The sequence below is a fragment of the Nocardia niigatensis NBRC 100131 genome, assembly GCF_000308655.1.
Classification (GTDB): domain Bacteria; phylum Actinomycetota; class Actinomycetes; order Mycobacteriales; family Mycobacteriaceae; genus Nocardia; species Nocardia niigatensis.
The window spans coordinates 114,534-172,204 of record NZ_BAGC01000071.1; the positions used below are offsets into that span (position 1 = coordinate 114,534).

At 67.6% G+C, this 57,671-nt stretch carries 50 protein-coding genes and 2 pseudogenes (2 of these 52 cut by a window edge); 30 read left to right on the forward strand and 22 right to left on the reverse strand.

Going from position 1 to position 57,671, the window contains the following annotated elements; all coding sequences use genetic code 11:
• The 4 genes from ON33_RS29820 to ON33_RS29835 all read left to right on the forward strand — a co-directional run.
• A protein-coding gene (locus ON33_RS29820; RefSeq protein ID WP_040862621.1) for a carbohydrate ABC transporter permease crosses the window boundary here: on the forward strand, positions 1–644 show its 3' portion. It extends 178 nt beyond the left edge of the window; only the last 644 of its 822 coding nucleotides appear in the window; the start codon falls outside the window, past its left edge; the stop codon is at positions 642–644.
• Between the two features lie 136 nt (positions 645–780).
• Entirely contained in the window at positions 781–3,054 is a 2,274-nt protein-coding gene (locus tag ON33_RS29825; protein ID WP_040862622.1) for a transglycosylase domain-containing protein, read from the forward strand.
• A 310-nt stretch (positions 3,055–3,364) separates the two neighbouring features.
• Positions 3,365–3,820, forward strand: coding sequence for a GyrI-like domain-containing protein (locus tag ON33_RS29830; protein ID WP_040862440.1), 456 nt, complete (start codon positions 3,365–3,367; stop codon positions 3,818–3,820).
• A gap of 5 nt (positions 3,821–3,825) precedes the next feature.
• Positions 3,826–4,251, forward strand: a complete 426-nt coding sequence (locus tag ON33_RS29835) for a GyrI-like domain-containing protein (protein WP_040862441.1) — start codon at positions 3,826–3,828, stop codon at positions 4,249–4,251.
• Positions 4,252–4,312: 61 nt separating this feature from the next.
• Here ON33_RS29835 and ON33_RS29840 read toward each other — a convergent pair whose 3' ends face one another.
• On the reverse strand, positions 4,313–5,410 hold the full coding sequence (locus tag ON33_RS29840; RefSeq protein ID WP_040862442.1) for an inositol-3-phosphate synthase: 1,098 nt from the start codon (positions 5,408–5,410) through the stop codon (positions 4,313–4,315).
• Positions 5,403–5,960 (reverse strand): PadR family transcriptional regulator, encoded by a 558-nt coding sequence (locus ON33_RS29845; protein WP_040862623.1) that lies wholly within the window; start codon positions 5,958–5,960, stop codon positions 5,403–5,405. The genes ON33_RS29840 and ON33_RS29845 overlap by 8 nt, the downstream gene beginning before the upstream one ends.
• 180 nt (positions 5,961–6,140) lie before the next feature.
• Here ON33_RS29845 and ON33_RS29850 point away from each other — a divergent pair, with 180 nt between their 5' ends.
• The 3 genes from ON33_RS29850 (at position 6,141) to ON33_RS29860 (ending at position 11,223) form a co-directional block, all read left to right on the forward strand.
• Positions 6,141–6,554, forward strand: coding sequence for a DUF5318 domain-containing protein (locus tag ON33_RS29850; RefSeq protein WP_083869388.1), 414 nt, complete (start codon positions 6,141–6,143; stop codon positions 6,552–6,554).
• Positions 6,555–7,326: 772 nt separating this feature from the next.
• Positions 7,327–9,516 (forward strand): transglycosylase domain-containing protein, encoded by a 2,190-nt coding sequence (locus tag ON33_RS29855; protein ID WP_083869412.1) that lies wholly within the window; start codon positions 7,327–7,329, stop codon positions 9,514–9,516.
• 93 nt (positions 9,517–9,609) lie between these two features.
• Complete coding sequence (locus tag ON33_RS29860) at positions 9,610–11,223, forward strand: glycosyltransferase family 87 protein (RefSeq protein WP_051153137.1); 1,614 nt, start codon at positions 9,610–9,612, stop codon at positions 11,221–11,223.
• 62 nt (positions 11,224–11,285) lie between these two features.
• Here the strand turns inward: ON33_RS29860 and ON33_RS29865 are convergent, their stop codons facing one another.
• Positions 11,286–12,815 (reverse strand): TerD family protein, encoded by a 1,530-nt coding sequence (locus ON33_RS29865; RefSeq protein ID WP_040862626.1) that lies wholly within the window; start codon positions 12,813–12,815, stop codon positions 11,286–11,288.
• Between the two features lie 121 nt (positions 12,816–12,936).
• Here ON33_RS29865 and ON33_RS29870 point away from each other — a divergent pair, with 121 nt between their 5' ends.
• The 5 genes from ON33_RS29870 (at position 12,937) to ON33_RS29890 (ending at position 16,869) form a co-directional block, all read left to right on the forward strand.
• On the forward strand, positions 12,937–13,677 hold the full coding sequence (locus tag ON33_RS29870) for a hypothetical protein (RefSeq protein ID WP_040862444.1): 741 nt from the start codon (positions 12,937–12,939) through the stop codon (positions 13,675–13,677).
• A 100-nt stretch (positions 13,678–13,777) separates the two neighbouring features.
• Positions 13,778–14,779: a dihydroxyacetone kinase subunit DhaK gene (gene dhaK, locus ON33_RS29875; protein ID WP_040862445.1), complete on the forward strand. Its 1,002-nt coding sequence runs from the start codon at positions 13,778–13,780 to the stop codon at positions 14,777–14,779.
• The gene (gene dhaL, locus ON33_RS29880; protein ID WP_040862446.1) at positions 14,779–15,396 is read left to right on the forward strand and encodes a dihydroxyacetone kinase subunit DhaL; all 618 of its coding nucleotides are present in this window, start codon (positions 14,779–14,781) and stop codon (positions 15,394–15,396) included. Before dhaK ends, dhaL begins: the two co-directional genes overlap by 1 nt.
• A complete protein-coding gene (gene dhaM / locus ON33_RS29885) occupies positions 15,393–16,130 on the forward strand; it encodes a dihydroxyacetone kinase phosphoryl donor subunit DhaM (RefSeq protein ID WP_040862447.1) in 738 nt (245 codons plus the stop codon). The genes dhaL and dhaM overlap by 4 nt, the downstream gene beginning before the upstream one ends.
• Entirely contained in the window at positions 16,111–16,869 is a 759-nt protein-coding gene (locus tag ON33_RS29890) for an isocitrate lyase/PEP mutase family protein (protein WP_174391590.1), read from the forward strand. The genes dhaM and ON33_RS29890 overlap by 20 nt, the downstream gene beginning before the upstream one ends.
• Here ON33_RS29890 and ON33_RS29895 read toward each other — a convergent pair whose 3' ends face one another.
• From ON33_RS29895 to ON33_RS29910, 4 genes are read right to left on the reverse strand one after another with little or no spacing between them, the layout of a single operon-like run.
• Positions 16,870–17,673, reverse strand: a complete 804-nt coding sequence (locus ON33_RS29895) for a haloacid dehalogenase (protein WP_040862627.1) — start codon at positions 17,671–17,673, stop codon at positions 16,870–16,872. It abuts the gene before it with no gap.
• An 18-nt stretch (positions 17,674–17,691) separates the two neighbouring features.
• Positions 17,692–20,478: a phosphoribosyltransferase gene (locus tag ON33_RS39130; RefSeq protein WP_063711091.1), complete on the reverse strand. Its 2,787-nt coding sequence runs from the start codon at positions 20,476–20,478 to the stop codon at positions 17,692–17,694.
• Complete coding sequence (locus tag ON33_RS29905; protein ID WP_085996863.1) at positions 20,475–21,686, reverse strand: HpcH/HpaI aldolase/citrate lyase family protein; 1,212 nt, start codon at positions 21,684–21,686, stop codon at positions 20,475–20,477. Before ON33_RS29905 ends, ON33_RS39130 begins: the two co-directional genes overlap by 4 nt.
• A 40-nt stretch (positions 21,687–21,726) precedes the next feature.
• Positions 21,727–22,929: a hypothetical protein gene (locus ON33_RS29910; protein ID WP_051153065.1), complete on the reverse strand. Its 1,203-nt coding sequence runs from the start codon at positions 22,927–22,929 to the stop codon at positions 21,727–21,729.
• A 213-nt stretch (positions 22,930–23,142) separates the two neighbouring features.
• Here ON33_RS29910 and ON33_RS29915 point away from each other — a divergent pair, with 213 nt between their 5' ends.
• Both ON33_RS29915 and ON33_RS29920 read left to right on the forward strand, forming a co-directional pair.
• Positions 23,143–23,718, forward strand: a complete 576-nt coding sequence (locus tag ON33_RS29915) for a TerD family protein (RefSeq protein WP_040862449.1) — start codon at positions 23,143–23,145, stop codon at positions 23,716–23,718.
• 97 nt (positions 23,719–23,815) lie between these two features.
• On the forward strand, positions 23,816–24,934 hold the full coding sequence (locus ON33_RS29920) for a DUF475 domain-containing protein (protein ID WP_040862450.1): 1,119 nt from the start codon (positions 23,816–23,818) through the stop codon (positions 24,932–24,934).
• Here the strand turns inward: ON33_RS29920 and ON33_RS29925 are convergent, their stop codons facing one another.
• Positions 24,935–25,897, reverse strand: coding sequence for a DUF389 domain-containing protein (locus tag ON33_RS29925; protein ID WP_040862451.1), 963 nt, complete (start codon positions 25,895–25,897; stop codon positions 24,935–24,937).
• A 36-nt stretch (positions 25,898–25,933) separates the two neighbouring features.
• Entirely contained in the window at positions 25,934–26,833 is a 900-nt protein-coding gene (locus tag ON33_RS29930; RefSeq protein WP_063711092.1) for a DMT family transporter, read from the reverse strand.
• 84 nt (positions 26,834–26,917) lie between these two features.
• Here ON33_RS29930 and ON33_RS29935 point away from each other — a divergent pair, with 84 nt between their 5' ends.
• The gene (locus ON33_RS29935; RefSeq protein ID WP_040862452.1) at positions 26,918–27,478 is read left to right on the forward strand and encodes a CGNR zinc finger domain-containing protein; all 561 of its coding nucleotides are present in this window, start codon (positions 26,918–26,920) and stop codon (positions 27,476–27,478) included.
• On the opposite strand, the gene ON33_RS29940 is transcribed toward ON33_RS29935, so the two are convergent.
• Positions 27,380–28,792: a glycosyltransferase family 87 protein gene (locus tag ON33_RS29940; RefSeq protein ID WP_157184783.1), complete on the reverse strand. Its 1,413-nt coding sequence runs from the start codon at positions 28,790–28,792 to the stop codon at positions 27,380–27,382. The genes ON33_RS29935 and ON33_RS29940 overlap by 99 nt on opposite strands.
• Positions 28,793–29,041: 249 nt before the next feature.
• Between ON33_RS29940 and rpsF the strand changes: the two genes are divergently transcribed.
• The 11 genes and pseudogenes from rpsF to ON33_RS43625 all read left to right on the forward strand — a co-directional run bounded on the left by rpsF (position 29,042) and on the right by ON33_RS43625 (position 38,304).
• Positions 29,042–29,332 (forward strand): 30S ribosomal protein S6, encoded by a 291-nt coding sequence (gene rpsF, locus ON33_RS29945; RefSeq protein ID WP_083869414.1) that lies wholly within the window; start codon positions 29,042–29,044, stop codon positions 29,330–29,332.
• A gap of 134 nt (positions 29,333–29,466) precedes the next feature.
• Positions 29,467–30,015, forward strand: coding sequence for a single-stranded DNA-binding protein (locus ON33_RS29950; protein ID WP_040862454.1), 549 nt, complete (start codon positions 29,467–29,469; stop codon positions 30,013–30,015).
• 64 nt (positions 30,016–30,079) lie between these two features.
• Entirely contained in the window at positions 30,080–30,349 is a 270-nt protein-coding gene (gene rpsR / locus ON33_RS29955) for a 30S ribosomal protein S18 (RefSeq protein WP_040814320.1), read from the forward strand.
• Between the two features lie 17 nt (positions 30,350–30,366).
• Entirely contained in the window at positions 30,367–30,822 is a 456-nt protein-coding gene (gene rplI / locus ON33_RS29960; protein WP_040862455.1) for a 50S ribosomal protein L9, read from the forward strand.
• Between the two features lie 629 nt (positions 30,823–31,451).
• Positions 31,452–34,097 (forward strand): replicative DNA helicase, encoded by a 2,646-nt coding sequence (dnaB, locus tag ON33_RS29965; RefSeq protein WP_040862456.1) that lies wholly within the window; start codon positions 31,452–31,454, stop codon positions 34,095–34,097.
• A 245-nt stretch (positions 34,098–34,342) separates the two neighbouring features.
• Positions 34,343–34,466, forward strand: a pseudogene (locus tag ON33_RS44695) (transposase); the annotation flags it as partial.
• Positions 34,467–34,493: 27 nt separating this feature from the next.
• Positions 34,494–34,628, forward strand: a complete 135-nt coding sequence (locus tag ON33_RS44110) for a hypothetical protein (protein ID WP_281033248.1) — start codon at positions 34,494–34,496, stop codon at positions 34,626–34,628.
• Between the two features lie 200 nt (positions 34,629–34,828).
• Positions 34,829–36,403 (forward strand): class I adenylate-forming enzyme family protein, encoded by a 1,575-nt coding sequence (locus ON33_RS29970; RefSeq protein ID WP_040862457.1) that lies wholly within the window; start codon positions 34,829–34,831, stop codon positions 36,401–36,403.
• Complete coding sequence (locus tag ON33_RS29975; protein ID WP_040862458.1) at positions 36,400–37,590, forward strand: thiolase domain-containing protein; 1,191 nt, start codon at positions 36,400–36,402, stop codon at positions 37,588–37,590. The genes ON33_RS29970 and ON33_RS29975 overlap by 4 nt, the downstream gene beginning before the upstream one ends.
• A 59-nt stretch (positions 37,591–37,649) precedes the next feature.
• Positions 37,650–37,877 carry a hypothetical protein gene (locus tag ON33_RS29980; protein WP_157184784.1) on the forward strand — a complete coding sequence of 76 codons (228 nt, stop codon included), beginning with the start codon at positions 37,650–37,652 and terminating at the stop codon, positions 37,875–37,877.
• Positions 37,878–38,043: 166 nt separating this feature from the next.
• Positions 38,044–38,304 (forward strand): FAD-linked oxidase C-terminal domain-containing protein, encoded by a 261-nt coding sequence (locus tag ON33_RS43625; RefSeq protein WP_281033249.1) that lies wholly within the window; start codon positions 38,044–38,046, stop codon positions 38,302–38,304.
• A gap of 1,449 nt (positions 38,305–39,753) precedes the next feature.
• Here the strand turns inward: ON33_RS43625 and ON33_RS29985 are convergent.
• The 7 genes from ON33_RS29985 to ON33_RS30015 all read right to left on the reverse strand — a co-directional run bounded on the left by ON33_RS29985 (position 39,754) and on the right by ON33_RS30015 (position 48,977).
• Entirely contained in the window at positions 39,754–40,386 is a 633-nt protein-coding gene (locus ON33_RS29985) for a 3-oxoacid CoA-transferase subunit B (protein WP_040862460.1), read from the reverse strand.
• Complete coding sequence (locus tag ON33_RS29990) at positions 40,386–41,192, reverse strand: CoA transferase subunit A (protein WP_040862633.1); 807 nt, start codon at positions 41,190–41,192, stop codon at positions 40,386–40,388. Before ON33_RS29990 ends, ON33_RS29985 begins: the two co-directional genes overlap by 1 nt.
• A 7-nt stretch (positions 41,193–41,199) precedes the next feature.
• Complete coding sequence (locus tag ON33_RS29995) at positions 41,200–42,021, reverse strand: hypothetical protein (protein ID WP_040862461.1); 822 nt, start codon at positions 42,019–42,021, stop codon at positions 41,200–41,202.
• 86 nt (positions 42,022–42,107) lie between these two features.
• Positions 42,108–44,411, reverse strand: coding sequence for a hydantoinase B/oxoprolinase family protein (locus ON33_RS30000; protein ID WP_040862462.1), 2,304 nt, complete (start codon positions 44,409–44,411; stop codon positions 42,108–42,110).
• Between the two features lie 33 nt (positions 44,412–44,444).
• Positions 44,445–46,574 carry a hydantoinase/oxoprolinase family protein gene (locus ON33_RS30005; protein ID WP_040862463.1) on the reverse strand — a complete coding sequence of 710 codons (2,130 nt, stop codon included), beginning with the start codon at positions 46,572–46,574 and terminating at the stop codon, positions 44,445–44,447.
• Between the two features lie 33 nt (positions 46,575–46,607).
• Positions 46,608–47,036, reverse strand: a complete 429-nt coding sequence (locus ON33_RS30010; protein ID WP_040862464.1) for an acetone carboxylase subunit gamma — start codon at positions 47,034–47,036, stop codon at positions 46,608–46,610.
• Positions 47,037–47,063: 27 nt separating this feature from the next.
• Positions 47,064–48,977, reverse strand: coding sequence for a hydantoinase/oxoprolinase family protein (locus ON33_RS30015; protein WP_040862465.1), 1,914 nt, complete (start codon positions 48,975–48,977; stop codon positions 47,064–47,066).
• 222 nt (positions 48,978–49,199) lie between these two features.
• Here ON33_RS30015 and ON33_RS30020 point away from each other — a divergent pair, with 222 nt between their 5' ends.
• The gene (locus ON33_RS30020) at positions 49,200–51,059 is read left to right on the forward strand and encodes a sigma-54-dependent Fis family transcriptional regulator (protein ID WP_040862466.1); all 1,860 of its coding nucleotides are present in this window, start codon (positions 49,200–49,202) and stop codon (positions 51,057–51,059) included.
• Positions 51,060–51,101: 42 nt separating this feature from the next.
• On the opposite strand, the pseudogene ON33_RS44525 reads toward ON33_RS30020, so the two are convergent.
• From ON33_RS44525 to ON33_RS30035, 5 genes and pseudogenes are all read right to left on the reverse strand, one after another.
• Positions 51,102–51,540, reverse strand: a pseudogene (locus ON33_RS44525) (ISNCY family transposase); the annotation flags it as partial.
• 232 nt (positions 51,541–51,772) lie between these two features.
• On the reverse strand, positions 51,773–52,831 hold the full coding sequence (locus ON33_RS30025; protein WP_245550836.1) for an NAD(P)-dependent alcohol dehydrogenase: 1,059 nt from the start codon (positions 52,829–52,831) through the stop codon (positions 51,773–51,775).
• Positions 52,832–53,219: 388 nt separating this feature from the next.
• Positions 53,220–53,384, reverse strand: coding sequence for a hypothetical protein (locus ON33_RS41760; RefSeq protein WP_306307529.1), 165 nt, complete (start codon positions 53,382–53,384; stop codon positions 53,220–53,222).
• 4 nt (positions 53,385–53,388) lie between these two features.
• Positions 53,389–53,535 carry a hypothetical protein gene (locus ON33_RS41765; RefSeq protein WP_157184785.1) on the reverse strand — a complete coding sequence of 49 codons (147 nt, stop codon included), beginning with the start codon at positions 53,533–53,535 and terminating at the stop codon, positions 53,389–53,391.
• A gap of 197 nt (positions 53,536–53,732) precedes the next feature.
• Positions 53,733–54,518 (reverse strand): amidohydrolase family protein, encoded by a 786-nt coding sequence (locus ON33_RS30035; protein ID WP_040862468.1) that lies wholly within the window; start codon positions 54,516–54,518, stop codon positions 53,733–53,735.
• Between the two features lie 83 nt (positions 54,519–54,601).
• Between ON33_RS30035 and ON33_RS30040 the strand changes: the two genes are divergently transcribed.
• The 3 genes from ON33_RS30040 to ON33_RS30050 all read left to right on the forward strand — a co-directional run.
• Positions 54,602–54,970 carry a MerR family transcriptional regulator gene (locus tag ON33_RS30040; RefSeq protein ID WP_040862469.1) on the forward strand — a complete coding sequence of 123 codons (369 nt, stop codon included), beginning with the start codon at positions 54,602–54,604 and terminating at the stop codon, positions 54,968–54,970.
• 31 nt (positions 54,971–55,001) lie between these two features.
• Positions 55,002–56,933: a CocE/NonD family hydrolase gene (locus ON33_RS30045; protein ID WP_083869393.1), complete on the forward strand. Its 1,932-nt coding sequence runs from the start codon at positions 55,002–55,004 to the stop codon at positions 56,931–56,933.
• Between the two features lie 136 nt (positions 56,934–57,069).
• A protein-coding gene (locus ON33_RS30050; RefSeq protein ID WP_040862471.1) for a DUF6301 family protein crosses the window boundary here: on the forward strand, positions 57,070–57,671 show its start. 1,330 nt of this gene lie beyond the right edge of the window; only the first 602 of its 1,932 coding nucleotides appear in the window; its start codon is at positions 57,070–57,072; its stop codon lies beyond the right edge, outside the window.

The following is a 57,671-nucleotide window of genomic DNA, read 5'->3' on the forward strand; positions in this document are numbered from 1 at the left end:
ACAACTTCGGCCGCGCGCTGGTCAACAGCGTGGTCATCGGCAGCGCCACCACGGCGGCCGCGCTGATCCTGGGCGTGATGGCGGCCTACGCGCTGGCCCGGCTGACCTTCAAGGGCAAGTACCTGGTGTCCGGGCTGGTGCTGTCGGCCTCCATGTTCCCGGCCGTCGTGCTGGTGACCCCGCTGTTCCAGCTGTTCACCAATATCGGCTGGATCGGCCAGTACCAGGCCATGATCATTCCGAACATCTCGTTCGTGCTGCCCATGACGGTGTACATCCTGGCCTCGTTCTTCGCCGAGCTGCCCTGGGAACTGGAGGAGGCCGCCCGCATCGACGGCGCGTCGCGGTTCCAGGCGTTCCGGCTGATCATGCTGCCGCTGGCCGCGCCGGCCGTGTTCACCACCGCGATCCTGGCGTTCATCGCCGCGGTCAACGAATACCTGCTGGCCTCCCTGCTCTCCAGCGACAAGACGGAACCGGTGACCAAGGCGATCGCCCGCTTCTCCGGCAACGATCCGCTGGTTCCGCCGTACACCGCGATCATGGCCGCGGGCACCATCGTCACCATCCCGCTCGTCATCATGGTGCTGCTGTTCCAGCGCCGCATCATCTCCGGACTCACCGCCGGCGGCGTCAAGAGCTGACCGCTCGGGGGAGTGGTCCGGGGCCGTTGTCCCGGAACCACTTACCCCGTCCGTCCGGGCGCGTCGATTAGCATTGGACCCGCCGCGCGGGGTGGTCGCGGTCGCCTCGAAAGCTTTGTCGACGCTCCGGAAGGAGATGCTCGTGAGCTCGTCCCGCAGCAGGCGGCGTGGGGAATCCGCGTCATCGACCAGCACGGCCGGGTGGAACGAGCTGGCCCGGGCGGCCGCCCAGCGGGCGCGCCACGCATCGCACGGCAGGCCCCGGCGCCGTCCCAAACCGCCCCGCGGTCCCGATCAGCCCGAACCCGCGCCGCGCCCGCCGCGCACCCGCGCGCAACGCATCGGGCGACCGGTGCTGGCGGTGTTCCTGGTCCTGGTGGTCATGCCGACCACCCTGCTGGGCATCGCCTACTGGAGCGCCGAGATCCCGGACCCGAATACGGTGCAGACCAACCAGATCGCCACCATCCTCAGCTCCGACGGCGCCACCGTGATCGCGAAAGTCGTTCCGCCGGAAGGCAATCGGGTACCGGTGCCGCTGACCGACGTGCCGCTGCCGGTGCGCCGGGCCGTCCTGGCCGCCGAAGACCGCAACTTCTACAGCAATCCGGGCTACTCCACCTCCGCGTTCCTGCGCGCGGCTCGCGACAACCTGCTCGGCCGCGACGACGCTGGCGGCGGCTCCACCATTACGCAGCAGTACGTGAAGAACGCCTTCCTGACCTCGGAACGCACCCTGAGCCGCAAGATGCGCGAGCTCATCATCTCCGCCAAGATGGCCCGCGAATGGAGCAAGGACGACATCCTCGCGGCGTATCTCAACACCATCTACTACGGGCGCGGCGCCTACGGCATCTCGGCCGCGGCCAACGCGTACTTCGGCAAACCCGCGCCCGCGCTGACCCTCGCCGAGGGCGCGGTCCTGGCCTCGGTGATCCGCACCCCCTCGCTGCTGGATCCGGAGACCCACCTCGAACAGCTGCGCGCCCGCTGGAACTACGTGCTCGACGGCATGGTCGAGATGGGTGAGCTCGGCCACAACGACCGTGCCGCCACCCAGTTTCCGGCCATCGTGCCCGGTCCCCAGGCCGACGACAGCACCCCGCGCGGCCCCGAGGGCCTGATCCGCGCCCAGGTGCTGCGCGAACTGCGCGCCTCCGGGATCGGCGAGCGAGAACTGAACACCGGTGCGCTGCAGATCATCACGACCATCGACGCCAAGGCGCAGCAGGCCGCGCTGAACGCGGTCGGCTCCGTGTTGGGCGGGCAGCCCGGCGAACTGCGCACCGCGGTGGTGTCGGTCGACCCGCGCTCGGGAGCGGTGCGCGCCTACTACGGCGGGCCCGACGGCATCGGCTTCGATTTCGCGCAGGCCCCGCTGCAAACCGGTTCGGCCTTCAAGACTTTCGCCGTGGTGGCCGCGCTCGAGCAGGGCATTCCGCTGTCCTACCGGCTCGACAGCGCACCCCTCACCGTCAATGGGGAGAAGATCCAGAACGTGGGCAACGAGTCCTGCGGCATCTGCTCCCTGGGCGAGGCCTTCAAACGCTCGCTCAACACCAGCTTCTACCGGCTCGCGCAGTCGCTGTTCGAGGGCCCGAAAGCCATTGCGGACGCGGCACATCGGGCCGGGATCCCCGACCAGATTCCGGGCGTGCCCGGCAAGACGCTCACCGAGGACGGCGGCGGACCACCGCTGCCGGCCATCGTGCTCGGCGCGTATTCGGTCCGCCCCATCGACATGGCCTCCGCCTACGCCACCCTCGCCGCCTCCGGCGTCTACCGCGCGCCCTACTTCGTGCAGAAGGTCGTGACCGGCGACGGCCGGGTGCTGCTCGACCGCGGCGCGGACCCGCGCAAGCCCGAACAGCGCATCCAGGCCACGGTCGCCGACGCCGTCACCGGCGCCATGCTCCCCATCGCCGCCTACTCCAACGGCCACACCCTGGCCGGCGGCCGCCCCTCCGCCGCCAAGACCGGCACCACCCAGCTCGGCGAGAGCGGCCAGAACAAGGACGCCTGGATGGTCGGCTTCACCCCGTCCCTGTCCACCGCCGTCTGGGTGGGAACCGAACAGCCCCAACCCATCCACACCGCCCGCGGCGCGGCCATCTACGGCTCCGGCCTCCCCGCCGACCTGTGGAAACAGACCATGGACGCCGCACTCGACGGCACCCCAGTCGACCAATTCCCCAATCCAGCCCTCAGCTCCGCCCCACCCCCCAACCTGATCCCCGACCAAACCCCCGATCCGGCCACCGGAACACCCCCCGCCACCGGCAATTTCGACCTCCTCAACCCGCCCATCCCGACGTCCCCCCAGCAACAACCGGTGCTGGTCATCCCCCCGGCCACGACCCCCAGGGAAGTGGAGATCTTCCCCGGCCTGAGCGTTCCGGTCCCCGGCTAGCCAGCGATCTGTCCGCGTATGCCAAGGCGACAACCGATTTCGCAACGGCTGGGGTAACTCATCGCGCACGTCCGGAATTCGTTCGGCTCCCACCCGCCGGCACGCGTGCCCAACCCCACGGCTCCCGGCCGCGCGCTAGGGGCTCGGAGAGGCGGTATTGATCATGTTTCGTGCCTCCGCGCCCATCCGTGCGCGGCCGCGGATATTGTGGAAGCCGCCACCGGATTCAGCGACTCCGGATGACGGTGGCAGGATGCGGGTTGGGAGCAGGGTGGGGTCGGAGACAGCACGAGACATAGGGGCGACGCCGGTGGAATTCAATGTCGTTGAACGCCACGAAACGCTGGTAGCCGGAACGGTGCTACGCAGTCCGGCACTCGCGGTCGAAGGGCCGCGCCGCGCGAAGGTCGAGGAGGCCTGGAAACGTAATCTGGCACGCGATCTGCCCGGCCCGCCGGCGACCGCCTATGTGGATCACGCACCCGAGATCGGTTCGTATCTGACACATATCGTGGGCTACGAATGCAAGAAGGCGGACGACCTATTGCCCGGCGATGTACTCGCCCGTATCCCGGCCGGTAAATTCGCTCGCATCATTCGCAGTGGCGACAATCTCGGCGACATCATCGTGTCGATCTGGCGCACGGTCTGGGACCTCGAGGCGGCGGGCACCCTGGTGCGCGCCTACACCGGGGATTTCGAGCACTATCCGGACAACCGGACCGTGGAGGTTTTCGTCGCGCTGGATCCGAGCGTGGAGGGGTAGGGGCCGTGGACTTCGAAATCGTCACCCTGGATGAGTTCCTGGTCGGCGGGCTGACCATCCCCCTGGCGGGCCGCGAGGTCACCGCCCGCGACCTGGACCTGGTCAACTTCACCTGGGATCGCTATCTGGCCCGGGAGAAGAGCGCCGAACGCGTCGCGGCCTACATCGGCCAGAACGACCACGCGGTAGCCGTTCTGGGATACCAGCTTTCGGGCATGACCGACCTCGACACCGGCGATGTGATGACCCGCATCCCCGCCGGCCGCTACGCCAAATTCGTTGTCTCCGACAAACCTTACGACCTGCTGCGCACCGCGTGGGCCAAGGTCGCCAAGGCCGAGAACGCGGGCACCATCACCCGCTCCCACACCGCGGAGATCGAGCGCTACACCGGCCCCACCTCGGTCGAGGTCTACGTCTCCCTCGACTGAGATCGGACGACGAAGGGCGGCATCGCGAACCGCGATGCCGCCCTTTGCTTTACGAACGTCCCTACTCGGCCCCGATGATGAAGGCCTCCAGCTGGGCGCGCGCGACGTCGTCGGCGAGCTGCTTGGGCGGGGACTTCATCAGGTAGGCCGACGCCGGGAGGACGGGGCCGCCGATGCCGCGGTCGCGGGCGATCTTGGCCGCGCGCACGGCGTCGATGATGATGCCGGCCGAGTTCGGCGAGTCCCACACCTCGAGCTTGTACTCCAGGTTCAGCGGCACGTCACCGAAGGCGCGACCCTCGAGCCGGACGTAGGCCCACTTGCGGTCGTCGAGCCACTCGACGTAGTCCGACGGGCCGATGTGCACGTTGCGGTCGTACACCTTGCCCGAGAGCGGGCCCTCGAGGTTGGAGGTCACGGCCTGGGTCTTGGAGACCTTCTTCGACTCCAGCCGCTCGCGCTCGAGCATGTTCTTGAAGTCCATGTTGCCGCCGACGTTGAGCTGGTAGGTGCGGTCCAGCACGACGCCGCGGTCCTCGAACAGCTTGGCCATCACACGGTGGGTGATGGTCGCGCCGACCTGGGACTTGATGTCGTCACCGACGATCGGCACACCGGCGTCGACGAACTTCTGCGCCCAGACCGGGTCGGAGGCGATGAACACCGGCAGCGCGTTGACGAAGGCCACACCCGCGTCGATGGCGCACTGGGCGTAGAACTTGTCGGCCTCTTCGGATCCGACCGGAAGGTAGGAGACGAGGACGTCGACCTTGGCATCCTGCAGCACCTTGACGACGTCGACCGGGTCGGCCTCGGAAAGCTCGATGGTCTGCGCGTAGTACTTGCCGATGCCGTCCAGCGTGGGACCGCGCTGCACGGTGATGCCCGACGGCGGCACGTCGGAGATCTTGATGGTGTTGTTCTCGCTGGCGAAGATCGCGTCGGACAGGTCGAAGCCGACCTTCTTGGCGTCGACATCGAACGCGGCGACGAACTTCACATCGCGGACGTGGTAGGGACCGAACTTCACATGCATGAGTCCGGGAACGGTCGAATTCTCGTCCGCGTCCTTGTAGTACTGCACGCCCTGAACCAGGGAAGATGCGCAGTTACCCACGCCGACGATGGCCACCCGAACTTCGGTGTTGATCTCACTCATGGCCGATATTTCCCTCTTTCTGTGGTGCCGCCTTCGTCGATTGCTCCGCAGCAATCAACTCGTTGAGCCAGCGCACTTCGCGCTCGCTTGATTCGAGACCGAGTTGATGGAGCTGGCGGGTATAGCGGTCCAGTTGCCCGCTGGCGCGTTTTATCGCTTCCCGCAGTCCTTCTCGGCGCTCCTCGACCTGCCTCCGCCGTCCCTCCAGGATTCGCATCCGCGCTTCCGCGGGGGTGCGGCCGAAGAAGGCCAGATGAACGCCGAAGCCGTCGTCGGTGTAGTTCTGTGGTCCGGTATCGGCGAGCAGTTCCGCGAACCGCTCCCGCCCGGTGTCGGTCAGGTTGTAGACGCGCCGCGCACGGCGTGTTGCCAAGCCCTGCGGACTCTCCTCCGCGATGAGGCCGTCGGACTGCATGCGCCGCAGGGTCGGATACAGCGACCCGTAGGAGAAGGCCCGGAACGGGCCCAGCAGACCGGTGAGCCGCTTGCGCAACTCGTAGCCGTGCATCGGTGATTCGAGGAGCAGCCCGAGGATTGCCAACTCCAGCACGGGCTTCACCTCCTGACTGTTGTGTTCAGACCTAACCGATGGATGCAGTTCCAAACTATATCGCGCCGATATATTTTGCGCGCACTCCGCCGCCGGCGACGGCCCCCGGCGGCGCCGAAAGTTCCGGGGAGGCGGAACAGCGCGTGCGGGCTCGGGGCCCCCGCAAGTACTCTGGGTCCCGTGCGAATACAGCGGCAGGTAGTGGACTATGCGCTCCGGCGCCGGTCCCTGCTGGCCGACGTCTACGCGGGCAGGGTGGACGTCGCCGAAGTGTGCGATGCGAATCCGTACCTGTTGCGTGCGGCGAAGTTCCACGGGCGGGGGAGCGAGGTCACATGCCCTATCTGCAGGAAAGAGCAGCTGACTCTCGTATCGTGGGTCTACGGCGACGGGCTGGGTCCCGTCGCGGGTTCCGCCCGCACGCCGGAGGAACTGGTCCGGTTGGCCGAGACTCGCGAAGAGTTCTCGGTGCATGTGGTCGAGGTGTGCCGGACCTGCAGTTGGAATCATCTGGTGCAGTCCTATGTGCTGGGCTTGGCCCCGGCACCGACGAGGCGCCGCCGCACCGGCGCCCGTCGCACGGCCGCCGAGTGAGAGGCCACGTCGACTGCTGAACAGCGGGCACGAGCGTGCCCGCCGCGGTGCACGCGTGACCGCATGAGCCACCCGGACCCTATCGAGCTAGTTATTGGAGAGCCAGGCTGTGACATCGCCCTATGACGACGGACCGCACGGCGGCCGCCCCCGTGGCGGTTCGCAATCCGGCCCAGGCGGCTACCCGCCGCCCAGACCGGCAGGCCCGCCGCCCGGGGCGCGTCAGCCCGCGGGGCGCCCCGCGCCCGGCAACGGTGGCCCGCAGCGCGGACCCGTGGGAGGTCCCGGCGGCATACCGCCGCGCGGACCGAACGGGCAGCCGCAGCGCGGACCCGCACCGCAGGGCGGTCAGCCGCCGCGACGTCCGGGGCCGCCGCAGCAGCGGCCCGGCGCGGGCAACGGCAATCCGGATGCGACACGCAAACTTCCCCATCCCGCCAATTCCGGCCCGAACGAGAGGGTGAATACCGGAGCGCGCCAAGCGGTTCCGAATCACGCCCCGCGGGCGGCCGCCTCCGACCGCACCCAGCGGATCCCCGAGCGCGCCGTGCGCTCGGGAGCCGGCACGGGCACCGGCACCCGGCCGCGCCCGGCCGACGACCGCACCCGCCCGCCGTCGGGCGCGCAGCCCGCGACCCGGCGCGCGCAGAACGGCACCCCCTCGGGACCGCCGCCGCGGCGGCCCGGTGGCGGCTCCGGCGGTGGCGGCCAGAGCGGCAAGCCTCGCAAGACCTCGTATTGGCGGCTGGCCCGGCGCCTGGTCTACATCGGCATGGCGCTGGTGCTCGGACTCGCGAGTTCGGTGTTCCTGTACGCGTATTCGACGGTGAACGTGCCACAGCCCGGCGACCTGAAGAACAATCAGGTGGCCACCATGTTCATGAGCGACGGAACCTCGGTGCTGGCGAAGGTCATTCCGCCGGAGGGCAACCGCACCGACGTGACGATCGACCAGATCCCGCCGCACGTGCGCAATGCGGTGATCGCCGCGGAGGACCGCTCCTTCTACACCAACCCGGGCTTCTCCATCCAGGGCTTCGGCCGCGCGTTCGTCGGTCAGCTGACCGGAAACACCGACGCCGGTGGTGGTTCGACGATCACCCAGCAGTACGTGAAGAACGCGATGGTCGGTAACGAGCACTCGCTGACCCGTAAGCTGCGCGAGCTGGTGATCTCGGCCAAGATGGCCAAGCAGTGGTCCAAGGATCAGATCCTGGCCGCGTACCTGAACACCATCTACTTCGGCCGTGGTGCCTACGGTATCGACGCGGCGTCCAAGGCGTACTTCGACAAGAAGGTCCAGGACCTGTCGGTGGCCGAGGGCGCGGTGCTGGCCGCGACCATTCAGCAGCCGTCGAACCTGGATCCGGAGAAGAATCCGCAAGGGGCGCAGGCCCGTTGGAAGTACGTGCTGGACGGCATGGTCGACGGCGGCAACCTGCCCGCGACGGATCGCGCGAACATGCAGTACCCCACCGTGATTCCGGCGGCGCAGGCGCAGAAGGACAAGACGCTGGATGCCGGGCCGGAGGGCCTGATCAAGACGCAGGTGCTCAAGGAACTCGAGGCCGCCGGCATCACCGAGCACGACCTGAACACCGAGGGCCTGCAGATCACCACGACCATCGACGTCAAGGCGCAGCAGGCGGCCGTGGACGCGGTCACCAAGGTGATGGACGGCGAACCCGACAAGCTGCGCGCCGCGCTGTCGTCGGTGGATCCGAAGACCGGTGCGGTGCGCGCCTACTACGGCGGCTCCGACGGTCAGGGCCTCGACTACGCGAATCAGGGTCTGCCGCCGGGCTCCTCGTTCAAGGTTTTCGGTCTGGCCGAGAACCTGGAGATGGGCAAGCCGCTCTCGACGCTGTACGACTCCTCGCCGGTCACCGTCCACGGCATCACCATCACCAACGTCGAGGGTGAGCAGTGCGGCATGTGCACCATCGCCGAGGCGCTGAAGCGCTCGCTGAACACCAGCTTCTATCGCATGGAGCTGGACATGACGGGCAACGGTCCGCAGAAGATCGCCGACATGGCGCACAAGCTCGGTATCCCGGACACCATTCCGGGCGTGGGCAAGACCCTCGTCGAGCCGGACGGCAGCCCACCCAACAACGGCATCGTGCTGGGTCAGTACCGGGTGCGCACGCTGGACATGGCCTCCGCGTACGCCACCCTGGCGGCCTCGGGCATGTACCACGCGCCGCACTTCGTGCAGAAGGTCGTCGCCTCCGACGGCACCGTGCTGCTGGACCGCGGCGAGACCGCGGGTGAGCAGCGGGTCTCGGCGGCGGTGGCGGACAACGTGACCGACGCGATGAAGCCCATCGCGGCGTGGTCGCGCAACCACCAGCTCGCCGGCGGCCGCCTCTCGGCCACCAAGACCGGTACCAACCAGAAGGACGGCAGCAACGAGAACCGCGACGCCTGGATGGTGGGCTTCACCCCGTCGCTGTCCACCGCGGTCTGGGTGGGTACCGACCAGGGTGACGCGCTGCGCAATGCCAACGGCGGCATGATCTACGGCTCGGGTCTGCCGGCCGATATCTGGAAGGCGACCATGGACGGGGCCCTCAAGGGCACGCCCAACGAGAACTTCCCGAAGCCGGCCGTGATCGGCGGTCAGGCCGGTGTGCCGTCCTGGTCGGCACCGTACACCGCGCCCTCGACCACCGAGGCGCCGGTGGCGCCGCCGGTGATCACCACCAGCCAGATGCCGATTCCGGGTCTGCCGTGGTCGATTCCGGTTCCGGGACTGGCCCCGAACCCGCAGAACCAGCGGCAGTCCCAGCCCGAGACCCAGACGCAGGACCAGGGCAATGGCGCCGGCACCGGGCCCGGTCCGATGCCGGGTCAGCCGGTCGCGCCGGCCGACGGATCGACGCCGACGACCGCGCCGAACGGCGGCTACGGAAACGGCAATGGGAACGGCAATGGGAACGGGTCACGGCCGACTCGGTAGCCTGCTGCCGTGATCGAGCAGGAACTGGTGCACCGGCCGGCCGCCTCGGGCGCGCCGGCCGGTGACGCGCTGAAGCCGGGGGAGGCACCAGGAGTGGAAGATGCTGGCGCACAGCGCGATACGCCGGTGGTCTACGAGTCGCCGGAACCGCTGGCGGCCGATCTGCGGTCGGCCGACGACCGGGACAAACCGAGTCGCACCGATACGCTGACCGCGCAGCTGTGCGATCTGATCGGCGGACCGGTCGGCGACCACGCGGTGATCGGCCGGGTGCGGTTCTGGACCCCCATGCGGGTGCTGATGGCGTTCGCGGTGCTGTTCCTGGCGTTCAGCTGGTTCGGCAAGGCGGCCTGTATCCAGCAGCGGCCGGACGCCGCGGGCGTGATGGGTCTGGACTGGAACAACGGCCGGCAGTACATCGCCATGTGCTACTCCGACACCGTGCCGCTGTACGGGGCCGAGCATCTCAACGAGGGCGCGTTCCCGTACAAGAAGCAGTGGGTGGAGTTCCCCGACGGCCGCCCGCAGGTCCGGTACATGGAGTATCCGGTGCTGTCGGGCCTGTACCAGTACATCTCCATGGGAATCGCCAAGGCGTGGAAGCTGTCACCGCTGCCGGGGCACCGGGCGCTCGAGGTGGTCATCTACTTCGATGTGGTGGCCGTCGGGCTGGCGCTGGCCTGGCTGGTGACCATCTGGGCGACGGCCCTGTCCGCGGGGCGGCGGGTCTGGGATGCCGCGCTGATGGCGCTGTCGCCGCTGGTGCTGGTGCACGCCTTCACCAATTTCGACACGCTGGCAACGGCTTTCGCGGCGGGCGGGCTGCTGGCCTGGGGCCGGCGGCGGCCGGTGCTGGCGGGCATTCTGCTGGGCCTGGGCGGGGCGGCGAAGCTGTATCCGCTGCTGCTGCTGGGCCCGATCCTGATCCTGTGCGCCCGCGCCGAGCGACTCGGTGAGGACGAGGCGGCGTGGGGCGGCATCCGCCCGATGCGCGCGGCGGGCGGAGCGATCGCGGCGGCGGCCATCACCTGGCTGGCGGTGAACGCGCCCATCGCGGCGCTGTATCCGAACGGCTGGTGGGAGTTCTTCCGGCTCAACACCGAACGGCACGCCGACCCGGATTCGTTCTACAACGTGATCACCTCGTTCACCGGATGGACCGGCTTCGACGGGGTGCTGAGCGCGCAGCAGTCGCCCTCGATTCTGAACGCGGTATCGCTGCTGCTGTTCCTGGCGGCCTGCGCGGGTATCGGCTGGATCGGCCTGACGGCGACGCGCCGGCCGCGCTTGGCGCAGTTGGCCTTCCTGGTGGTGGCGGCGTTCCTGCTCACCAATAAGGTGTGGAGCCCGCAGTATTCGCTGTGGCTGGTACCGCTGGCGGTGCTGGCGCTGCCGCAGCGGCGAATCCTGCTGGCGTGGATGACGATCGACGCCCTGGTCTGGGTGCCGCGCATGTTCTATTACCTGGGCCCGGATCACAGGGGCCTGCCCGAGCAGTGGTTCACCGGCACGGTGGTGCTGCGCGATCTGGCGGTGGTCGCGTTGTGCGTCCTGGTGATCCGGCAGATCTATCATCCGGACGAGGATCCGGTGCGCCGCGACGGCATCGACGATCCGGGCGGCGGGATTCTCAATCGCGCCCCGGATCCGCAGGTGGCCTGGTTGCCGCCGTTCCTGCGGCCCCGGCAGCCGCTGCCGGTCCCCTAGCGAAAACCGAAGTCCCCCGTGCCGATCAGCACGGGGGACTTCGCGTTGGGCGGCCGCTCGATTCAGAGGAAGCGGGCCAGCTGCGGCACCGCCTCGCCGGGGTGCTTCGCCTGGAAGCCCTCGCCGAGCGCCTCGAGCTTCCAGTCCGCGCCGGGGGCCGGGCGGTACATCTTGGCCATCGCCATCGCGGTGTAGGACATGCCGCCTGCGAGGGTGAACCGCGCGAGCTCGGCATTGTTGGCGCTGTCCACCAGGCGGCAGTAGGCGTTGGCGATCTGCTCGAAAGTGTGGCCCTTGTAGGAGGTCACGATGAACAGCAGCGTGGTGACGTGGGCCGGGATGCGGGAGAGATCGACCATGATCTCCTCGTCGTCGCCGTCGCCCTCGCCGGTGAGGTTGTCACCCTGGTGGCGGATGGCCCCGTCCTTGGAGTTGAGGCTGCCGTAGTAGACGACGTCGACGGGGCTGCGGTCGGCGAAGAGCACCACCGAGGCGTCCAGGTCCACGTCGACGGACTTGTTGCCGAAGATGCCGCCGCGCTTGACCGGATCCCAGCCCAGGCCCATCTTCACGTAACCCAGTGCGCTGCCGCCCTCTTTGCGCAGATTGATGCGCTGGCCCTTGACCAGGCTGACGGCGTGGCCGACCGGCAGATCGCGATCCTCCTGGGCGGGCGGCGCGTACCCGGCGGGCGGGGGGAAACCGCCGACGGGCTGCTGGTAGGCGGGCGGCGGCGGATACGACTGTCCCGGAGCCGAATACCCCGGGCCGGGCGGCGGCGGGTAGCCACCGGTCGGCTGGTACTGCTCGGCCGGTGCGGGCGGCGGATAGCCGCCGGTGGGCGCGTATTGCGGCGCCGGCGGCGGGTATCCGCCGGTGGGCGGGTACTGCTCAACGGGCTGTGGATAACCCGGCGCGGGTGGGGGCGGGGGATAGCCGCCGGTCGGCGCGTAATCGCCGGTGGGCACGGGGGCCGGGTATCCGCTGGACGCGAATTGCTCGGGCGCGGGCACGAATTGCTGCGGCGCGGACTGCTCGGGAGCGGGCGGGGGCGGCGGCGCGGGAGCCGGCGCCGCGGCCGGCGCGGCCCCGTCCACGTGGACACCGTGATCGGTGACCAGGGCGGCGAATCCGCCCGCGTAGCCCTGTCCGACGGCACGCGCCTTCCATCCGCCCTGGCGACGGTACAACTCCAGTGCGATGACGATGGATTCGGTGCTGAGGTCGTCGATCCGGTACTCGTACAACACGTTTCCGGACGTGTCGCTCACCCGGGCGACCGGTGCCGTCAGCTGCCCGAAGCTGGCGTTGGCGTCGTCGAGGGTGATGACGGCCCGAAGCTGTTCGATATCAGCGGGAATCGCGTCCAGGGAGACGGCGAGGACGGCGGCCTGGCCGGGTGCGCCGGGCCGCAGGGTGACACCGGGCCCGGAGGGTTGGTTGAAGAAGACGAAATCGGCATCGGAACGTACCGTGCCTGCGGTGGTCACCAGTAGTGCCGAGAGGTCGGCCGGTGCGGCCACCTGCACGCTGATCACCAGATCATGGACGCTCAGAGGGCCGTTCTGGCCCTTCACCAAAACTGCGGACAAGATCGACCCTTCGTTGTCGGTGCTGTCGCTGCCCACTCTACGAGAAACGCGGCGACACGGACCGTGGCGATGGCGGCGGTGGTGTCCGGGGATGCCCGGACGGCGTGGCAGTATCGGCTGGGTGAGCGACGGTGAGGTCGATCCCGCGGAAGCGCACGAACAGTACCTGCGAGCCTTCCGGCACCCCGCCGTGTCCCGAGACCAGCTGCGTGACCTGCTCGATGCCGTGAACGCCTTCCTCGACACCATCACTCCCAAGCACGGCGAGTACGTCCCCAGCGGCGGCTGGGCGCCCGAGTCCACCGCCATGGCCTTCCAGATCGGCCGCGCGGTCGAGCAGGTGCTGTCCGAGCGGGAGGACGCCGATCGGGAGCTGGTGCGCCGCCGCGATATTCGCGACCGCCTGGTGGCGGCCCTGGACGCGGTGCTGGACTGCCTGCGCAGCCTGCCCGAGCTGGCCGAGGCCGAGGTGAAATTGGGCACCATCTGCGTGAACGAGGGCTTCCAGGTCTATGAGGACGGTTCGGTGCGCACCACGCCCAGGCAGGAGGCGAACGCCGATGCCGGACTGCTGGAGCGGCGGCGCGCCGAACTGGACGAGCAGATGACGGCCGCGGTGGCCGCCCGGGCCGGGCTGGTGGACGACACCACCGATCTGATCCGGGAGCGACTCGGGGTGGCCGAGGTGGGGATTCCGTGGGTGATCCTGGCCGCCACCCAGGGCGGGCTGGACGTGTCCGAGCCGTTCGAGTTCGCGGCCGAGCATCTGCCCGACTGTGAGCTGCGGGATCTGATGGTGCAGTTGGTGACCGATATCGAGCTGGCCCGCACGCTGGAGGAACCCGCCGAACCCCAGCATTAGCCCGAATCGGCGGCATCGGCCCGAATCGGCACCGAAGCCGCACCGGCGGTGCGACTCTGGCTGGCAGGAACCCGAACCGGCCTTCCGAGGGGAGATTTCGGTGAAGAAGCTCATCAATGATCCGGCCGACGTGGTGGGGGCCGCGCTGGCCGGGATGGCCGCGGCGCATCCCGGGCTGCGGGTGGATGTGAAGCAGCGCATCGTGGTGCGCGCCGACGCGCCGGTGGCGGGAAAGGTGGGCCTGGTCTCGGGCGGCGGTTCCGGTCACGAGCCGCTGCACGGCGGGTTCGTCGGGCTCGGCATGCTGGACGCGGCCTGTCCGGGGGAGATCTTCACCTCGCCGGTGCCCGATCAGATCCAGGCCGCCACCGCCGCGGTGGACGCCGGAGCGGGCGTGCTGCACATCGTGAAGAACTACACCGGCGATGTCATGAACTTCGAGATGGCCGCGGAGCTGACGGCCGCTGAGACCGGTATCGAGGTGCGGTCGGTGGTGGTCGACGACGATGTGGCCGTGCAGGACAGCCTCTACACCGCCGGGCGGCGGGGGGTGGGCGCGACGGTGATCCTGGAGAAGATGGCGGGCGCGGCCGCGGAACAGGGCCGGCCGCTGGCGGAGGTGGCGCGCGTAGCGGCGGCGGTGAACGCGAATTCGCGCAGTATGGGCATGGCGCTGACCTCGTGCACGGTCCCGGCGGTCGGGCATCCGACCTTCGAGCTGGGCGAGCACCAGATGGAGATCGGCATCGGCATCCACGGCGAACCCGGGCGGGTGCGGGTGCCGCTGGCCCCGGCGCGGGATGTGGCGCAGATGCTGCTGGAGCCGATCCTCGCGGATCTGCCCTTCACTCAGGGTGATCGAGTGCTCTGCTTCCTCAACGGGATGGGCGGAACGCCGCTGATCGAGCTCTATGTGATGTTCGACGAGGTATCGCAGATCCTGCGCGGGCACGGGATCCACATCGAGCGTTCGCTGGTCGGCCCGTACATCACCGCGCTCGAGATGGCGGGCTGCTCGATCACCCTGACCAGGCTGGACGAGGAGCTGACGGCGCTGTGGGACGCGCCCGTGCGGACGCCGGCGCTGCGGTGGGGCCTGTGATGACGATGGTGGACGCGGCCGCGTGGGTGCGCGGGTTCGGCGAGCTGGTGGACGCGAACGCCACGCAGCTGACGGCGCTCGACGCGGCCATCGGCGACGCCGACCACGGCACGAATATGCAGCGGGGCATGACGGCTGCTGTTGCGGCGCTGAATGATTCGACTCCCGACACTCCCGGGGAGATCTGCAAGCAGACGGCGATGGTGCTGATCCGCACCATCGGCGGCGCCAGCGGCCCATTGTTCGGGACCTTCTTCCTTCGCTTCGCCGGATCGATCGAAAGCGGTTCCGAAATCGCCGATTTCGCGCGCGCGTTCCGCGCCGGGCTGGACGGTGTGATCGCGCGCGGGAAGGCCGAGCCCGGGGACAAGACCATGGTCGACGCACTCGGGCCCGCGGCGGACGCCCTCGACGAGCAGGTGGCGGGCGCCGCGTCGGCGCGACAGGTCCTCGACGCCGCGGTGACCGCCGCGGAGGCCGGGCGGGACGCCACCACTCCCCTGGTCGCACGCAAGGGACGAGCCTCGTATCTGGGCGAACGCAGTGCGGGACACCAGGATCCGGGTGCCACCAGCGCGGCGCTGCTGGTCCGGGCCGCGAGACAGGCACTGCGGTGATCGGCCTGGTGGTGGTGTCGCACAGCCGGGCGCTGGCCGAGGCCGTGGTGGCGCTCGCCGCCGGACTACTGCCCGATCAGGGTGTGCCCGTGCGCATCTCGGCGGGAGTGTCCGGCACCGAATTGGGGACGGATGCGGTCGCGGTCGCCGAGGCGATCACCGCCGCCGATTCCGGTGACGGCGTGCTGGTGCTGATGGATCTGGGCAGCGCGATACTGTCCGCGCAGACCGCGCTGGATCTGCTCGAATCCCCCATCGCCGTGCGGCTTTCCGCCGGCCCGCTGGTCGAGGGCCTGGTGGCGGCACTCGCCGCGGCCGGTGGCGGCGCCGATCTGAGCGCGGTCGCGCGGGAGGCCGAGAATGCCCTGGCCGCCAAGCGGGCCCAGCTCGGCGAGGCCGGGGTCGCCGGTGATCCACAGTCATCCACAGGTGTGAAGCCGGTGGATGATTCCGCGATCGTCGAAGTCGTCGAGGTGACGAACGAACACGGCCTGCACGCCCGCCCGGCCGCCGAACTGGTCTCGGCCCTGCGCGATCTCGAGGCGGTGGTGGCCCTGCGCAATGCCACCACCGGCGTCGGTCCCGTCCCGGGCGACAGCCTGACCCGGGTACTCACCCTCGGCGTGCTGCCCGGCCAGCTGCTCGAGGTCAGTGCCGCCGGACCCGACGCGGCGCGGGCGGTCGCGAAAGTGCGCGCCCTGACCGAGAATCGAGATCATGACCAGCCTCGCTGAGAAAGCCACGACGTTCCTGTCCCTGCACCGGCCCGGCGATCCCGTGATCCTGCCGACGGTCTGGGATTCCTGGTCCGCGAAGCTCGTGCAGGACGCCGGTTTCAGTGCGCTCACCATCGGCAGCCACCCGCTCGCCGACTCCATGGGCAAGCGCGACCAGGAGGGCATGACCTTCGCCGACGTGCTGGGCCGGGTCCGCGAGATCACCGCCACCGTGGACATTCCGGTATCGGTCGACCTGGAGTCCGGGTACGCGGAGAAGCCGTCCCGGATCATCGAGGGCCTGCTCGAGGCGGGCGCGATCGGCTTCAATCTCGAGGACTCCGTGCACAGTGAGGGCGGGCGGCTGCGCACCCCGCAGGAGCACGCCGACCTGGTCGCCGAGCTGCGCGCCGCCGCGGACGCCACCGGCGTGCACGTGGTGATCAATGCCCGCACCGACGTGTTCCTGCGCCCGGACACCGGCGCCCCGGAGGAGCGGCTGGCGAGCGCGCTCACCCGGCTGCGGCTGGCCGCCGAGGCGGGCGCGGACGTGCTGTACCCGGTGGGCCGGCACCAGCCGGACGTGCAGCGCACGCTCACCTCGGAACTGCCGCTGCCGGTCAACGCCATCGGCGTGCCCGATCAGGGCGCCCCGGCCTATTTCGCCGAACTCGGCGTGGCACGGGTCAGTTTCGGCCCGTTCTTCCAGCGCGCCCTCACCGAGTCGGCGAACACGCTGCTGGCCGGCTGGCGCTGATCAGGACCGGACCCGCAGGAAGTAGTCGAGGATCTCCTCCGCGGCGCGGATGCCCGACGCCGCGGTGACGGCCACGCGCGGATGGTTCCAGTTCCGCTGTTCCAGTTCGCCGTGGCGGGGCCGGATGGCGACGTCCGCGGTGCGCAGCATCTCGGCGTCCAGCGCGCCGTCGCCGGCGGCCAGCAGGGGCGATTCGGGGTGCAGTTCGCCGGCGTCCAGCAGGCGCCGGCGGACCTCCTGCACCGCACGGCTCTTGCAGACCGGCGCGGGCATGGTGTAGATCTTGCGGCCCTGCTGGGAGACCGTCCAGCCGCGCGGACGGCACCAGGCGTCCCACTCGGCGAGGAAGCCGTCGGGCACCCGAAACGGGTCCACCACCAGATAGCAGAACAGGTCGTCGGCCTCGCGCAGGCGCAGCGCGAAGGATTCGTCCACGCGCGCACGCAGTTCCGCGCGCACCTCGATCAGGGTGGCGCATTCGGCGCGCACCCGCGCGTCCAGCGCGGAACGCCAGCGCCGGTCGGGGAGCCCGTTGCGCAGGATGGTGCCGCCGTTGCTGGTGACCGCGTAGGGCGGCGGCCCGCCGGGCAGCCGGACCCGGTGGTACTGCTCGATGGTGCGGGTGGTGACCGGAACCAGCGCCGCCGCCGAGGCGAGCCTGCTGAGCCGCTGGGCCGCGACGACCGTCATGTACGACAGCGGCTGTCCCTCATGGTGTTCCACGCACACCGTCTCCGGTTCGGCGTTCCCGAAGGCCGCTCGCGTGTAGATCACCGTGCGATCCAGATCGGTCGCCACCATCATCCCGTGCTGCCGCACCGGCTACCCCTTCACTTCCTTGATCAACCCGATACAGGCATACGCCAAATCCGGCACCGTCTCGACCCGCACACCGCGTGCCGCGGCGAGCAGGCGGATATGCGCGTGTTCCGGCGCCTGTGGATCCCGCACCAGCACGCGCCACGGCACCCGGCGCAACAGCACCCGGGTCGTCTCTCCCACACCGGGTTTCACGAAATTCGCACTGGAGATCCCGTATTCGGCGCGCACTTTCTCCACCGACGCCCAACCCGCCCAGGTGGGGGTACGGTCGGCGTTCAGCAGGGCCTGTACCCGCGCGTCCGCCAGCGGCCGCACCCGGTCGAAACACGCGGTGACCGCATCCAGCAGATGGTTGGACACATCCTGATCCGCGAGCTCGCGATAGAACTTGGCCCCGTGGAACTGCCCCGGCCCGATCAGGCCGGGGTTGAGCACGGTTCGTGAAACCAGGCCCGACACAGTCGAATTCAGGCATGCAGAGGCGATGAGGAAGTCGTCGCGGGTGCCGAAGGTCCGCACGCTGCCACCCGGATCGGCGAGCACCGCGAGATCGTCGTTGAACCGCGCCCCACCCGCGGCCGCGTACGCGTCCAGCGCCGCGGCGAGCTCCTTGGTGATCGCACCCTTGCCGGTCCACCCGTCCACGAACACGACCTGTGCCGGATCATGGTGCCGGGCAAGGTAATCCAGCGCGACATCGTCGATGCCCCGATCCCGGACGATCGACACGGCGTAGTGCGGCGTCTCGATGCCCCGGGTGGCCAGCCACCGCCGCATGAGCACCCCGACCGGCGTCCCCGCCCGAGCCAGCGACGCCAGCACCACATCGCTGCCTCGCTCCGCGATCACCAACTCCGACACCGTGGCCACCGCCAGCGCCAGCCGCTCGGCACTCTCCGCGAGCACCCGCTCGAACAACGCCCGATACTCCGCGTCCGGCTGATACTCCACCGGCAGCGACTCCGCGTAGTGCGCCACCCCGGCCTGAATCCGCCGCTCGCGTTCCGCCACATCGGCTTCCAGCGCCTCGTCCGACAGATCGGTGAGCAGCCAGCTCACCTCGTCGCACGCATACGATCCGAATTCGGGCCCGTGCAACGGCCCCGGCAAGCCGGCCCCCACAGCCCCGGGCCGAGACGTGCCACGCGCATCGGGCATATCGATTTTCGCCGCTGGGGTGACCACGGCAGTGGACCTCGCGGCCCGCTGGAATCCGTTGTGCCGGAGGGCCGCGTGCCCTCGGGTGTCGCTCGCCGAGGCGGTCGGGCCCGAGTCAGGTCCGGAGCGGCGCGGGCGGCCGGCGACGAGCGCACGTGGGTCCGCGCCGGGTAGTACGGCCAACATCACGTCGGCGCCGGAGGCGGTCAGCACGTCGATGAGTCCGCCCGCGGCCGTGAGCCGTCCGGTGTCGGCGGGTCGATCGACGATGACGAGCAGGATCGGGTCCGCCTGTCGATCGGACCGGCCGTCGAGGCCGGGGTGCTGCCGATCGGCTGCCGCATGATCGCGGGCGCCGGGCGAGGGCTCGGGCCAGCTGGCGTTGTACAGGAATCGCGGGGCGCTCTCGCCGGATTCTGGTGCGGTGAAACGGAATCCACGGCGCAGGGGATAGCCGGGCTCATCGAGGACATACGCCGGGGAGCGCGTCGTGGTCTGATAGCGAGCCGGAGTGCCCGCATCGGCCAGGGCCGCGGCGATGCGCAGCGGCAGGTACATGAGTTCTTCGTGGGCGATGACGATCACCGGGCGTTGCGGGTCCGGGCCGTCGGTCATGGCCGCGAGCGCCCGTGTCAGCTCGGCCACCACCTCGCTGAGCGCCGTCTCGAAGGGCGCGGCGTCGGTGTCGAGGAAACCGTGGCGGCCGCCCTCGGGAACCTGGTGCGGCCAGGGCAGTTCGACGCGGAGGCAGGCGCCGGTCCGATCCGCGATCGGGTTGAGGACCGGTTCGGGCAGCGCGGTGACGGCGTCGACGAGGCCGGCCGGCAGGTGGGTGCTGCCGCGGGCCAGGCAGACGGTGTCGATGCGGGCGCCGAGTTCGGCGGCGGCCGCGGCGAAGGCGCGGCGGTCGGTCTCGGTGCGCATGTCCACCAGGGAGGCCAGGATGTAGTGGCTGCGGGGGGTGTGCGCGTGCAGGGCCCGGATGGCGTCCAGAGCGGTTGCACCGGTGGAGATCTCGTCGTCCACCAGGACCATGGGCAGGTCGTTGTGGAAAACCGTGGCGGGCATCGGCTGCAGCAGGTGGGAGGTGGCGTGTGAATGGCCCTCCTCGAAACCGGCGAGAGTTTCGGCGGTGGGCACGTCACGGCGGGTGGAGTGCAGGTAGCACCGCGCGCCGATGCGGGCCGCCACGGTGTGGCCGAGTCCGGTCGCGGTTTCGGCGAAGCCCAGCACCACCGCGGTGGATACCGACCAATCCGGCTGCGGTGCAACAGCTCCCATCTCGGATCGGGCCGACTGCGCCGCACGATCGGAGGTGTCCGGGCCGAAGGGTTGCGGCGCAGAGTCTTCGGCGGAGGTGCTCGGGAATCCGCCGGGGCGAGAGGAGAGCAGCTCGCGCACCAGGTCGCCGAGGCGGTTGCCCGCATCGAGGACGCGATGGGGGTCGGTGGGGAGGTGCTTTCCCAGCACGGTCGAGACCAGCAGGTGGGCGCGGCGAGGGTTGCGGCGGAGGCCCGGTTCGACCAGGGTGTCGACGCGCCAATCAGGTTCCGGGAGTAAGGAATCGGTGTGGCGGAGGGTGAGCCCGAGGTGTCGGGTGGCCCAGGGTAGGGCGGGGTCGGCGGTCACGATTCGACCAGGGCCTTGAGCAGGTCCACGAAGGAGACTCCTTGATTGGCGACGCCGAACACCTTGGCGCGCAGCATGATCTGGTGTGCCCAGCTGCGGTGCGGGCGCATTTCGTTCATCTTGTTGCGGTACTCGGAGGCGGCGACGCCGCCCGCGCCGGTGCTGAGAATGTCGAGGGCGTCGGCGTATTCCTCGTGCGTGACGATCGACAGGGCGTGCACGACGGCCACATGCGAGGGATGGATGACGGTCTTGCCCTGGATTCCATTGGCCCGGTCGAGCGTGATCTCCCGCAGCAGCCCGTCCATGTCGCGGCTGACCAGTGACTGCCGGAAGGGCACGGCGTCCACCTCGGCGAAGGGCGAGGTGCGCAGCAGCGGCCGGAACATGCGGGCGTGGTCGGCGAAGTACTCCCAGACCGGGCCGGTGATGGTGAATCCGGTGCCGTCGGCGCGCCCCAGATAGTTGACGATGTCGGCGATCACGTCCGCGATCACGCGCACGTCGTAGATGGTCAGGTCGCGGTCGCGGCGAATCCCGAAGGTGGAGCACATATCCGTGGCCCCGATCCGCACGGCCAGGATCCGCTCGCGATGCTCGGCGAGCAGCGCGCCGATGCGCCGGAGTTCGCGGTCGCGGGTCTCACGGTGCACGAGCGCGGGGGATTCCAGCACCGGCATTCCGAAGACGGTGCGGCCCAGGCGTTGCGAGGTCAGGCCGAGCGCGTGCAGGTAGTCGGCCGCGCAGGAGCTGTCGAACTTGGGCAGCACGAATCCGGTGAGCGCCGCCGCGCCGGGCCCGAGCCGGTCGGCGATCTCGCCGATGCTGTGCGGGTCGCGGACCCGTACGAACAGCAGCGGGTAGGCCTCGCCGGTGCCGGCCAGCTCGTCGATCGTCCGCGCGGCCTGCGACTTCCCGTATTCGACGTCGTGGTCGGCGACCGCGTCCTCGAGGTCGATGACCATCGAGCACACGCCGCGTTCGGCGCGGCGCAGGATGGTGGCGGTGAGTTCGGGCCGGGTGGCGGGCACGTAGAGGGTCGCGCCCAGCGCCATGGCGAGCAGGTGGGGGTCGCCGGAGCCGCCGAAGGGTTCGGGCAGCCGGTGGAACAGCCGCCGTAGCTCCGGGCCGGGCACCTGCCGGAAATGCCGCAGCGGGAAGCGTTTCCGCAGTGAGACCGGCGCGACATCCGGATCGCTGGTGATCATCGCGGTCATCGTCGCGGTCGTCCTCCTGCTGACTTTCGGTCTATCTGTCGGTATTTCGCATGCGCTCGACCACTCCGGCGACGAACGCGGAGATGGCGTCGAGTTCGGACACGTAGGCCCAGTAGTCGGGGTGGCGTCCGGTCAGGCCCGCGCTCGCGCGATCCAGGCGTTCGGCCTGGGCGTCGAGCACCGAACCCCATTGCGGGACGACGCCTTTGTTGACCGCGAGCATCTGCGCGTCGCGCAGTTTGAAGCGGACGGCCTTGGCGCGTTCGGCCGGCTGGTCGCGGACCGCGCGCAGCACGGCGAGCCGATCGGTCACGGTCTCGGCGCGCTCCTCGGCGGTGGCGAGGTGGGCGCGGGCGGTGGTGGTCAGGTCGAGCGCGTCCTCCGGGTCGTGGTTGGCCAGGGCGGCCCGGGCGCGGGCCAGATCCGCGTCGGCGGCCTCGACGGCCTCCCGGGCTTGTCGCTCATTGTTGGCCAAATCGTTCGACGACGCAGCCGCGAATTCGCGCAGCAGCGCCGACATGGCCGGCGCGACGCGGTCCAGGCGGTTGCGAGCGGCATCGAGCCGGGTGGCTGCGGAGGCGAGCGCGGTGGTGGCCGAATGCTGTTTGCCGGGTGCGGCTTCCAGGGCACTGGACAGGTCGCGGTTCAGCGTCTCGAGCCGGGTCGCGGCGTCGCGGGTGGCGCCGCCGGCGCCGGCGGCCACCGCGGCCTCGAGTGTGAGCAGTCCCTCATCCACGGCGGCCGCGCATTGCCGGATCGAGGGATAGGCGGCGTGCGGTGAGGCGTCGGCGGCCTGCCGCAGCTGCGTGGCCTGCGCGCGCACCTGCGAGACCAGTTGCGGCACCGACCCGAACACCGCGACCGCGTGTTCGAGGTGCGGCTGGTTGCCGCGGTAGAACTCGTCGACCGCGCGGGCGGCGTCGGCCAGCCGCCGGATGACGGCGTCGATCTCGGGCTGCGGGACGGGCGCGCCGTCCTCGCGTTCGGCCTGGTCCAGCCGGTCGTTGAGGGCAAGGTAGGCGCCCGACGCGTCATAGCAGCGGGCGCGCACGGGTTCCCAGCGCGCGGCCATGCCGCGCTCGGGGAACAGCGCGGCCGACGCGGTGACGGCTGCCTCGGCGATGGTCTGCCGCTGGTCCATATCCAGGAATGCGGTCGTCAGTACCTGCCGGGCCTGCTGCACCCATTCGTTGTTCCGGGGTGCCCGGAACCATCCGCGTCGACGGCCTGCCACGCCCCCGATGTTAGGAGAACCGGCCCGTTGGGGCGACAACGGCGAGGGGTTGTGAAAATCTGTCATATGACAGTTGCTTCCGCAGACTCGCGTTGACCCTTCCCTACCCAAGACTTGGGAAAACCATTACTGTCGAGTCGGCGGAACCGACAAGCAGGACACGCCGTTAGCAAAGAAACGCTTCAAACGCTTTACAACGGAAGGATTCCCGCAATGGGTGTCAGTTTGTCCAAGGGCGGCAACGTTTCACTGACCAAGCAGGCTCCGAACCTGACCCAGGTCGCCGTCGGCCTCGGCTGGGACGTCCGCACCACCACCGGCACCGACTTCGACCTGGACGCCAGCGCCATCGCGACCGGCGCCGAGAAGAAGGCGCTGTCGGACAAGCATTTCGTGTTCTTCAACAACCTGCAGTCCCCCGAGGGCAGCATCGTGCACACCGGCGACAACCTCACCGGTGAGGGCGAAGGCGACGACGAGGTCATCAACATCGACCTGGCGAACACGCCGCCGGCCATCGAGTCCATCTTCTTCCCGGTCTCGATCTACGACGCGGACTCGCGCGGCCAGAGCTTCGGGCAGGTCCGCAATGCCTACATCCGGGTCGTGGACCGCTCCAACGGCGCCGAGCTCGCCCGCTACGACCTGTCCGAGGACGCTTCCACCGAGACCGCCATGGTGTTCGGCGAGCTCTACCGCAACAATGGTGAGTGGAAGTTCCGTGCGATCGGCCAGGGCTACGCCTCCGGCCTCGCGGGCATCGCTCGCGACTTCGGCGTCAATGTCTGAATTCAACAGCTAGCGACACGAAGAGGGCTCGGTCGCACGAGCCCTCTTCGTGTGTCCGACCGCCCACCGACCCCACCACCACGAAAGGCTCGCTGCGGTGCGAATATTCGGCCTCTCCATCATCGTCACCGTACTGTCGCTGATCGCGGCCCTCGTGTATGGCGGCCCCACCGCGCTGCTGCTGTGCGCGATCCTGGGCATCCTCGAGGTCTCGCTGTCCTTCGACAACGCGGTCATCAACGCCAGCATCCTGCAGCGGATGAGCGAATTCTGGCAGCGCATCTTCCTCACCGTCGGCGTCGTCATCGCCGTTTTCGGTATGCGCCTGGTGTTTCCGCTGGCCATCGTGTGGATCACGGCCGGCCTCACTCCGGTACGCGCCTTCGACCTGGCCATGAACCCGCCCGCTGACGGGGCGCTCACCTTCGCCGACGGCAGCCCCTCCTACGAGAAGCTGCTCACCGACGCGCACCCGCAGATCGCGGCCTTCGGCGGCGCGTTCCTGCTGCTGCTGTTCTTCAGCTTCATCCTCGAGGAGCGCGAGGTCACCTGGCTGGACTGGTTCGAACGCCCGCTGGCCAAGCTCGGCAAACTCGACATGCTCGCGGTGGTGCTGACCCTGGCCGGCCTCGTGATCGCGGCGGAATTCATTGCGGCCGACGGCGACCGGTCCACCGTGCTACTGGCCGGCATCCTGGGCGTGGTGACCTACATCCTGGTCGACGGGCTCGGCTCCCTGTTCCATGCCGAGGAGCACGCCGAGGAAGCGACGGGCGGCGGGCCCTCCGCCGTGGTGAAGGCGACCGGCAAGGCGGCGTTCTTCTTGTTCCTGTACCTGGAAGTGCTCGACGCCTCGTTCTCCTTCGACGGCGTGATCGGCGCGTTCGCCATCACCTCCGACCCGATCCTGATTGCCCTGGGCCTGGGCCTGATCGGCGCCATGTTCGTCCGGTCCATCACCGTCTACCTGGTGCGCAAGGGCACGCTCTCCGAGTACGTGTACCTCGAGCACGGCGCGTTCTGGGCCATCGGCGCACTGGCGGTCATCCTGCTCATCACCATCGGCGTGCACGTCAACGAGGTGATCAGCGGTCTGGTGGGCGTGGCGTTCATCGGAGCGGCCTTCCTCACCAGCGTGATCCGCAATCGCCGCGAGGCCGCGGCGGAGGGCGAAGGCGAGGACGCCGAGCAACCGGAGAACGCGCCGGTCGGCTGATCAGAGCATGCGGCGGGGCGTGACCTGATGCCGCGCCCGCCGCAGCGACACCCGCGACCACACCATCTGCTGGACGACCAGCGTCGCCCAGCCCGCCAGAGCCATGCCGGCGATATTGATCAGTAGCTGTGCCGCACTGCCCCACACCGCGGACCCATTGCCGAAGGCCACGCCGAGCGCGATATTGCCGGCGGCGGGGACCGTCGTGACCGAGATGAAAACGCCTGCGAGGCCGAGAGATTTGGCCGAGGTGATGGACAGCACGCCGGCCGCACCGGCCACCACCGCCACGATGAACGACCATTTGTCCGGGGTGTAGATGAAGCCGGTCGCGGGTCGCGGGCCCGCGATGTCGGCAAGGCTGATCCAGCCCAGGCCCCGGGCCGCGAGGGCCAGCAGGATGGTGATGCCGATGGCCGCTGCGAATCCGGCCACCAGCGTGCGAAGCGCCAAGCGCAGCAGCACGAATCGCCGCCGCACCAGCGCCACCCCCAGGGCCGCGATGGGACCGAACTCGGGCCCCAGCACCATGGCGCCAACGGTCAGGATCTGCGAGTCCGTCACGATGGCAATGCTCGCGATCGTCGTGGCCAGGGCGAGGAAGCTCAGGTAGGTCCAATTGAGCTCGGTCTCCTCATAGGCCCGCTGAGCCACCTCCGCCCAGACCACCGCGTCGGCGCTGCTGCCCGGCGTACGGATCTCGGCCTCGAAACCACTACGCGACAACCAGGTTCCGACCTGCTCGAGCTCCATACTGCCCAGCTGATGCACCCGCAGATCACGCAGCTTCTGCACCACGTCGTTGGCGGCTTCGCGGGCCAGTTGCGCGGTGACCAGATCGCCGGCGGGGCGAATCACCGCTCCGCGCAACGCGACCAATCCGGTTACCGCGTCGTCGTTCCCGAGTATGTCGAGAATCTCGTCGGTCAGGGTGGCAGGGGCCAGGATCCGCAGGTGCAGCATGCGTTTCAGTCTGCCGTGCGGAGGCCGCCGCCACCGTCAGGCCCGCACCGGCTGCCGTAGCGAGCCGCGGTTGCTCACCGGGGCCGGCTCGCGCGAGGCCAGCACCATGCCGATCAGGCCGACGCCCAGGCCCGCGACCGTCAACGGGTGCAGCGGCTGATCGATGAACAGCCAGGCCATCAGCGTGGTGACCGCCGGGATGGCGAAGAAGAAACGGCTGACGCGGGTGGTGTCCCAGCGCTGCAGCATGGTGTTCAGCAGCAGGAACGCGCCCATGGAATTCACCAGCACCATCCAGACCATGGAACCGGCGAAGCGGGCCGGGTCCGCGATGTGGAAGTCGCCGCCCGCCAAGGCCATCGCGCCCGCGAAGGGCGCGCTGACCGATACGTGCAGGGCGGTACCGGCGCGCGGATCGATCGCCGGGGTGAAGCGCTTCTGGTACACGGTGCCGAGGGCCAGCCCGAGCAGGCCGACCACGCACAGCAGCAGGCCCGCCGGCGAGAAGCTGGACTGATCGACGACCGCCAGCCCGACGCCCAGGCCGCCGACCCCGAAGCCCAGCCACTGCCGGGCGCTCACGGATTCGCCCAGACCACCGGCGAATACGGCGATCACCACGGGGCTCAGACCCTGCACCAGGGAGATGACGGCGGCGGTGACGTGCTCGTGCATGGCGGTGTAGAAGGCGCCGAACTGCACCATCTGCATGAGCAGGCCCGCCACCAGCGCGTGGGCCAGGTCCTTGCCGCGCGGCCAGACCGCCCGGGCCAGCAGGGCGTAGGCGATGAGCAGCAGGCCGGCGATGCCGAAGCGGGCGAACAGCACCAGCATGGGCGGCGCCGCGCCGACGCCGATGATCCCGGCGATGAAGGCACTGCTCCACATGAGGATGAGGGCCGGCGGGCCCGCCACTTCGAAAAGCCGGTTGTTCATGATTCCTCCACGCCCGTAACCGGTTCAGGTGGTTATACCGTGGCAGGCTTCTACATAACCTGTCAAGGCGGTTACGATGAGGGCATGTCCAGCTTCGCCGATCCACACCTGTTCGTCAGCGGCAATCTCGCGCTGAACTTCATCGGTACGGCCCAGGAACGGCGCACCACCTACCGCGAGCTGCTCACCACCGATGACGAACTCGCGGAATGGGTTACGGCCGCGGGCATTCTCGACACCACACCCGACGCCACCGGCGCGCTCACGCGGGCCGTGAAACTACGCGAGGCCGCCTGGCGACTGATGCTGGCCACCCTCGACGGCCGACCCATCACGGACGCCGACCGGCGACTCGTCAACCAGCACGCTCATGACTCGCTGCCCGAGCTCACCCTGCGCGCCGACGGCAGCGTGCACCGCGGCGGGACACTCGATTCCGCACTCGCGGCGATCGCGCGCTCCGCCATCGAACTGCTCGGCGGCCCCGACCGGGAGCGCATCAAGGAATGCGGGCGAGACGCCTGCACCCGCCTCTACATCGACACGTCACGCGGCGGATCGCGCCGCTGGTGCGATATGGCGATCTGCGGAAACCGAGCCAAGAGCAAGGCTTTCCGCGCCCGGAACACCGAGCCGGCCGGTTGACCGCGCCCGGGCATTGACGAACAGGAAGAAGAACGCCACCAGCAACACGGCCCGGCCCCACACGCCGATCTGCACGATGTTCTGCTCGAACCCGGCGCGGTGACCCGCGCCCAGGGCATAGAAGTAGCGGAAGACACCGATCCCGATACACGCGTCCGCCAGCAGATAGGTGACGATCAGGCTCCACGGCACCTCGAGCAGCACCAGGAACGGGATCAGCCACAGCGTGTACTGCGGCGAATGCACCTTGTGGAACAACAGGAATCCACACAGCATGGCGCCGCTGACGCCGATCCACGGATACACGCCCGCCAGCTGATACCGCCGCCGGCCCAGCCAGCAGGCCAGCGCGAAGGACGCCACCACCAGTAGCGGCGAGGCCGCCGACACTACCGATTGGAATGTCGATTCACCCTCGGCGGTCTGGGCGAACAGCGGCCGTAAACCCCAGTACCACAGGGAATTCGTGGTGATATCGGCCTGACGCAATTGCTGGAAGGTGATCGAGGCGCGCCAGCCGTCATAACCCGCCAGCGCGAACGGCAGATTGATCGCGACCACCGTGCCGATGGCGGTGCCGGCCACCATGAGCGCGCCGCGCACGTCGAAACGCCGTTCCCGCAGCGGGTTCTCCCCGAGCAGCACGTAAATGATCAATGGCAGCACGAAGATTCCGGGATACAGCTTGAAACAGAAGCCGATGGCCAGGAATACCGCCGCGGCTATCGCTCTGTCCCGCAGGGAATACCGCGTCAGCACCGTCATCACATAGAAGGCGGCGACCGCGGTGGCCACCACCGGCAGTTCCCAGTTGTGAAAGGCATACAGCACCAATGGCGGTCCAGCCGCCCACAGCAGCGCCGCCGGACCGGCCATCCGGGCCAGCAGATACGCGGTGAGCAGCGCGAACGGGGCCAGCAACAGCGCCGAGTGCAGCAGGAAGTCCGCGTCGGTGTGCGTGCCGATGCCGCCGATCCACATGAGCAGACCACTCAGCACCGGATATTCGACCGCGCCGCCGGTCAACTGGCCGTCGGGTGTGATGCCGCCGGTGATATACGGAAAGACATGCTCGTCGATGCCGCGACCGAGCCACAGGTACTGAATATCGGAATAGCAGACATTCGAGTCCTTGACGACATCGAAAATGGCGCTGCGACCGGACTCCTCGAAAGGCCCGCCGGCACATCGCGCTTTGTTCACATACGCGATCAACAGTGTGACCCCGCACACCAGCGTAGAAGCGACCGCGATCATCGACCGGCCCACCTCGCGGCGAGCGACCGCTGCGCTGGCGACGGGTCGGTTCGGCATGCGGTCCACCATAGGTCTCCAGTCGGCGTGTCCGCCTGTTCAAACTCTCGACTGGCCCGATTTCGCAGGCCACGCATTCTTTATCCGCGCAACCTCCGCTCGCGTGAACACGCGGGGCGAGGGCCTCGATACCCCGCGGCGGACCGCCGCGTTCCCTCATGTAGCCTAGTCGGGTTGCTGACGCAACGAACCCTCCTGCCCACGGACAGTCCGTGGGCCGTTCACAGTCCACAGGAGGTGATGAGGTCCGTGCGTCATTATGAAGTGATGGTTATTCTCGATCCGCAAATGGACGAGCGCACCGTCGGCCCGAACCTGAACAACATGTTGGGTGTTGTCGGTGCCGAGGGCGGCAAGGTCGACAACGTCGACATCTGGGGCCGCCGTCGTCTCGCCTACGAGATCGCCAAGCAGGCCGAGGGCATCTACGCGGTCGTCACCCTGACCGCCAAGTCCGAGACCGTCAGCGAACTCGATCGCCAGCTGGGTCTGAACGAGTCGGTGCTGCGCACCAAGGTGCTGCGCCTCGACAAGAAGTAGTCCAGTCCTCCCGCAACGTCGCTCGTAACAGTCGGTGCCTGTCTCTAGGCTGACTGGCAAACCGTGCACCCAGCCCATGATCGGGTGTGCACGGGCGAGCGCATTGCGGACTGCACCGGAAAGCAGGAGGAACCATGGCCCAAGGCGACACGGTCATCACCGTCATCGGCAATCTGACGGCGGACCCCGAGCTTCGATTCACGCCCGCGGGAGCGGCCGTCGCGAACTTCACCGTCGCGTCGACTCCCCGTGTGTTCGACCGTAATACCAATGAATGGAAAGACGGCGAAGCGCTTTTCCTGCGCTGCAACATCTGGCGTGAAGCTGCGGAAAATGTGGCCGAGAGCTTGACCCGTGGCTCGCGAGTGATCGTGAGCGGACGACTGAAGCAGCGCTCCTACGAAACCCGTGAGGGTGAGAAGCGCACGGTCGTCGAACTCGAGGTCGACGAGGTGGGTCCCTCCCTGCGGTACGCGACCGCGAAAGTCAACAAGACCACCCGTGGCGGTGGTGGCGGCGGCTTCGGCGGTGGCGGCCAGGGCGGCCAGCAAGGCGGCGGCTTCTCCGGTGGTGGCAGTGGTGGGGGTCGTGGCGGCCAGAGTGCCGGCGACGACCCGTGGGGCAGTGCCCCCGCGGCCGGCTCCTTCGGGGGCGGCGCGATGGACGACGAACCGCCGTTCTAGACAACGGCTTTCCCCGGAATCCGCCCCGACGGCTGGGTTCCCGAAATTACGGAGTTGAAAGACCATGGCCAAAGCACCGGCACGCGAAAAGGTGCTGAAGAAGAAGGCTTGCACCTTCTGCAAGGAAGACAAGGCTGGCAAGAAGAACAACACGGCCGGCGCCAAGATCGACTACAAGGACACCGCGCTGCTGCGCAAGTACGTGTCCGATCGTGGCAAGATCCGCGCTCGCCGGGTGACCGGCAACTGCGTCCAGCACCAGCGCGATATCGCTGTCGCCGTGAAGAACTCGCGTGAGGTCGCTCTGCTGCCTTACGTGTCCACCGCCCGCTGAGAAAGGAAGGCACAGCAATGAAGCTCATCCTCACCGCTGATGTCGACAACCTCGGTGCGCCCGGCGACACCGTGGAGGTCAAGGACGGCTACGGCCGCAACTTCCTGCTGCCGCGCGGTCTGGCGATTGTCGCCACCCGTGGCGCGCAGAAGCAGGTCGAGGGCATTCGCCGGGCGCAGGATGCCCGCCGCGTGCGCGACCTGGACCACGCCAACGAGCTGAAGCAGGCCATCGAGGGCCTGACCGGTGTGTCGCTCGCGGTCAAGACCGCCGGCACCGGCAAGCTCTTCGGTTCGGTCACCGCCACCGATGTCGCCGCGGCCATCAAGGCCGCCGGTGGACCGGTCGTCGACAAGCGCAGCATCGAACTGCCGAAGGCCCACATCAAGAGCACCGGTAAGCACGGTGTCGTGGTGCACCTGCACCCCGATGTGATCGCCAAGGTCGACCTGCAGGTCACTGCCGCCGAGTAATTCGGTTCGTCGGAGGCCACCTCAGCTGTGAGGTGGCCTCCGATTTTGTTTCTTCGTTTTCATTGTTTGCCAGATATTGGCTGAATGCGTGTCGTGTGCGTCGGGGCGAGGTGTCGCCCTGCAGAATTCAGGATGTTCGCCCGGCTTGTGGATTGCTCAGCAAACCAACCATTCTCGTTGTGCGGCAGGTCACAATCATGAGACCATCCGTTCACCCAACACGCCCGGACGTTATCGGACAGCGACACGCCGCACCGAATTGATCCACAATTACGCTCAATGCGAATTCGGTCACTACCAGCGCATTGATTGATCGCATCGACTGTTGTCCCCAAGTTCTCCACAGGGGGTGCACAACAGTTGGTGAACAATACCCACGTTGTCCACAGGTGTGTGCACAGCTCGGTTTGGCGGGTCACCGTCCGGTCGCCTAGGTTCGCATTCGATGTCGTGACCACAGCCCGGGACGACACGACTCCGTGTATCCAGCGCCCACCACCACGGGTTTGCCACCGCGCCTGCACAACTCGGCGTGGCGGACGCGCGTGGCGGGCCGAACATGTCGGTGCGCAGGCGTACAACGGTCATGGACTCGTTCCGGGCGCGAGGAGAGAGGACGGTCGGAACCGATGGCAGTCATCGACGATCGCGGCCACGACGATCACGGACCCTCCGACTATCCCGACGCCCCCGGCGAGGATTTCGGCCGTCAGCCGCCCCACGACATGGCCGCCGAGCAGTCGGTCCTGGGCGGCATGCTGCTTTCCAAGGACGCCATCGCCGATGTCGTGGAGGTCATCCGTCCCGGCGACTTCTACCGTCCCGCGCACCAGGCCGTCTACGACGCCATCCTCGACCTCTACGGCCGTGGCGAACCCGCCGACCCCGTGACGGTGGCGGCCACCCTGGATCGCAAGGGCGAGCTCAAACGCATCGGTGGCGCACCGTATCTCGTCACCCTGACCCAAACGGTGCCCACGGCCGCCAACGCCGGCTACTACGCCGAGATCGTCGCCGAGAAGTCGGTGCTGCGCCGTCTGGTCGAGGCCGGCACCCGCATCGTCCAGTACGGCTACGCGGGCGCCGACGGCCAGGACGTGGCCGAGGTCGTGGACCGCGCCCAGGCCGAGCTCTACGACGTCACCGAACGCCGCTCCAGCGAGGACTTCGCCCCCCTCACCGACATCCTCCAGCCCACGATGGACGAACTCGACTCCATCGCGTCCCGAGGCGGCATTTCCCTAGGTGTCCCAACCGGTTTCACCGAACTCGACGAAATCACCAACGGCCTCCACCCGGGCCAGATGGTCATCGTCGCGGCCCGGCCCGGTGTCGGTAAGGCGCTCGCTCTCGACACTCCGCTGCCCACGCCGGACGGCTGGACGACCATGGGCGAGGTCGGAGTCGGAGACGAGTTGCTCGACGCCCAAGGTCGGCCCACCCGGGTCGTAGCCGCCACCGAGGTCTTGACGGGCCGGCCCTGCTACGAGGTCGAATTCTCCGACGGCGCGGTGATAATCGCGGACGAGCAGCATCAGTGGCTCACCGAGACCCGTTCCGCTCGCCGGTCCGCGCAGCAAGCCGCGACCGGCTACCACCGGTATCGGAATCAGAAGACCTTCGCCGAGATCCGCACGACCGGCGAGATCGCGGCCACCGTGCGCTGCGCGACCGCTGACCGGCGTCTCAACCACTCCGTGGTGAACGCACAGGCGCTGCAGCTGCCCGAGCGCGAGTTGCTCGTGCCCCCATACACGCTGGGCGCTTGGCTCGGCGACGGCAGTTCGGCATGTGCGCAGCTGACCACAGCCGATCCCGAGATCATTCATCGGATCGAGAACGAGGGAATCCTTGCGACACACTCGGATTCCGCGCCCCTGCGCTACAGCCTGCGGCTGCCCGGGGAAGCACCGATCGAGCCGCGCGATTGCATCGTCTGTGGTGCGGAGTTCATTCCCGCCACCAGCGAAGTGCGCACCTGCGGCCAATCCTGCGGCGGCAGGGCTCGTTTCGTCTCCGGTCCGGTACCCACCCCGACCTGCCCACAGTGTGGTGGGCCGTCCATCGGACTGCGTATGTGCCAGTCCTGCCGACACGCGATCGGCAGCGTGCAGGCTCGCCTCCGCACCCTCGGTGTCCTCGGCGGCAAGCACATACCCGTCGATTACCTCCGCGCTTCCGAGACACAACGACGGGCCCTACTCGCCGGCCTGCTCGATACCGATGGCACAGTCACCCGCGGCGGTTCTGTCCAGTTCTCGGTAACCAATCCGCAGCTGGCCCGCGACACCCGAGAGCTGATCGTGAGTCTCGGGTACCGCTGCCGGATGTCGACCAAACGAGTCCGCGGCCGCACCGAGGCATCGTCGATCGCGTACACCCTGACATTCGCCACAGCGGACGAGGTCTTCGGGCTGAGCCGAAAAGAGCTGCTGCACAAGTTGCGACGCGGTGCTACCAACACATCACGTTCCGGCTCTCGCTACATTGTCGACGTCCGGCCGATCCCGTCGGTCCCGGTCCGCTGCGTCGAGGTCGCGAATTCCGACCACCTCTACCTGGCCGGCCACTCCATGATCCCAACCCACAATTCCACGCTGGGTATGGATTTCATGCGCAGCTGCTCCATCAAGCACGGCATGGCCAGCGTCATCTTCTCGCTGGAAATGAGCCGCACCGAGATCGTCATGCGCCTCCTATCCGCGGAAGCGAAAATCAAACTGGGCGACATGCGTTCGGGTCGCATGAGCGACGACGACTGGACGAAACTCGCCCGCCGCATGAGCGAAATCAGCGAAGCCCCGCTCTTCGTGGACGATTCGCCCAACCTCACCATGATGGAGATCCGCGCCAAGGCCCGCCGCCTCAAGCAGCGCCACGACCTGCGCCTCATCGTCGTCGACTACCTCCAGCTGATGAGCTCCGGCAAGAAGGTCGAATCCCGCCAGCAGGAAGTCTCCGAATTCTCCCGAAGCCTCAAACTGATGGCGAAGGAGCTGGAGGTTCCGGTTATTGCTATTTCGCAGTTGAACCGTGGTCCGGAGCAGCGAACCGACAAGCGGCCCATGGTGTCCGATTTGCGAGAATCGGGAAGTTTGGAACAAGATGCCGATATGGTCATTTTGTTACATAGGCCCGATGCCTTCGAACGAGATGATCCACGCGGCGGCGAAGCCGATTTGATTCTCGGAAAACACCGAAATGGCCCAACCGCGACAATTACGGTGGCACACCAGCTGCATTTGAGCCGGTTCGTCGATATGGCCCGCGGTTAAGGCCTCATGTGGGGTCTCATTGAACATGGCCAAATCTCAATGATGCCGACCACCGATTGGCCATATCTGTGAAACATTCGCTGCTCCGGCCCGCCACCGTGGCGGCACATAGCTTGGCGGGCGAGGGGTAGCGAGACGAAGCGCGGGTTCAGCTGTGTTGCACTGGATTCCGACGTGTATGCCGGTGCCGAGGTGGAGTTCCGGCGAGGTGGACGCGAGCAGGAGGCGGTCGATCGGTTCCATCAGGACCGATCCTGGCCGCTCGGGTTCTCGCCGAAATCGGCGACGACCCAGCACGTTTCGCCACCCCGGACGGACTACGCGCGTTCGCCGGCACCGCGCCGGTCACCATGGCCTCGGGCCGATCCCCCCGGGTGCGGACCGCACGATTGCCGCTTGTGGCCCGAACGAACCGACTATCGGCGCGGCAGCGACTGTGGCGCCCGCGATTCCGCCGAGGATCCAGCCAACGGCTGCGCCCCCGACGCCACCGACGATGGTCCCGATCGCAGCGCCGCGGTGATGGTCTGAAACAGCGGGAGTCGCGCAGCAGCCTGTGCCGCAAGCTACGGTCGTACAGCATCATGGCCTGAGAGCCAGGGGCGAATACCGGTAATAGTGCACCGTCGCCATCCCCGGTGCCCACCCATTCCGTCGCGACACCGCCCAGGCGGCAGGAATGTCCCACATTGGGACGTTCGAACCCGGTCTCGCGTACCTATCGTCGACGCATGGCAGAACCGCAGACTTTCGCCGAGTTGTGGGACCGAAGCGTCCACGACCATCGGGACCGGACGTTCCTGTTGTTCCGATCCACCGACGGCGAGATTTCGACCTGGACCTACGGCGGATTCGACGCCGCGGTCGACGGGGTGGCGGCGCGGTTGTCCGCATACGGCGTGGGTGCTGGTGATGCGGTTCACGTGACGCTGCGCAATTGTCCGGCATTCGTCGCTGTCTGGCTGGCGGTGAGCCGGCTGGGGGCCTGGATGGTTCCGGTGGATCCGGCGTCATCGGCCCGGGACGTGTCCCGGCAACTGGCGACCACCCGCCCTGTGCTGGCGGTATGCGCCGCCGAGCGGCAGGACGTGGTGTGCCAGGGCGTCGGCGGCCACACCGTGCCCATCATCGGGCTCACGGAAACATCCGCCGATCTCGAACCCGGATCTCCTTTGCTGGCCACCGCGCGCGCCGGTCTCGAGTCGGCCTCGCCGCGACCGCAGGCCCGCATCGCGGTCATGTTCACCTCCGGGACGACCTCGGAGCCGAAGGGTGTGGAGCTCACCCAGCACAATTACCGGCACGTCGCCACGGTCATGGCAGATCTGGCGGGCCTGACCAGGGACGACCGCTGGTACGTGTGCCTGCCACTGTTCCATGCGAACGCACAGTATTACTGTTTCGCCTCGGCTATCGCAGTCGGCGCGTCGGTGGCCCTGACCGCCCGGTTCACCGCGAGCCGATGGCCGCACGAGGTCGCCGAGTGTGGTGCCACGCACGCGAGCCTGTTCGCGGCACCGATCCGCATGATCCTGGCTCGCCGGCGCGACGACGCGCCCACGCTCGCGATGAAGCACGTGTGGTTCGCACAGAACCTCGCCCCCGGACAGTGGGCGGCGATGACGGACCTGTGCGGTGTCGCGCCCCGGCAGATCTACGGGATGACCGAGACGCTGCCCGTGGTCACCGCCAACCCGCCCGGCGAACCCGACCCGAGCCGGATCGGCAGCGTTATCGCTGGACGGCACGTCGTCCTGCTCGACCCGGTCACCGCCGAGCCCGTCCAGGACGGCGAACCGGGAGTACTGACGCTGGCCGGGCGCCGTGGGGTCGACCTGTTCCTGGGCTACCTCGACAACCCTTTCGCGAACGCCCGCGCCTTTCCGGATCTGGACCTCACCGTGCCCGAGGCCGGGCAGGTGTGGTTCAGCACAGGGGATCTCGCCCGCCGCTGCGCCGACGGTCAGCTCGCATTCGTGGGCCGCATCGACGACGTCATCAAGGTAGCCGGGGAGAACGTATCGCTCACCGAGGTCGAGGCGGCGCTCGCCGAGGCCCCCGGGGTGCTCGAGGCCGCGGTCGTCGCCGTCCCCGATGAGATGCGTGACCATGTCCCTGTCGCCTATGTCGTCCCCAGTGACCCGCGGCAGCCACCGGCCACGCAGTTGCTCGAAGACTGGGCAGCCACACACCTCAGCCCGTCTGCCCGCCCCCGGACGTGGACCGTCGTCGACGCGCTGCCGCGGACCTCGGTCGGCAAGATCCGCCGCTTCCGACTCACTCCAGAACATCAGGAGACACCGTGACCACGTTTTCACCCCTCGCCCACCGCGTCGGCATCGTCGGTGTGGCGCATACCTCGTTTGGCAAACTGCCCACCGAGACGGTGGCCAGCCTCGTCGAGCGGGTCACAGTCGACGCACTGACCGACGCCGGGGTCGAGCCGCACGAGGTCGACGAGGTCTTCGTCGCGCAATTCAACAGTGGGCTGACGTCGTTCGCCTTCCCGTCGTCCCTTCCGATCGGCGGGGCCGAAGGGCTGTGGGGACGGCCGATGACCCGGGTCGAGAACGCTTGTGCCTCTGGCTCGGCCGCCGTACACCAAGGTATTCGGGCCATCCTGTCCGGACTGGCCGACACCGTGCTCGTCGTGGGCGTGGAGAAGATGACCCACGCGAGCGGCGCCGAGGTGGGGAGAGCCCTGCTCGGGGCCGACCAGCAGCACGCCGGGACCGACCTCCCAGGCGGCTTCGCCGGGCTCTTCGGACAGGTCGCACTGGCGTACATCGAGCGGTACGGCGCTGCCGACTGGCTCGGTGACGTGCTCGCCGCAATCGCCGCGAAGAACCATCGCAACGGGTGCTCGAATCCGTGGGCACAGCTGCGCAAGGACTTCGGTATCGAGTTCTGCGCGACGGTGTCCGACGCCAACCCGATTGTTGCCCCGCCACTTCGGCGCACCGACTGTTCGCCCGTCAGCGATGGCGCGGCGGCCCTGGTCCTGCGCCGGGACCCTTTCAACCCACTCGCCGTCGTCGCCGGAATCGGGCATGCCAACGATCATCTCGACAGCACCCGACGGGACATCCTGGAGTTCGCTGCGGGCCGGTTCGCCGTCGAGCAGGCACTCGGGATGGCCGGCGCGTCCCTCGACGACCTCGACTTCGCAGAAGTGCACGACTGCTTCACCATTGCAGAACTTCTCGTCTACGAGATGCTCGGCCTCACCCCGCGTGGTGCGGGCCGGCGCGCGATCGAGGAAGGCTGGGTTCACCGCGACGGCAGGCTCCCGATCAACGTGTCGGGCGGGCTCAAGGCCAAGGGACACCCGGTCGGGGCCACCGGGGTATCGCAACACGTCGTCGTAGCACTCCAGCTCGCCGGCCGCGCCGGCGAGATGCAACTCGACGGGCCGCAACTCGGTCTCGTGCACAACATGGGCGGTCTGGCGGTGGCCAATTACGCGACAGTACTACGCGATCCGTCGTCCTGACTTCTCGATGCACGGTCGCGGCCGAAGGAACCGGCCTGCGACTGCCTGAGGAGGCAAGAATGTTCGCTACCGCCGAAGGGTGGTTGCCATCAGAAGGTGATATGCATCTGCGGGTTTGGCTGGCAGGTGTGGTCTTCGATTACACAGCCGCCGTGGCTGCCGTGCACAACCTGATCCAGGATTGGCAGGCACGGCGGTGGTGTGCATTCGAACTGATGGGCGGCACCGCCGATGACCGTCGGCCCCTGCCGCGGCTGCCCTGCGAACAACTGTTCCTCGGTCCATAACGAGCGCAGCTCGTGTGCACCCCGCCGCATCCAGTCGGTTCAGGGTCTTCTGTAGGCGCGCCGTGCGTCGCGCAGCAAGGCTGCGCACCCGTCGGCGCTAGGTCGGCCCGCCCTGGTAACCAGCGCAGGCGGCGGTGCGCGGGGATTCGGGGCTCGCGGTGCGCCTTTGCTCGGCACGGCGGCGAGTAGCGTACGGGGAGACGACGCGCAGAATCCGGACGCAACCGCCAGGGCCTACAACGCCTCCGATGACATGGTGAACCGATGCCCGGCACTGGGCGGGTCGATAACCGGAGAGCACGGAGCGGGTGAACTCAAGCACCGGTATCGCGAACCGAGGGTCGGCTCGATGGAACTCGAAGTGATGCGACAGATCGAGCACGCCTTTGATCCGAAAGGCATCCTTCATCCGGGGCCAGCGATATGACGGCAAAAAGGGGAATTCCAACTTCGGCGGGAGTGGCGCCTATGTCCGGACTATTACCAGATCCCGGTAGGTTTGGGGCACAAGGCGATGGAGATATCGTGCCGATATTCGGACATGACCCGAACCTGGCGGAAGGACGTCATGTGGGCACAACCCCACCAGTGATTCCGATGAGATCAGCTCAAAGGGCATTTCCGCTATTTATGGTGGTCGTGAGGCGACCCATGCTGGGTCCCTATGGGTTCCGGTCGCAGATGCGGACCAGACGTCGAAGAATTTGGCCTGCGTCTGTGTAAGGATCTGCCTCGAACGCCTTCGGGCTGGTGCTGAATCCGAGCATGGCTATGACGCCGCCATGCTGTCGTGTTGGAGTTCTCAGCCTGCGATCGCTGGGAAGACGGCCTGCGAGGGTTGAGCTTCCTCTCCTCGATATAGCTGCGAGTATGGCGGCTAACCGTTTCGCAAAAAAGGTGGTCGGCTGCTTCGGATGTAGTAGGGCGGAACGGTCAGTTGCCGGTAGTCATCGTAGTAACCTCAATGGGGCCTAACCATCCGCAGGGGAGGCCGCATGAGCCCTCGGTAGTTACACAGATCCTTCCGTTTGCATAGTATGTCGCGATCAGGAAGGCGTGCGCCGAGTAGCCGCAGTTCGGGCAGGATCCAAAATAGTTGAGGACCTCTCGTCTTCGCTGCTCGATGACACGTGCGGACCCGATCGGGGGCTCACACCCGTGGTGATCTGCTTTTTCTTCCATAACAGTTCCCGGTCTCTGGTTCGCGTACGGGAAGTGAGGGCAAGTCTCTATGGACGATCAGCCCAGTATCGCGTTGCGGGTCGCCACGCGATGAAGAACGAGCCGGGCAGTGTCTGTTTGCTGGTGGACAGCTGCGAGGTCCAGCTTCGAAGCTTGTGACGTGCGCGATGGGTTCTAGGTCGAGGCGAGATAGGCATGGGGGTCCTGGTGATTGGGCAAGCTGCGCCGGGGCCGGTGACTAGGCACTGCTCGCGCAGAACTCGATTGATGTCCAGCAGCTTCAGCCCGTGTGGCATGGTGATCGGTCGGCCGTCCGTGACCTTGCCGACCTCGCGGGTCCACTCCGTTGTGGGCCACCGCAGGCACCGTTGACGGGGTGGCGATGACGTTGTGCGCCCTCATCCCTCGAGAGGTACCTCGAGGCTAATCGCTCTCAGAGAGCAGCTGATGTCTCATTTTGGGACTGTGATTCGGAAAGGCGGTGCTGTGCCGCCCCTCGGCTCGGCGATCGAGTAGTTGGTAGGTGGCCGAGTGGGAGTGCCAGTTCCAGGGGGTGGCGTCGGCCGTCCAGCTGTCGTCCGAGGAGAGTGCAGGCGTTGGCAGCCGGGGCAACTGGCAGCCGCCAAGTACACCTGGACCGTCGGTTTCGGGGCTGTTGTTTGATCCAAGCTGACGGCATCGCAGTACACCGCAGTCACATCCCCAGCAGTGGTGCGTCTGTTGAGGCTTGAACCTGGTCGGGGTGCACGTCGGGTGCGCATTCGACGAGATGTAGGCCCTGGTCGGTCACGTCGATGACGGCGAGGTCGGTGATGATGCGGTCCACAACGGCCTTCCCGGTGAGCGGGAGGGTATTGGCGCGCAGGATTTTTCGCGTTCCGTCCTTGGCGAGGTGCTCCATGAGGACGATGACGCGGCGGGCTCCGTGGACAAGGTCCATGGCCCCGCCCATGCCCTTGACCAGCTTGCCGGGCACGACCCAGTTGCTCAGGTCGCCGTGTTCGCTGACCTGCATCGCGCCCAGGATCGCCGCGTCGACCTTTCCCGAGCGGATCATGCCGAAGCTGGTCGCCGAGTCGAAGAAACTCGCCCCGACGACAGTCGTCACGGTCTCCTTCCCGGCATTGATGAGGTCCGCATCCTCCCGCCCCTCGACCGGATATGGCCCCAAACCCAGGATGCCGTTTTCGGACTGGAGGACGATGTGAACCCCCTCGGGAACATGCCCGGGAACCAGTGTGGGCAGCCCGATGCCCAGGTTGACGTAGTCACCGTCGTGCAGTTCGGCCGCGGCCCGGGCGGCCATTTGTCCACGATTCCATGCCATCATCGTGCTCCTTCGTTCGTGGCCGGCTCGGCTGCCGGGTGTGCCTGGACCGTTCGCCGCTCGATGCCCTTGTCGGCGGCCTGCTCGGCGGTGAGCGGCAGCACCTGGTCGACATGGATCCCCGGCAGATGCACCTGCTCTGGGTCGATGTCGCCCGGATCGACCAGATGCTCGACCTCGGCAACGGTCCAGCGCGCGGCCATGGCGCACAGCGGGTTGAAGTTGCGCGCGGACTTCCGGAAGACGAGGTTGCCGTGCCGGTCCCCCATCCACGCTCGCACCAGGGCGACGTCCGGTCGCAGCGCCTCTTCCAGAACGAACGTCCGCTCGACTCCATCCCACGCGAACGACTGCGTCGGCTTCGCAGCGGAGGCGACGGCGACGGCCCCGTCCTCGGCGTACCGGACCGGCAGACCGCCCTCGGCAACCTGGGTGCCGACCCCGGTCCGGGTGTAGAACGCGGCGATGCCCGCGCCGCCGGCGCGCAGCTTCTCCGCGAGGGTCCCCTGCGGGGTGAGTTCGATTGCGACTTCGCCGTGCAGGTACTGCCGCTCGAGTTCTTTGTTCTCACCGACGTAGGACGCGATAAGTCGGCGGATCTGACGGTTCTCCAGCAGCAGGGAGTTGCCGATGCCCGCGAGTCCGCAATTGTTGGAGACCACGGTGAGTTCTCGGCTACCACGGCGGGCCAGCGCCTCGAGCAGCACCGCGGGTATACCGCAGATCCCGAATCCGCCCGTCGCGATCATCATTCCGTGCTCGACCGCCTCGACGACGCGGTCAGCACTGGTAACGACCTTGTCCATGATCTCCTCACCCGATCCGCGCGTGCCGCTCGAGCACATGTTCCGGAGACGCCGTGGCGGGGATGGTCGCGAGCAATACGCCGGCCGCACCGAGTTCGGCCGCACCGAGTTCGGCCTCACCGAGCCAGTACTGCTCCGACACGAGCGCGATGCCCGGGGCGTCGGCCGATACCTCCACCATGTGCTGGGTCCGCATCGCAAGGGTCCAGCCGAAATGACCGGCCACGTTGACGATCGACGAGTAGCTGGACACCGTTTCCGCGGCGGTGACCGCGGTGTCGCCCTCGCTCGCCCGGGCGTCGAGCAGCACCAGAGCGATCGGCAGCGTCCCCAGCTTCCCGAGCCACTCGGCGAAGTACATCGATGCGCTGTCGGCGGAGTCGTCGTCGACCTCGCTCAACGGATTCCCCGCCAGCGTATGGACCCGACCGAGCCAGCGCGCGGGCGAGGGAACATCGAGAACGACCGGCCGCCGCGTGGCGTCGGCCAGGGTGCGCACAGTGATCAGCATCCGGTCCACCAGTGCCTCCGACCCGAGCATGGTGCGCAGCGGGTAGCCGGTGCGCGACCGCGCTCCCATCTGGGTCAGCAGTCTCGGGTCGTCGGTGAGGTGCCCGGCGACCAGCGCCTCGATATCCACCCAGAGCGTGTCGGGGTCGAGCAGGGCGTGGACCTGGGCGACATGGCCGGTGAGCGCGCTGATGTCGGCCCACGGAATCGGTGCGCCCTGACGGATGACTGCCGTCGCATAGGCGTCGCAGTCAACCAGCAGCGGTCGTGAGCGACCGCTCGGCGGTGCCCCGACCAGGGACTGCAGGGATGAAGACATGTTTTCTCCTGGCTGGTGAATTGCGGAGGCGGAGTGCGGCACCCGGGACGAGAACCGGGTGCCGCACTCGTCGGCGGCGCAGGTTGTCAGGCGAGACGCCGGACGTCCTCGCCGTGCCGGTCCTCGAGCTCGCGGACCCGCGCCTCGAGCTGCGCGATCTTGACCTCCCGGCGATCCGGGATCATGACGATCGGCAGATCCTTCAGTGGCGCGCTCACCTGCTTCGGGCCGTCGATCGTGAAGACGGTCGCGGTGATGTCCTCGGTGTCCGAACCCCACGAGCCGTAGTAGTACAGGTCCTCGGAGGGCTTGGGCTCGACGAACTCCTGGCAGAACTCGGCGTAGGGCTTACCGCGCCGCAGCCGGGCGTTGCGGGCCTCCGCCCGCGCCGCCTGCGTACCCTCGACATCCAAACGGTAGGTCTCCGGGTCGTAGTGCACGCCGAAGATCTCCTCGGCGACCTTCTGGGTGATCCGGCCCAATTCGGCGTCCTTGACCACCGATTCGGGCAGCCGCTCGAGCGGATCGCCGTAGCCGCCGCCCGCGCCCTGGCTGATCATGTACAACTCGCCGTCCTTGGCGATGTCGAACTGCAGACCCATGTGGTAGGTCGAGTAGCGCCCGTCCTCGAAGGGCCGCTCGTTCATGACCTTCTCGATCGACAGGTCGAACTTGGAGTTATCCCGGCGAATGTGCTCGTAGACGTTGGTGCCCTTGACCATGGCCAGCGGATAGGTGCCGCAACCGTAGCCGCCGTACATGCCGTAGATGGACGAGAACTTCGCACCCGAGGTTACCGTCATGAAGCCCCACTGCGGGGTGCCCTCTGCGGCGACGATCATCTCGTAACCCATGCCGCCGGTGAACTTCCCGAAGCCCATGTTGTCGCGGACCAGCCGTTTGGACACCAGCTGCATGAAGGGAACCTCTTCCTCCATGACCTCCTGTTCGGCGGTGTCGGCCATCGCGCAGAACAGCGGCGACACCGCATCCTCGCCATCACGGAACGGCTTCGCACCGCCGGGCATGCCGTTGAGATCCGCGCAGAGGTTGCCTACCAAATCACCGTGCTGGGTGACCCCACCCCACAAGAAGGTGTTGATCTGGTTGAACCAAGGAGCGACCACATTGCTGTACTTCTTCGGGGTGGAGAAAGACATCCGGCTGTAGAGCGACTGCAAGGCGGAGAAGCCCCGGAAGGATGCCTGCAGCGATTGGCCCATCGGCGCGTCGTAGGAGGCATCGGCCCAGGTGCCCTCGTCGGAGATGATCTCGATGCAGCTCATTGCCGAGGTGCAGCGCGGCAGGTCCGGCCACCAGAACGCCAGGATCGCCTGCATGAACATCGACTTCACCGAGCACAGCGGACTGTTGATGGCACGGTTGAGGATCTCCGGGCCGGTACCGCGCAGATCGACGGTCATCTGATCACCCTTGATGGTGATCTTGCAGGCGAACTTGATGAGGATGTTCTCCTTGAGGGTGGAGTCCATGAACTGGTCGAACCGATAGGTGCCGTCGGGCAGTTCACCGATCCGTCGGCGCACCTCGACGTCGACGTCCTCGACCGTGGTGCGCAGGGCCGCGACGAACGTGTCGACCCCGACCTCGTCGATGATCTTGTCGATCCGAGACATGATCTTGCCAACCGCGGTGATCTTCACTTTCAGGTCGGCCAGCTGCAGTTTCGGGTCACGCACCGAATGCTGCAGGAAGGTCAACAGGTCGCGACGCAGATGGCCGCGTTCGACGATCTTGAACGGGCTCATCCGCAGGCCGTCGTCGAACGCCGTTTCCGAGCCGGAGGGCATCCCGCCCGGCTCACAGGCGCCGTTCTCGCCCTCATGAATGGTGGCAGCGACCCAGGCGATGATCTCGCCGTCGCGCATGATCGGCATGATCATCGACTGGTCGGTGTTGTGGATGTTGCCGAACCGGGCGTCGTTGTGGATGAACCCGTCACCCTCGTGAATCCCGACGGTCGGCTCGTCCTTCCAGTACTTCATGATGTACCGGATCGGGTGATGCAGAATCGCGCTGAAGGCGATGACGCCGTGGCAGGACAGGTAGGAGACATCCCCGTTCGCGGTGTAGATCGCGGTGGTGAGGTCACCCCACTTCGCGCCCGGCGCCGCGCCCTGCGCCTCGCACATCTCGTAGCCCTCGTCGAGCGCGCCGGCGATCCGCTTGCGGATGCGCTCGACCTGCAGGCGGTCGACCCCGGCCGCGATCGCCAGCTCCTCGTGCTCGGACCGCGCGGAGATGGTGTGGTCGCGCATGATGGCCGGGTCGGGGCCTAGAAACAGGGTCGTCTCGTCCATGAACTTGTCGACCCACTCCTGCTCCTGCTCGGTCAGGGTGGTCGACGGCTTGTCCTCGATGCTGGTCATGTCAGTAGCTCCGTGTGGTTGAGGTGTGAGTGGTCAGTCCTGGAGGAACCACACCGCGCCCTGGCGGGTCGGCTCCAGCCGCCAGCCGGGTTCGACGAGGTAGGTGGTGTTCTCCGTGGTGACGATCGCCGGACCGGGGATCACGTGGTGATGTACGAGCGCCCGCTGGTCGTAGACCGGCGTACTGATCGGATCGCCGTGCCCGATGAAGACGACCTCGCGGTGGGAGATCTCTGTCGGAACCGTTCGCTCGCCGCCCGCGTCGAGGGAGTCGAAGTTCACGACATCGCCATTGACGAAGGCCGCGACCCGGACGGTGTTGCACCGGATGCCGGCCTCTGGGGCTGCGCTGGACGCCCCGAAACGGTGGCTGTAGACGTCGCCGAAGGTCTTGATCACGGCCAGGACGTCACCGACGCTGTCGAGCCGGGAGATGTTCTCCAGTGCCACAGCCTGTGTGAGCAGCTGGTTGCCGTAGCGCATGTCCAGTTCCAGGCGGAATTGGACATCTTCGGCCGCGAAGCCCTGCCGGACCAGGTCCTCCCGCCCGCGTGCCTCGAGCTCCTCGACGACAGCGTTGAACTCCGTATAGCTGTCGTACAGCGCCCGGGTGGTCGCGTTGTACATGGTGATGTGCACGCCCCGCTCATGGAAGTGCAGCTGCTTCATGTTTCCGGCGCCGCAGGCGGAGAACACCGACGAGAACGGCGGCGCCAGCACGCGCGTGATGCCGGCGTGCCGGGCAATGCCGCAGGCATGCAGCGGGCCGTTACCGCCGTAGGCGAGCATCGTGAAGTCCTCCGGCAAGTAGCCGCGCACCCGCAGTTCCTTGCCGATACCGATCGCCATCTGCTCGTCGACGCCGTCCTTGATCGCCCGCGCAACATCGATCACATCCATGTCGAGCGGGTCGCACAGTGTTTCCTCGATGGCAAACCGGGACCGCTTCGGGTTGAGCTTGATGTAGCCGTTGGCGTAATCGTCCGGGTCCAGGTAGCCGAGCAGCAGATCGGCGTCGGTGACCGTCGGTCGCAGACCACCGCGGTCGTAGCAGGCCGGGCCGGGGTTGGACCCCGCGGACTCCGGACCGAGCTTGATCGAGTTGTGGATCCGGTCATAGCTGGCGATCGAACCACCACCGGCGCCGAGGGTGTCGAGATGCACCATCGGGACCGACACCAACCATCGATCGATCGTGGGCAGGAAGTCGTAGTGCTTCACGCCGCCCTCGGGGACCAGGCCGATGTCGAACGAGGTTCCGCCCATATCGGTGGAGATCACGTGTCCGAGCCCAGTCTCGTTGGACAGATGCTCGGCCGCGCCGACACCGGCGATCGGCCCGGAGTGGATGGTCTGCAAGGCATCGGTGGAGTTCATCTGCGCCATGCCGCCGGAGTTGTGGATGACCAGCATCGGTTTGTCGTAGCCGGAGTCGCGCAGGTTGTTCGAGAGCTGCGACAGCGCGTGGAACATGATTTCGTGAAGGAAAGCGTCGACGATGGTCGACGTCGCCCGCACATACTCGCCCTTGCGTCCGGAGACCTGGTGTCCGAGCAGGACCGGGATGGCGCCGAGCTCATGGGCGGGGAACTCCTCGAGGATGATCTCCTGGATGGCGAGCTCGTGAACGGGGTTCTCGGTCGCGTTGACCAGCGACACGACGATCGCCTCCGCACCGGCGTCGACCAGTTCGCGCACTACCGTCCGCACGTCCTCGGGATCGAGCTGGGCGATGATCTTGCCGGCCGAGTTGATGCGCTCCTTGACCGAGCGGATCAAGTGCCGGGGCACGATCGGATCGGGCCGCTCGGCAGCGGGCAGATTCTGCTGCATCGAGTAGTCCAGACCTTCGCCGTAGCCGCGACCACGGGACAGCGGAATGGTGTCCTCGAATCCATGGGTGACAATCGCGGCGACCTTGGGCCCCTTGCGCTCGATCAGCGCGTTGGTGCCGAGAGTCGTGGCGTAGCGGACCGAGTCGACCTCGGTCAGGACCGTGCCCCGGTCCAGCCCGGCTCGCTTGCAGGCCAGGTCCAGGGCCTCGTTGAAGCCGAGAGCGAGGTTGTGGTGGGTGGTGAGGGCCTTCGCCTCGATGTACTTGTCGTCCCAGACGAAGAAGCAGTCGGTGAAGGTGCCGCCGATGTCGACGGAGATGCGTTTCATGGGGGTGCTCCGAAATTCTCGTGGCGGTGCGGATCAGCGGATGTGGCCGTGGGCCTTGAGAGCGGCGGTGTACTTCTGGGCGTCCTCGCCGGGCCCGTAGTTGTGGGCTTCCTCGGGGTCGACGCCCCGCTCTTCCCACTGCGTGCGCAAAGCTGCGACGTCGATGAGCATGTCGACGGTCGGCGGATGCCCGGGCGGGATGTACTCGGTTTCGATCTGCGTCGCGCAGCCGGGGCAGTAGTACTCGAGGATTCGGCAGTAGTTCGGATCCGGGGAGAAGGTGTACTCGTACCGCTCGGGGTCGATGATCGGCTGGTGGATCTCCCGAGGGTCACGGTCGTAAACCAGGGTTGCTTCCTTGTAGTTGCCGTGCGCACTACCCATGTCCTGGCCGCACACCCGGCAGACCCAGCGCTCGGTGTCGAGATCGATGACGAGATATTCGGTCATGGGGACTCGCATCGGAGTCCTCCTTTCAGGGTGTGTCGGTCAGAGGGTGTCGTCGAGCAGGAGGTCGCCCGCGGCGGTGACTCGGAAGTTCCAGCCGGACAGGACCCGTGCGGTGAAGAAGGGGCCCTCGATGATCGCCGGGCCGGTGCCGGTGTCGCCCGGGGTGAGCTCGTTCAAGTCGTAAACGGGGATCTCGTCGACTCGATCCGCAGCCGACCGGACCGCGCGGGTTCCTATCGCGGTGGCCGGACGGGCAGCCACCTCCTGATCCGGGGTCAATTCGGGATGCGGCAGCGGGGCGGTCACGGTGAGCTGAAGGGTGACGTTGGTGCCCGGGTAGTCGACCGGGTCCCCGTGGTGGTACGAGCCTCGCGAAAGCGACACCCCGTCCGGCGTCTCGACACACACCTGCCAGGTGGTCTCGCATTCGGAGAGCGCATAGCCTTCCTGGAACATGTCCCGCTCGGCCCGGGCCAACAGCTGGTCGCAGGTTGACGCGGCGGACGCGGTGGTCGGCTCTGGAACACCGACTTCGTAGGTCTTGCTCACATCGGAGAAGGAGATTCCCATCGCGGAGAAGACCGCGGCCGTGCGCGGGATGAGCACACGCTTGATACCTGCAGGCCGGGCAGCGCCGGTCGCGCTCATCGGGCCGGCACCGCCGAAGCCGGCCAGGGTGGTGTTCTCGGCCGCCAGGTGCGCGAACGACGACGAGACCGCCTCGAAATAGGCTTGTTCCATCCGGACCAGGGCCTCGTCGAGGTCGATTCCGAGGGGGGCGGCGATGGTTTCGGTGATGACGGCGCGGGAGCGCTCCGGATCGAGCCGGAAGGTGCCGTTGAGGTAGGTGTCCGGATCGAGTACGCCGAGGAGCAGGTTGACGTCGGTGATCGTCGCCTGCTTGCCACCGAAACCGAAGCAGGCCGGTCCAGGCGCCGCGCCGACCGACTGCGGCCCAACCGTGATCCGACCGTCAGCCACGGCGATCACCGACGATCCGCCCACGCCCTTGGAATGGACGTTGCTCATCGGATAAGAGATGGCGACATCGCGGATCCTGCCGCGCTCGTCGGCCGCCACCTGGTCGCCGACCACGACGCCGACGTCGGTGGTCGTGCCGCCGATGTCAACCATCAGGGTGTGCTCGAGGCCGTACTGGCGGGCCAGGGCGGCCGTGCCTTCCAGACCGCCACGCGGACCCGAGGAGTAGGTCTTCAGCGCTACCGACTTCGCGACCCGCGAGGAGCCGCCGTCGTTGCGGTACACCAGCAGCGGATTGACCACGCGGTAGGACTTCAGACGACGCTCCGCGCCGTACAGGAATCGCTCCATCGTCGGGTGCAGGAACGAGTTGATCACGCATGACCACACCCGGCGGGCATCGTTGCGGTCGCCGGCCAGATCCCAGCTGTAGATGAGCGGGATCGATCCCAGCAGGTGACGGGGGAACTTGCGCAGCAGCACCGCCCGCAGCCGGCGTTCCTGCTCGGAGTCACGCCCGGCGACGACGACCCGGGCGGCGCCGAGCGTGGTCAATCGGTTGACCTGCTGGACCACCTCGAAATCGATCGTCTCGTCGTCGGCGGTCATATCGACGGTGAGCAACCGGTCGGCGACGAGCCCCGCGAAGAGCTCCCGTTCCGCGTCGGTCGCCTGCATCTGCTGCGTGAGACCGGGCAGCGTCGTGAGGATCCCGATCATTGGGCCGCGGCGCTCGACCAGCGCGTTGGTTCCCTGGGTCGTCGAATACCGGATGTGCTGGGTCGCGTGCAGCAGCCGCTCGGTGTTCGCCGAGCCGTACAGCGCCTCTGACGCCTTCTCGATCCCGGTGAACAGGCACTCTGACAGGTCGTGTGGTGTCGTGAGCGTCTTGACGAATGTGAATCCGGTCCCATTCCAGACACATATGTCGGTGAGCGTGCCACCATTGTCGATGTTGATGAGGGTGTCCATGCCACTCCTTGGTCGCAGCGGATCCGTCTGAGCGACACGAGCACGATGCCGGTGCTTCGTCTGGCGATCGCCCTCGACGGTGGAATCCACTATCGCGGTGTCTCGAGACCGGGCGGCGTCCCAACTTGGCACACCTCCCCGCTGTCGAATTCACGCACTCGTCTGCGGATCTGTGGGCATGATGGAGACATCGATCATCACCGGCCGCAACGAGGAGGCCGTATGCCGGAGACACAGAGCCGATTGCTGCGCGTGGCTGCTGCCCGGGCCGACTTCCTGGAATACGGCAGGCCGGGCGCCGCGGGCGTGCCAGACGTGGTGGCCGCGTCGTGGGTGCGCAGCCAGCAGGCCGGCGTCAACATCACCCGCCCGGTCATCGACTTCAACGCCGACATCGACACCCGCTCCCGCTTGGTCCGCTGCGCCAATCCGGTGCTCGACCAGCTGGGCAATGACACCGCGGGTCTGCCGTTGGTTATCGCGCTGACCGACAATCACGCCCGGGTGGTTCAGCGCCGCGATGTTTCGGCGGCCGTAGGCCGGCTGCTCGACCGTGTCGAATTCGCGCCGGGTTTCAACTACGCGGAGGGATCGGTCGGTACGAACGGGGTCGGTACCGTGCTCGAGGCGGGACAGCCGGTGTCGGTCGTCGGACCGGAACATTTCGCTGAGCACCTACAGCCTTTTGCCTGTACCGGGGCTCCGATCATCGATCCGTTGAGTGGACGCCTAGAAGGCATTCTCGACGTCTCCACCCTGGCCGAGTCGTGGAGTCCGTTGGTGCATACGGTCGTCAAATCGGCGGCCAAGGACATCGGGCGCAATCTGCTGGCCGACCGAAACCAGGCCCAGCAGGCGTTGTTCGATACGTATCTGCGCGCCGACGCCCGCTTCCCGCGGCAGGCGGTCTTCGCTTTCGCCGACTCGGTCTACATGGCCAACGCAACGGCGCAGGCCCTGTTCGACCCGACCGAACAGCTGGTTGTCCGGGAGCACGCGACCTTCGTGATGACGCGCCACGATCGCGTGAGCGAGACGATCACCATGCAGTCGGGCCGGGTGATCCAATTCCGCGGGACGCGCATCGTCTCTGGCTGCGATACGGCCGGCATCGTCGTCATCGCCGAGGACATCAGCGGTCAGCCCGGCGCACCGGCGGCGCTCGGCAGCGGCACGGGATTCGCCGATCATGTGCTGCCCTCGGTCGCGACGGCGGGCGCGGAGACCCGGGGGCTGGTCGGCGACCTGCGGCGGCCGCACGTGCCGATCGCTGCCGGCTCGTCCCCGGCATGGTTGAGAGCCTGCTCGGAATTACACCGTGCGCTCGCGGCGAAGACGCCGACGATCGTGCTCGGTGAGACCGGGACCGGGAAGTTCACCCTGGTCGCCGAGGTCTTCCACGCTGATCATCCTGGCGGGCGCAGCATTTCTGTCGATGCGTCCCAGCTGCAGTCCGACGCAGACGGCGACCTCGACGCCTTTCTCGACAGCGCCGGCGAACAGACCCTGTGCATCGTCCGCAACCTGGACCAGGCGAGCACGGAGGGGGTCGAACGCCTCGACGGGCTGTTCACCGCACTGGCCCGCACGACGTCTCCGGTCGCCTTCGCCGCGACCGTATCCGACTCCAGTCTCGATTCCGACCTGCCGTTTCGCGCCCTCCTCGGGCACTTCGAGGTGGCTGTCACGGTTCCGCCACTACGGTGCCGCACGGATGATCTCACGCTCATCGTCGGCCGGGTATTGGCGGAGATCGCCCCGGGCCGACGGGTACGGCTGTCCCCCAATGCCCTGCGGACGGTCACCCGCTACACCTGGCCCCGCAACGTCTCGCAGCTGCGCGAAGCACTGACCCACGCAGTGCGGGCCCGCCCGGTAGGGGAAATACAGGCCGAGGACTTGCCCAGTTACTGCCAGACTCGCTCGCACAAGAATCTCACCCGTATCGAGATCGCCGAGCGTGACGAGATCATCGCGGCTCTGCAGGAAACCGACGGCAACCGTGCCGCCGCCGCAACCCGGCTCGGTATGTCGCGAAGCAGTCTGTATCGCAAGCTGCGGTCGTACGGAATCACGGCTTGAGCCCGGCACAGTAGGAGCACTGGCCGGGCCGATCGACACAACCTTGATCCGCCGCACCAACCCGCCCAGCTTGCGGACACCGTGGTCGAGCAGGTCGGCGGCGGTAGGGTGGTCGATATCGGCTTCCGCCACCATGGCGTGGATGCGCAGCTTGCAGGCCCGCAGCACCTTGTCCTCGGTCAGTTTGCCCACCAACGCGGTATTGAGCTGCTCGAACACCTGCGGGCCGGCCCGCCCGACCAGCTTGATCAGCGTGGTCGGATGCGGCGCTTCAAGCGCGATCCGGCGGAACTGCCGCCAGGTGATCGAATCGGCCGCCTCCTGGCACAGCGTCTCGTATCCAAACTGGTAGCGGGGCCGCCCCGATCGAGCATCGAACATTCCACGGCTCGACGAACCATTCATCGTCGAGATAGGCATCGCTGCGCGCCGACTCATCGGGAAGCCGGACCGCCTCCGGCCGCAACACCACATCCCACAACTAGATCTGCTGATCCGCGACCCGCAACATCGACCGGCCTATCTCCACGAGAACGACACCGATGTCGTTCTCGCAGCGAAACACCTACTGCCGCAGGCAATTACAGAGACCGACACCAGCTACTCGACCCAGCTACTCGACATACTTCTTCAGGGGCAGGCAACTAGGCTTCGATCCGGCAGGAGTGTCTCCGGCTCGGAAAGCCACAACTGCCCGCGAGTCAGGTGTCGGTCTAGAAAACGATCAGCGGCTTGATGATGTTGTCGGTCTTGTCTCGCATCATCTCGAACGCGGTCTCGATCTCGCCGAAACCGAAAGTATGGGTCGTCATCAGGGTCGGATCGAATCGTCTGGTCGCAATCAGGGCGAAGAGCCGTTGCATCCGGTCATTTCCGCCCGGACACAATCCCGAGTGGATCGACTTGTCCGCCATACCCAATCCGAAGGCGTCCAATGGAACCGGGAGCGGATCCGGGTTCTCGCCGTGGTATCCGATATTCGAGACGCGACCTCCGGCTTTGGTCACCCGCAGGCACGACTCCCACGTCTGGGGGAAGCCGAATGCTTCTATCGCGGCATCGACGCCTTCCCCGTCGGTGAGTTCAAGGATCTGCTTGACCGGGTCCCCTGAGGTGAAATCGATGATGTCGGTGGCTCCGTAGGTGCGGGCAAGCTCTTGGCGCTCCGGACGGCTTTCGACGGCGAAGATGCGACCGGCGCCCAGCAGGGTGCAGCCGATGGTCGCGCTCAGCCCGACCGCGCCCTGCGCGAAGATCGCCACGCTGTCTCCGAGCCGGAGTTGGCCATGCTCAGCACCCATGAACCCGGTCGACAACATGTCGCACGCGTAGACCGCCTCGGCGTCACTGACCGTGTCTGGGATCGGAGCGAGATTTGCCCGAGCCTTCGGAACCACGAAGTACTCGGCCATATTGCCGTCGACCTGGGCCGTGTATTTGTAACCACCCAGCGCACCGCCGCACTGGCTGCTGTAGCCCTGCTGGCAATACCGGCATTCCCAGCACGGCGTGATCGCGCTGACTCCGACACGTTGACCTTCGGTGAAGCCGGTGACGCCGGAGCCGATCGCCGCGACCACTCCGACCGCCTCGTGACCGAGGGTAACCCCCGCTGCGACGGGCAACGCTCCCTTGACCGTATGGACATCCGAAGTACAGATCAGCGCCGCGGTCGTCTTCACGACGACCTCATCGGGCCCGGGAACGGGAACCGGCTTGTCGACCACGGCAACACGGCCGATCTCCGGCATGACGAAGGCCTTCATGGACATTGCAACTCCTTCGGTGACATCCAAACGACGGATACACACCGATCCTGGCCCGAGAACTCGGTATCGAGATGTCCCAAATCGACACACCACTCGCATCGGGATGCGCCTCTTGGCGCACACGGACGCATCAAACGCGCCCAAAAGCCCCGCTACCGCGATTGCTGGCACCTCACTGTCGACGGCGCCGACAACCAGATCACCTTCTTGTACGACATCGGCGCCCATGGTGCGCGGGGAGTGGCGGGGGAGGCAGCGCTCCCGAAGCTCGACGCGTTGGATTCGAATCCCAACATCGACACGATCCCCAAAGAGATCTGGAACAAGGCCAGAACCCGGCCCACCATATCCGCGTGGTGGGCCGGGTCACCGGTTCGTCGAGAGGATGTGGCTACCCGATATTGGCGGAGAGGCTGGGAAGCATGCGGTTGGCTTCGTCCTGCCAGTTGTCCCAGGCGTGGATGCCGTAGGCGGGGAAGGAGTAGTCGACGTTCGCGGCGCCGAGGGAGGCCATGCGGATGCGGACCTGGAGGGCGCGGGTGTTGGCGAGGGCCAAGGCTTCAAGGGGACGCGGATGCTGTTGTGCCGCCGCCGGTTACGGCGATGACCAGCGGCGCCACCAGTGCCAGGGTCATGGCCAGGACGGCGCGGCGTAGCCGTCCTTCGCTGTCACCAGCCGAATTCGATCTTCCGCGAATCGATTTCATCGATCCCGATCCGCTCGCTCGGGCGGCCGGGGTGGCCGCGGGGCTGTCCGGAACCGGTCACCGCGCCGGGCGACAGCGGGCGTGACGACGGGGGGCAGTTCCCGTCGTCACGCTCGCTCGAAGTACCTATCGTCCGCACCCTCGGATTCGTTGCTGAAAAGTAGCGATATTTCTGAAGATTGGCGTGTCCACGCAGGTCAAGCCGAAAGCATTCGTTGAAAGTTGCCTTCCAGGACCAGGGTTCGCACGCCGGCATCCGTGATGGCCGCCTCGACCGTGTGCCGCGCGGCGACCACGTCACCATAGGGCGTGTTCGATCCGAACAGGCACTGATCAGGAACTTCCCGCGCGGCGGCCGCGACCGCGAACACCTGCAACGCGCTGGACAGATCGATGTACAGGTTGGGTCGTGCCAGGGCGAGCTCCACCAGCTCCAGCGCGTGGAATCCGCCCAGCGCGCCGACTATCAGGGGAACCGATGGGTAGCGGGCGGCCAGTGCCGCATAGGCGCGGAGGTCGTCGAGGGTATTGGGCGCGAAGCCGTGGACCAGTACCGGTATTCCGCCGTGGTCGGCGCTCACGGCCAGGACCGGTTCGATGCGCGCGGCTTGCCCGGGCGGCGGGGTGACCTCACCGATGCCCACGATGTCGGGCCGGGACAGATAGGGCTCGAACCAGGCGCCGAGCCGCTCCACGGGGAGCAGGGAAGGCAGGCTCGCGAAGCCGACAGTGACGCCGGGGTGTGCGTCCAGCGCGCGCAGCACCTCGCCCATGGCCGTCCGCACCTCGGCTTCGGCGGCGTCCGCGCCGCCGATAACGGCTGTCAGCCTGGCGAATTCGGCTCGCGTCTGGTCGAGGGTGCGGGCTCGTTCGGGATGCACCCGGGTGGACAGCAGCACGGTGCGATCCACCTCGGCCCGTGTCGCGCGCGCCAGCTGTGCGGCGGTGTCGATGGTGACGTGGGCGTGGACATCGGTGACCATGGTGTTTCCTCCGGCGGGAATGGGCGGCAGCGGCCCGACGCTAAACGTTGACATTGGGGTCAAGGTCAAGCCGGAGGACATCGATGCTGATCAGCGAGCTGTCGCAGCGAAGTGGGGTGAGCGCCCGCGCCCTGCGGCACTATGACCGCAGCGGCCTGCTGGAGGCCTGTCGGCGGTCCAACGGCTATCGGGACTTCCCGGAGTCGAGTGTCGAACGGGTGCGCCGGATTCGGGTGCTGCTCGCGGTCGGGCTCGATCTGTCCGCGGTCGCGGCGCTGCTGCCGTGCTTCGCGCCGGATGGGCAGCTGGGCGGGTGTGAGCGGGCGCGAATGCGGCTGGCGGATCGGATCGCGGAGCTGGATCGTTCGCTGCTGGCCATCACCCGGGCGCGGGCGCTGCTGGCCGCCGAGCTCGCGCGGTGGGATGAGGCTGCTTTGCCCGATTGTCGGTGAGTTGGCGCGAGGGCGGGGTTACCGTCGATCGATGAGCCGTTGTGGGAGAGGACGCGGTCGTCTCGCCCGGGTGGGGGCGGTGGCCGGGGCCGTCGCCCTGGTGGCCGCGGGCTGCGGGGGTGGTGGGGACGGTTCGGCGCCGCCGGGCGCGGCGAGCTGGCCGCCGGCGGCGGGGCGCGGGTCGTGCGCGGTCGACAAGCAGGAGAATGTGCCCGCGACCATGCGGGACGGGGTGGTGCTGAAAGCCGATGTGTACCGGCCGAAGTCGGCGGATCCGGTGCCGGTCATCCTGATGCGGACGCAGTACGGGAAGGCCGCCGCGCAGATCCAGCCGTTCCGCTATCAGACCCCGGATTGGTTCGCGTCACACTGCTATCTGGTTGTGGTGCAGGACATTCGGGGGCAGGGCCAGTCGGGCGGCACGTTCACCGAGTTCGGCAATGACATCGCCGACGGCTACGACTCGGTGGAGTGGGCAGCCACCCTGCCGGGAGCCGATGGCAAGGTCGGGATGTACGGGTCGTCGTATGTCGGTGCGACGCAATGGCTCGCGGCCGTCGGCGCGCCGCCGCATCTGACGACGATCGTTCCCGCCAATACCGCGTCGGACTATTACGACGGCTGGACCTATGAGGGCGGCGCGTTCCGGCTGGCGTTCGTGGAGCCGTGGGCTATGGGGACCATTGGCGCGAGCGCGGCCCGCAATCGCGGTGACACCGCGACCGCGAAACAGCTGGGGGCCGATGGCGCGGACTACACGCGCTGGCTGGGTTTCCGTCCGTACCAGCAGTTTCCGCCGCTGCACCCGGGTGATCCGGCGGTCGCGCCGTGGTTCTACGACTGGATCTCGCATTCCACCCGCGACGACTATTGGAAGCGGTGGAGCATTCGCGATCGGTACGCGAGCGTGCGGGTTCCGGTGCTGGATGTGGAGGGCTGGTACGACGCGTTTCTCGCGGGCGGCGTGCAGAATTTCGCCGGCATGGTCGCGGGCGGCGGTACGCCGGAGGCGCGGGCGGGGCAGCGGCTGGTGCTGGGTCCGTGGGATCACATCGGCTGGGGTCGTCCGGGCAGCAGGGTGGAGACGCCGATGCTGGCGGCGAGCGGCACGGCCGGGGACAGTCCGATCAACGACCTCATGCTGGCCTGGTACGACCATTTCCTGAAGGGCGCGGACAACAAGGTGTCCGGGCAGCCGGTGGTCGACTATTTCCTGATGGGGGCGAACAAGTGGAAGTCGGCCTCGGCCTGGCCGCTGCCGAACACCCGGTGGACCACCTACTACCTGTCGGGCAATGGCGGCAACGGGATTCAGGGCCGGGCCGGTCTGCTCACCACCGATGCCCCGAAGGACGCGCAGCAGCCGGATCGCTATGACTACGACCCGCTGAATCCGGTGCCCAGTGCGGGCGGGCATTCCTGTTGCGGCGCGTCGACGGGTCCGCAGGGACCGGTGGATCAGTTCGTGGTGGAGCAGCGTTCGGATGTGCTGACCTATACGACCGCGCCGGTGTCCGCCGATACCGAGCTCACGGGCCCGATTCGGGTGACGCTGTGGGCGTCCTCGACCGCGACCGACACCGATTTCACCGCGAAGCTGGTGGCGGTGGCCCCGGACGGGTCGACGGTCAACCTCAACAATGGCATCGTGCGCGCGGCGTTCCGTGATTCGCTCGATCATCCGACGCCGATCGTGCCCGGTCAGCCCTATCGGTTCACGATCGACGTGTGGCCGGCCAGCTATCTGGTGCCGGCCGGATCGTCGATCCGGGTCGAGGTGTCGAGCAGTGATTTCCCGCAGTTCGCACCGAATCCGAATACCGGCGACCCGTTCGGGCAGAACGCGAATACGCAGGTCGCGACCCAGACGATCTATCACGACCAGGACCACCCGTCGGCGGTGGTGTTGCCGATCATTCCGGCGGGCGACGCGGGAAGTTCACGTTTTCCGATGGCGCACTGACATATTCGCCGCCGACCATGACCGTGGCCGGGCTTCCCGTGGATTGTCCGCCCCATACGGGAAGCACCGGCCGCTTACAGACTAATCGCGAACCCGAAGGCTCCCGGCACAGCCGGGCCGGGGTTAGTGTCGCTGGGTGGGTTTCGAGGTGCGTGTCGATACCGCGGGTGCGGTCGAGATCGTCCGAGCGGCAGCGGGGTTCGGCTGGCGTTGGGGCTCCGGCAATGTGTCCGAATTCGCCCGGCTGGTCGGATGGAGTAGTCCGCAGCCGGTGGGAACGCTGCGCAGCGGCCCGGTCTTCTCCCGTACCGGCCTGTCGGTGTGGTGGGACTCGGCCATGTTCTGGGGCAGCGATCGCGGCCTCGACCATGTGCGCGTGACCATCTCAGACTGCCCGGCCCCCGCCGAGTCCGGCAGCCGGGAATTGCTGGAGGCGGCCCTGGCCCGCGCGGCGGCCGTGTTCACCGAGCGCTGGGGCGATCCGGAGAGTCCGTCCGCGGGCCCGTCGGAGGGCATGGCGTGGCGGTTCCCGAATGTGTTCGCGGGCCTCACCATCGGCGTGGACACCATCGACCTGCTGCTGGTGAACCCGACCGAGCAGCGCTACTGGATGGAACGCCGGCACCAGACCGCCCGCCGCCGCGCCGCCGCGGGCGCCTGGATCCGCTTCGCCGAGAACCTGGCAGGCTTCCTGGAGACGCTGCCGCTGGACGCCCGCCTGCTGATCACCGCGCCGGG

What these genes read in the sequence shown, in the direction of transcription:
- ON33_RS29825 (WP_040862622.1), top strand. Translation starts at nt 781, where the DNA reads ATGCTCGTGAGCTCGTCCCGCAGCAGGCGGCGTGGGGAATCCGCGTCA.
- ON33_RS29840 (WP_040862442.1), bottom strand. Translation starts at nt 5,410, where the DNA reads ATGAGTGAGATCAACACCGAAGTTCGGGTGGCCATCGTCGGCGTGGGT.
- ON33_RS29855 (WP_083869412.1), top strand. Translation starts at nt 7,327, where the DNA reads ATGGCGCTGGTGCTCGGACTCGCGAGTTCGGTGTTCCTGTACGCGTAT.
- dhaL (WP_040862446.1), top strand. Translation starts at nt 14,779, where the DNA reads ATGACGATGGTGGACGCGGCCGCGTGGGTGCGCGGGTTCGGCGAGCTG.
- ON33_RS29895 (WP_040862627.1), bottom strand. Translation starts at nt 17,673, where the DNA reads ATGATGGTGGCGACCGATCTGGATCGCACGGTGATCTACACGCGAGCG.
- ON33_RS29905 (WP_085996863.1), bottom strand. Translation starts at nt 21,686, where the DNA reads ATGATCACCAGCGATCCGGATGTCGCGCCGGTCTCACTGCGGAAACGC.
- ON33_RS29915 (WP_040862449.1), top strand. Translation starts at nt 23,143, where the DNA reads ATGGGTGTCAGTTTGTCCAAGGGCGGCAACGTTTCACTGACCAAGCAG.
- ON33_RS29925 (WP_040862451.1), bottom strand. Translation starts at nt 25,897, where the DNA reads ATGCTGCACCTGCGGATCCTGGCCCCTGCCACCCTGACCGACGAGATT.
- ON33_RS29930 (WP_063711092.1), bottom strand. Translation starts at nt 26,833, where the DNA reads ATGAACAACCGGCTTTTCGAAGTGGCGGGCCCGCCGGCCCTCATCCTC.
- ON33_RS29935 (WP_040862452.1), top strand. Translation starts at nt 26,918, where the DNA reads ATGTCCAGCTTCGCCGATCCACACCTGTTCGTCAGCGGCAATCTCGCG.
- ON33_RS29940 (WP_157184783.1), bottom strand. Translation starts at nt 28,792, where the DNA reads ATGCCGAACCGACCCGTCGCCAGCGCAGCGGTCGCTCGCCGCGAGGTG.
- ON33_RS29950 (WP_040862454.1), top strand. Translation starts at nt 29,467, where the DNA reads ATGGCCCAAGGCGACACGGTCATCACCGTCATCGGCAATCTGACGGCG.
- rpsR (WP_040814320.1), top strand. Translation starts at nt 30,080, where the DNA reads ATGGCCAAAGCACCGGCACGCGAAAAGGTGCTGAAGAAGAAGGCTTGC.
- rplI (WP_040862455.1), top strand. Translation starts at nt 30,367, where the DNA reads ATGAAGCTCATCCTCACCGCTGATGTCGACAACCTCGGTGCGCCCGGC.
- dnaB (WP_040862456.1), top strand. Translation starts at nt 31,452, where the DNA reads ATGGCAGTCATCGACGATCGCGGCCACGACGATCACGGACCCTCCGAC.
- ON33_RS29970 (WP_040862457.1), top strand. Translation starts at nt 34,829, where the DNA reads ATGGCAGAACCGCAGACTTTCGCCGAGTTGTGGGACCGAAGCGTCCAC.
- ON33_RS29980 (WP_157184784.1), top strand. Translation starts at nt 37,650, where the DNA reads ATGTTCGCTACCGCCGAAGGGTGGTTGCCATCAGAAGGTGATATGCAT.
- ON33_RS29985 (WP_040862460.1), bottom strand. Translation starts at nt 40,386, where the DNA reads ATGGCATGGAATCGTGGACAAATGGCCGCCCGGGCCGCGGCCGAACTG.
- ON33_RS29990 (WP_040862633.1), bottom strand. Translation starts at nt 41,192, where the DNA reads ATGGACAAGGTCGTTACCAGTGCTGACCGCGTCGTCGAGGCGGTCGAG.
- ON33_RS29995 (WP_040862461.1), bottom strand. Translation starts at nt 42,021, where the DNA reads ATGTCTTCATCCCTGCAGTCCCTGGTCGGGGCACCGCCGAGCGGTCGC.
- ON33_RS30000 (WP_040862462.1), bottom strand. Translation starts at nt 44,411, where the DNA reads ATGACCAGCATCGAGGACAAGCCGTCGACCACCCTGACCGAGCAGGAG.
- ON33_RS30005 (WP_040862463.1), bottom strand. Translation starts at nt 46,574, where the DNA reads ATGAAACGCATCTCCGTCGACATCGGCGGCACCTTCACCGACTGCTTC.
- ON33_RS30010 (WP_040862464.1), bottom strand. Translation starts at nt 47,036, where the DNA reads ATGCGAGTCCCCATGACCGAATATCTCGTCATCGATCTCGACACCGAG.
- ON33_RS30015 (WP_040862465.1), bottom strand. Translation starts at nt 48,977, where the DNA reads ATGGACACCCTCATCAACATCGACAATGGTGGCACGCTCACCGACATA.
- ON33_RS30020 (WP_040862466.1), top strand. Translation starts at nt 49,200, where the DNA reads ATGCCGGAGACACAGAGCCGATTGCTGCGCGTGGCTGCTGCCCGGGCC.
- ON33_RS30025 (WP_245550836.1), bottom strand. Translation starts at nt 52,831, where the DNA reads ATGTCCATGAAGGCCTTCGTCATGCCGGAGATCGGCCGTGTTGCCGTG.
- ON33_RS41765 (WP_157184785.1), bottom strand. Translation starts at nt 53,535, where the DNA reads ATGAAATCGATTCGCGGAAGATCGAATTCGGCTGGTGACAGCGAAGGA.
- ON33_RS30035 (WP_040862468.1), bottom strand. Translation starts at nt 54,518, where the DNA reads ATGGTCACCGATGTCCACGCCCACGTCACCATCGACACCGCCGCACAG.
- ON33_RS30040 (WP_040862469.1), top strand. Translation starts at nt 54,602, where the DNA reads ATGCTGATCAGCGAGCTGTCGCAGCGAAGTGGGGTGAGCGCCCGCGCC.
- ON33_RS30045 (WP_083869393.1), top strand. Translation starts at nt 55,002, where the DNA reads ATGAGCCGTTGTGGGAGAGGACGCGGTCGTCTCGCCCGGGTGGGGGCG.